The 54,755-nt window shown below is 65.3% G+C and carries 59 protein-coding genes (2 of these 59 running past the window's edge); 26 read left to right on the top strand and 33 right to left on the bottom strand.

Features of this window, described 5'->3' with window-relative positions; all coding sequences use genetic code 11:
• The 18 genes from sdhC to ACE3RQ_RS00735 form a co-directional block, all read left to right on the top strand.
• Positions 1–245, top strand: the 3' portion of a protein-coding gene (gene sdhC / locus ACE3RQ_RS00820) for a succinate dehydrogenase, cytochrome b556 subunit (RefSeq protein WP_374518946.1). 187 nt of this gene lie to the left of the window's left edge; 245 of the gene's 432 nt are visible here — the last part of the coding sequence; its start codon lies beyond the left edge, outside the window; its stop codon occupies positions 243–245.
• 27 nt (positions 246–272) lie between these two features.
• Positions 273–638 carry a succinate dehydrogenase, hydrophobic membrane anchor protein gene (gene sdhD, locus ACE3RQ_RS00815; protein WP_374518945.1) on the top strand — a complete coding sequence of 122 codons (366 nt, stop codon included), beginning with the start codon at positions 273–275 and terminating at the stop codon, positions 636–638.
• A 4-nt stretch (positions 639–642) separates the two neighbouring features.
• Positions 643–2,448 carry a succinate dehydrogenase flavoprotein subunit gene (gene sdhA, locus ACE3RQ_RS00810; protein ID WP_374518943.1) on the top strand — a complete coding sequence of 602 codons (1,806 nt, stop codon included), beginning with the start codon at positions 643–645 and terminating at the stop codon, positions 2,446–2,448.
• 26 nt (positions 2,449–2,474) lie between these two features.
• Positions 2,475–3,179, top strand: coding sequence for a succinate dehydrogenase iron-sulfur subunit (locus tag ACE3RQ_RS00805; protein WP_374518941.1), 705 nt, complete (start codon positions 2,475–2,477; stop codon positions 3,177–3,179).
• Positions 3,180–3,197: 18 nt separating this feature from the next.
• A complete protein-coding gene (locus ACE3RQ_RS00800) occupies positions 3,198–3,494 on the top strand; it encodes a succinate dehydrogenase assembly factor 2 (RefSeq protein WP_374518939.1) in 297 nt (98 codons plus the stop codon).
• A gap of 24 nt (positions 3,495–3,518) precedes the next feature.
• Positions 3,519–4,829 carry a citrate synthase gene (gene gltA, locus ACE3RQ_RS00795; RefSeq protein WP_374518938.1) on the top strand — a complete coding sequence of 437 codons (1,311 nt, stop codon included), beginning with the start codon at positions 3,519–3,521 and terminating at the stop codon, positions 4,827–4,829.
• A gap of 128 nt (positions 4,830–4,957) precedes the next feature.
• A complete protein-coding gene (gene leuC / locus ACE3RQ_RS00790) occupies positions 4,958–6,379 on the top strand; it encodes a 3-isopropylmalate dehydratase large subunit (RefSeq protein WP_374518936.1) in 1,422 nt (473 codons plus the stop codon).
• A gap of 11 nt (positions 6,380–6,390) precedes the next feature.
• The gene (locus ACE3RQ_RS00785) at positions 6,391–6,522 is read left to right on the top strand and encodes an entericidin A/B family lipoprotein (RefSeq protein WP_374518934.1); all 132 of its coding nucleotides are present in this window, start codon (positions 6,391–6,393) and stop codon (positions 6,520–6,522) included.
• Positions 6,523–7,176, top strand: a complete 654-nt coding sequence (gene leuD, locus ACE3RQ_RS00780) for a 3-isopropylmalate dehydratase small subunit (protein ID WP_374518932.1) — start codon at positions 6,523–6,525, stop codon at positions 7,174–7,176.
• Positions 7,177–7,200: 24 nt separating this feature from the next.
• Positions 7,201–8,289 carry a 3-isopropylmalate dehydrogenase gene (leuB, locus tag ACE3RQ_RS00775; protein ID WP_374518930.1) on the top strand — a complete coding sequence of 363 codons (1,089 nt, stop codon included), beginning with the start codon at positions 7,201–7,203 and terminating at the stop codon, positions 8,287–8,289.
• Positions 8,290–8,368: 79 nt separating this feature from the next.
• Entirely contained in the window at positions 8,369–9,502 is a 1,134-nt protein-coding gene (gene asd, locus ACE3RQ_RS00770) for an aspartate-semialdehyde dehydrogenase (protein ID WP_374518928.1), read from the top strand.
• Between the two features lie 182 nt (positions 9,503–9,684).
• Positions 9,685–12,387, top strand: a complete 2,703-nt coding sequence (locus ACE3RQ_RS00765; RefSeq protein WP_374518926.1) for a FimV/HubP family polar landmark protein — start codon at positions 9,685–9,687, stop codon at positions 12,385–12,387.
• 53 nt (positions 12,388–12,440) lie between these two features.
• A complete protein-coding gene (gene truA, locus ACE3RQ_RS00760) occupies positions 12,441–13,229 on the top strand; it encodes a tRNA pseudouridine(38-40) synthase TruA (protein ID WP_374518925.1) in 789 nt (262 codons plus the stop codon).
• A gap of 1 nt (position 13,230) precedes the next feature.
• Positions 13,231–13,911 (top strand): phosphoribosylanthranilate isomerase, encoded by a 681-nt coding sequence (locus ACE3RQ_RS00755; RefSeq protein WP_374518923.1) that lies wholly within the window; start codon positions 13,231–13,233, stop codon positions 13,909–13,911.
• A gap of 43 nt (positions 13,912–13,954) precedes the next feature.
• The gene (trpB, locus tag ACE3RQ_RS00750; RefSeq protein ID WP_374518921.1) at positions 13,955–15,241 is read left to right on the top strand and encodes a tryptophan synthase subunit beta; all 1,287 of its coding nucleotides are present in this window, start codon (positions 13,955–13,957) and stop codon (positions 15,239–15,241) included.
• The gene (gene trpA, locus ACE3RQ_RS00745; protein ID WP_374518919.1) at positions 15,238–16,047 is read left to right on the top strand and encodes a tryptophan synthase subunit alpha; all 810 of its coding nucleotides are present in this window, start codon (positions 15,238–15,240) and stop codon (positions 16,045–16,047) included. Before trpB ends, trpA begins: the two co-directional genes overlap by 4 nt.
• 29 nt (positions 16,048–16,076) lie before the next feature.
• Positions 16,077–16,955 (top strand): acetyl-CoA carboxylase, carboxyltransferase subunit beta, encoded by an 879-nt coding sequence (gene accD, locus ACE3RQ_RS00740; RefSeq protein ID WP_374518917.1) that lies wholly within the window; start codon positions 16,077–16,079, stop codon positions 16,953–16,955.
• Positions 16,952–17,623 (top strand): LON peptidase substrate-binding domain-containing protein, encoded by a 672-nt coding sequence (locus tag ACE3RQ_RS00735; protein ID WP_374518915.1) that lies wholly within the window; start codon positions 16,952–16,954, stop codon positions 17,621–17,623. The genes accD and ACE3RQ_RS00735 overlap by 4 nt, the downstream gene beginning before the upstream one ends.
• A gap of 6 nt (positions 17,624–17,629) precedes the next feature.
• Here ACE3RQ_RS00735 and nagZ read toward each other — a convergent pair whose 3' ends face one another.
• From nagZ to ACE3RQ_RS00625, 22 genes are all read right to left on the bottom strand, one after another.
• Complete coding sequence (nagZ, locus tag ACE3RQ_RS00730) at positions 17,630–18,712, bottom strand: beta-N-acetylhexosaminidase (protein WP_374518913.1); 1,083 nt, start codon at positions 18,710–18,712, stop codon at positions 17,630–17,632.
• Entirely contained in the window at positions 18,709–19,125 is a 417-nt protein-coding gene (acpS, locus tag ACE3RQ_RS00725; RefSeq protein ID WP_374518911.1) for a holo-ACP synthase, read from the bottom strand. The genes nagZ and acpS overlap by 4 nt, the downstream gene beginning before the upstream one ends.
• The gene (locus ACE3RQ_RS00720) at positions 19,122–19,880 is read right to left on the bottom strand and encodes a pyridoxine 5'-phosphate synthase (protein WP_374518909.1); all 759 of its coding nucleotides are present in this window, start codon (positions 19,878–19,880) and stop codon (positions 19,122–19,124) included. Before ACE3RQ_RS00720 ends, acpS begins: the two co-directional genes overlap by 4 nt.
• On the bottom strand, positions 19,877–20,671 hold the full coding sequence (recO, locus tag ACE3RQ_RS00715) for a DNA repair protein RecO (RefSeq protein ID WP_374518907.1): 795 nt from the start codon (positions 20,669–20,671) through the stop codon (positions 19,877–19,879). Before recO ends, ACE3RQ_RS00720 begins: the two co-directional genes overlap by 4 nt.
• A gap of 71 nt (positions 20,672–20,742) precedes the next feature.
• On the bottom strand, positions 20,743–21,765 hold the full coding sequence (gene era, locus ACE3RQ_RS00710; protein WP_374518905.1) for a GTPase Era: 1,023 nt from the start codon (positions 21,763–21,765) through the stop codon (positions 20,743–20,745).
• A 3-nt stretch (positions 21,766–21,768) separates the two neighbouring features.
• Positions 21,769–22,464 (bottom strand): ribonuclease III, encoded by a 696-nt coding sequence (gene rnc / locus ACE3RQ_RS00705; RefSeq protein ID WP_374518904.1) that lies wholly within the window; start codon positions 22,462–22,464, stop codon positions 21,769–21,771.
• Positions 22,465–22,468: 4 nt separating this feature from the next.
• Positions 22,469–22,789: a DUF4845 domain-containing protein gene (locus tag ACE3RQ_RS00700; protein ID WP_374518902.1), complete on the bottom strand. Its 321-nt coding sequence runs from the start codon at positions 22,787–22,789 to the stop codon at positions 22,469–22,471.
• 55 nt (positions 22,790–22,844) lie between these two features.
• Entirely contained in the window at positions 22,845–23,822 is a 978-nt protein-coding gene (gene lepB, locus ACE3RQ_RS00695; RefSeq protein WP_374518900.1) for a signal peptidase I, read from the bottom strand.
• On the bottom strand, positions 23,822–25,630 hold the full coding sequence (gene lepA, locus ACE3RQ_RS00690) for a translation elongation factor 4 (RefSeq protein ID WP_374518898.1): 1,809 nt from the start codon (positions 25,628–25,630) through the stop codon (positions 23,822–23,824). The genes lepB and lepA overlap by 1 nt, the downstream gene beginning before the upstream one ends.
• A gap of 507 nt (positions 25,631–26,137) precedes the next feature.
• Positions 26,138–27,625 carry a Do family serine endopeptidase gene (locus ACE3RQ_RS00685; protein ID WP_374518896.1) on the bottom strand — a complete coding sequence of 496 codons (1,488 nt, stop codon included), beginning with the start codon at positions 27,623–27,625 and terminating at the stop codon, positions 26,138–26,140.
• A gap of 41 nt (positions 27,626–27,666) precedes the next feature.
• The gene (locus ACE3RQ_RS00680; protein ID WP_374518894.1) at positions 27,667–28,566 is read right to left on the bottom strand and encodes a MucB/RseB C-terminal domain-containing protein; all 900 of its coding nucleotides are present in this window, start codon (positions 28,564–28,566) and stop codon (positions 27,667–27,669) included.
• A gap of 170 nt (positions 28,567–28,736) precedes the next feature.
• A complete protein-coding gene (locus tag ACE3RQ_RS00675) occupies positions 28,737–29,354 on the bottom strand; it encodes a sigma-E factor negative regulatory protein (RefSeq protein ID WP_374518893.1) in 618 nt (205 codons plus the stop codon).
• A 49-nt stretch (positions 29,355–29,403) separates the two neighbouring features.
• Positions 29,404–30,045 (bottom strand): RNA polymerase sigma factor RpoE, encoded by a 642-nt coding sequence (gene rpoE, locus ACE3RQ_RS00670; protein ID WP_374519670.1) that lies wholly within the window; start codon positions 30,043–30,045, stop codon positions 29,404–29,406.
• Between the two features lie 40 nt (positions 30,046–30,085).
• Positions 30,086–30,559, bottom strand: coding sequence for a hypothetical protein (locus tag ACE3RQ_RS00665; protein WP_374518891.1), 474 nt, complete (start codon positions 30,557–30,559; stop codon positions 30,086–30,088).
• 15 nt (positions 30,560–30,574) lie between these two features.
• On the bottom strand, positions 30,575–31,819 hold the full coding sequence (gene fabF / locus ACE3RQ_RS00660; RefSeq protein ID WP_374518889.1) for a beta-ketoacyl-ACP synthase II: 1,245 nt from the start codon (positions 31,817–31,819) through the stop codon (positions 30,575–30,577).
• Positions 31,820–31,826: 7 nt separating this feature from the next.
• Positions 31,827–32,066, bottom strand: a complete 240-nt coding sequence (gene acpP, locus ACE3RQ_RS00655) for an acyl carrier protein (protein WP_374518887.1) — start codon at positions 32,064–32,066, stop codon at positions 31,827–31,829.
• A gap of 111 nt (positions 32,067–32,177) precedes the next feature.
• Complete coding sequence (fabG, locus tag ACE3RQ_RS00650) at positions 32,178–32,939, bottom strand: 3-oxoacyl-ACP reductase FabG (RefSeq protein WP_374518885.1); 762 nt, start codon at positions 32,937–32,939, stop codon at positions 32,178–32,180.
• Positions 32,940–32,954: 15 nt separating this feature from the next.
• The gene (gene fabD, locus ACE3RQ_RS00645; RefSeq protein ID WP_374518883.1) at positions 32,955–33,905 is read right to left on the bottom strand and encodes an ACP S-malonyltransferase; all 951 of its coding nucleotides are present in this window, start codon (positions 33,903–33,905) and stop codon (positions 32,955–32,957) included.
• 37 nt (positions 33,906–33,942) lie between these two features.
• Positions 33,943–34,920: a beta-ketoacyl-ACP synthase III gene (locus tag ACE3RQ_RS00640; RefSeq protein ID WP_374518881.1), complete on the bottom strand. Its 978-nt coding sequence runs from the start codon at positions 34,918–34,920 to the stop codon at positions 33,943–33,945.
• Positions 34,921–34,942: 22 nt separating this feature from the next.
• Positions 34,943–36,004, bottom strand: coding sequence for a phosphate acyltransferase PlsX (gene plsX, locus ACE3RQ_RS00635; RefSeq protein WP_374518879.1), 1,062 nt, complete (start codon positions 36,002–36,004; stop codon positions 34,943–34,945).
• 126 nt (positions 36,005–36,130) lie between these two features.
• Positions 36,131–36,313, bottom strand: coding sequence for a 50S ribosomal protein L32 (rpmF, locus tag ACE3RQ_RS00630; RefSeq protein WP_011794326.1), 183 nt, complete (start codon positions 36,311–36,313; stop codon positions 36,131–36,133).
• Positions 36,314–36,481: 168 nt separating this feature from the next.
• Positions 36,482–37,051, bottom strand: coding sequence for a DUF177 domain-containing protein (locus tag ACE3RQ_RS00625; RefSeq protein WP_374518876.1), 570 nt, complete (start codon positions 37,049–37,051; stop codon positions 36,482–36,484).
• Positions 37,052–37,087: 36 nt separating this feature from the next.
• Between ACE3RQ_RS00625 and ACE3RQ_RS00620 the strand changes: the two genes are divergently transcribed.
• Together ACE3RQ_RS00620 and ACE3RQ_RS00615 are read left to right on the top strand one after the other, a co-directional pair.
• Positions 37,088–37,693, top strand: a complete 606-nt coding sequence (locus ACE3RQ_RS00620) for a nucleoside triphosphate pyrophosphatase (RefSeq protein WP_374518874.1) — start codon at positions 37,088–37,090, stop codon at positions 37,691–37,693.
• Positions 37,693–38,472, top strand: a complete 780-nt coding sequence (locus tag ACE3RQ_RS00615; protein WP_374518872.1) for an SAM-dependent methyltransferase — start codon at positions 37,693–37,695, stop codon at positions 38,470–38,472. The genes ACE3RQ_RS00620 and ACE3RQ_RS00615 overlap by 1 nt, the downstream gene beginning before the upstream one ends.
• Here ACE3RQ_RS00615 and galU read toward each other — a convergent pair whose 3' ends face one another.
• Positions 38,473–39,360 carry a UTP--glucose-1-phosphate uridylyltransferase GalU gene (gene galU, locus ACE3RQ_RS00610; protein WP_374518870.1) on the bottom strand — a complete coding sequence of 296 codons (888 nt, stop codon included), beginning with the start codon at positions 39,358–39,360 and terminating at the stop codon, positions 38,473–38,475.
• A 75-nt stretch (positions 39,361–39,435) separates the two neighbouring features.
• Between galU and ACE3RQ_RS00605 the strand changes: the two genes are divergently transcribed.
• Together ACE3RQ_RS00605 and galE are read left to right on the top strand one after the other, a co-directional pair.
• Positions 39,436–40,854 (top strand): mannose-1-phosphate guanylyltransferase/mannose-6-phosphate isomerase, encoded by a 1,419-nt coding sequence (locus tag ACE3RQ_RS00605; RefSeq protein ID WP_374518868.1) that lies wholly within the window; start codon positions 39,436–39,438, stop codon positions 40,852–40,854.
• Between the two features lie 8 nt (positions 40,855–40,862).
• Positions 40,863–41,894: a UDP-glucose 4-epimerase GalE gene (gene galE, locus ACE3RQ_RS00600; RefSeq protein ID WP_374519668.1), complete on the top strand. Its 1,032-nt coding sequence runs from the start codon at positions 40,863–40,865 to the stop codon at positions 41,892–41,894.
• Positions 41,895–41,937: 43 nt separating this feature from the next.
• Here galE and ACE3RQ_RS00595 read toward each other — a convergent pair whose 3' ends face one another.
• The 9 genes from ACE3RQ_RS00595 to xdhC all read right to left on the bottom strand — a co-directional run bounded on the left by ACE3RQ_RS00595 (position 41,938) and on the right by xdhC (position 50,366).
• On the bottom strand, positions 41,938–42,921 hold the full coding sequence (locus tag ACE3RQ_RS00595) for a S49 family peptidase (protein WP_374518866.1): 984 nt from the start codon (positions 42,919–42,921) through the stop codon (positions 41,938–41,940).
• A 12-nt stretch (positions 42,922–42,933) separates the two neighbouring features.
• Entirely contained in the window at positions 42,934–43,308 is a 375-nt protein-coding gene (locus tag ACE3RQ_RS00590; protein ID WP_374518864.1) for a Rieske (2Fe-2S) protein, read from the bottom strand.
• A 6-nt stretch (positions 43,309–43,314) separates the two neighbouring features.
• Positions 43,315–43,986, bottom strand: a complete 672-nt coding sequence (locus ACE3RQ_RS00585) for an HAD family hydrolase (RefSeq protein ID WP_374518863.1) — start codon at positions 43,984–43,986, stop codon at positions 43,315–43,317.
• A 92-nt stretch (positions 43,987–44,078) separates the two neighbouring features.
• On the bottom strand, positions 44,079–44,666 hold the full coding sequence (locus ACE3RQ_RS00580) for a PEP-CTERM sorting domain-containing protein (RefSeq protein WP_374518861.1): 588 nt from the start codon (positions 44,664–44,666) through the stop codon (positions 44,079–44,081).
• A 266-nt stretch (positions 44,667–44,932) separates the two neighbouring features.
• Positions 44,933–45,721, bottom strand: a complete 789-nt coding sequence (locus ACE3RQ_RS00575) for a PEP-CTERM sorting domain-containing protein (RefSeq protein ID WP_374518859.1) — start codon at positions 45,719–45,721, stop codon at positions 44,933–44,935.
• A gap of 436 nt (positions 45,722–46,157) precedes the next feature.
• Positions 46,158–47,003 (bottom strand): S-formylglutathione hydrolase, encoded by an 846-nt coding sequence (fghA, locus tag ACE3RQ_RS00570; protein WP_374518857.1) that lies wholly within the window; start codon positions 47,001–47,003, stop codon positions 46,158–46,160.
• Complete coding sequence (locus ACE3RQ_RS00565; protein ID WP_374518855.1) at positions 47,003–48,109, bottom strand: S-(hydroxymethyl)glutathione dehydrogenase/class III alcohol dehydrogenase; 1,107 nt, start codon at positions 48,107–48,109, stop codon at positions 47,003–47,005. The genes fghA and ACE3RQ_RS00565 overlap by 1 nt, the downstream gene beginning before the upstream one ends.
• Positions 48,110–48,198: 89 nt before the next feature.
• On the bottom strand, positions 48,199–49,395 hold the full coding sequence (locus ACE3RQ_RS00560) for a urate hydroxylase PuuD (protein ID WP_374518853.1): 1,197 nt from the start codon (positions 49,393–49,395) through the stop codon (positions 48,199–48,201).
• Positions 49,396–49,544: 149 nt separating this feature from the next.
• Positions 49,545–50,366, bottom strand: a complete 822-nt coding sequence (gene xdhC, locus ACE3RQ_RS00555; RefSeq protein ID WP_374518851.1) for a xanthine dehydrogenase accessory protein XdhC — start codon at positions 50,364–50,366, stop codon at positions 49,545–49,547.
• Between the two features lie 153 nt (positions 50,367–50,519).
• Here xdhC and ACE3RQ_RS00550 point away from each other — a divergent pair, with 153 nt between their 5' ends.
• On the top strand, positions 50,520–51,056 hold the full coding sequence (locus ACE3RQ_RS00550) for a hypothetical protein (RefSeq protein WP_374518850.1): 537 nt from the start codon (positions 50,520–50,522) through the stop codon (positions 51,054–51,056).
• A gap of 70 nt (positions 51,057–51,126) precedes the next feature.
• Here ACE3RQ_RS00550 and uraH read toward each other — a convergent pair whose 3' ends face one another.
• Positions 51,127–51,480: a hydroxyisourate hydrolase gene (gene uraH, locus ACE3RQ_RS00545; protein WP_374518848.1), complete on the bottom strand. Its 354-nt coding sequence runs from the start codon at positions 51,478–51,480 to the stop codon at positions 51,127–51,129.
• Between the two features lie 75 nt (positions 51,481–51,555).
• On the opposite strand from uraH, the gene ACE3RQ_RS00540 reads away from it, so the two are divergent.
• The 3 genes in view from ACE3RQ_RS00540 to uraD are tightly spaced (at most 14 nt apart) and all read left to right on the top strand, a layout consistent with a single transcriptional unit that may run on beyond the window.
• The gene (locus ACE3RQ_RS00540) at positions 51,556–52,221 is read left to right on the top strand and encodes a GntR family transcriptional regulator (protein ID WP_374518846.1); all 666 of its coding nucleotides are present in this window, start codon (positions 51,556–51,558) and stop codon (positions 52,219–52,221) included.
• Positions 52,218–53,165, top strand: coding sequence for an allantoinase PuuE (gene puuE / locus ACE3RQ_RS00535; protein WP_374518844.1), 948 nt, complete (start codon positions 52,218–52,220; stop codon positions 53,163–53,165). The genes ACE3RQ_RS00540 and puuE overlap by 4 nt, the downstream gene beginning before the upstream one ends.
• 14 nt (positions 53,166–53,179) lie before the next feature.
• Positions 53,180–54,755, top strand: partial view of a 2-oxo-4-hydroxy-4-carboxy-5-ureidoimidazoline decarboxylase gene (gene uraD, locus ACE3RQ_RS00530; protein ID WP_374518842.1) — the 5' portion only. It continues 215 nt past the right edge of the window; 1,576 of the gene's 1,791 nt are visible here — the first part of the coding sequence; the start codon lies at positions 53,180–53,182; its stop codon lies beyond the right edge, outside the window.

The raw sequence follows: 54,755 nt of genomic DNA, 5'->3' as shown, positions 1-54,755 counted from the left end.
ACGAGCGCTTCACGTCGGCCTTCCAGGTGGGCGTGGGTTTCGTGCCAGGCTGGCTGTTCAAGCTGGTCGTGCTGTCCATCATCTGGGCCTACCTGCACCACCTGATCGCTGGCGTGCGCCACCTCTACATGGACGCCACCCACTCGGTGTCCAAGCAGTTTGGCCGCTCCTCCGCCATCGTCACCCTGGTGCTGAGCATTGGCCTGACCGTGGTGCTGGGCGCCAAGCTCTTCGGTCTGTACTGATCGCCTGTCTCTTCAAGGACCTCTCTCATGTCTGTCAACTACGGATCCAAGCGCGTCGTCACCGGCGCCCACTACGGCCTGCGCGACTGGCTGGCCCAGCGCATCACCGCCGCCCTGATGGTCATCTTCACCCTGATCCTGCTGGCCAAGGTGCTGCTGGTCAGTGGCCCTCTGGGCTACGAGGGCTGGGCCGGCGTGTTCGCCCCTCAGTGGATGAAGGCCCTGACCTTCGCCGTGTTCCTGGCCCTGGCCTACCACGTGTGGGTCGGCATTCGCGACATCTGGATGGACTACGTCAAGCCCGCCGGCCTGCGCCTGGCCCTGCACGTGTTCACCATCGTCTGGCTCCTGTCCTGCCTGGGCTGGGCCGTTCAAGTTCTCTGGAGGCTCTGAAGCCATGACCGCAACCGCAAATCTCCCCAAGCGCCAGTTCGACGTCGTCATCGTCGGAGCCGGTGGCTCTGGCATGCGCGCCTCGCTGCAACTGGCGCGCGCCGGCCTGAAAGTGGCCGTGCTCTCCAAGGTGTTCCCCACCCGTTCGCACACCGTGGCCGCGCAAGGTGGCATCGGCGCTTCGCTGGGCAACATGAGCGAGGACAACTGGCACTACCACTTCTACGACACCATCAAGGGCTCTGACTGGCTGGGCGACCAGGACGCCATCGAGTTCATGTGCCGCGAGGCACCCAATGTGGTGTACGAGCTGGAACACTTCGGCATGCCGTTCGACCGCAACCCCGACGGCACCATCTACCAGCGCCCCTTCGGCGGCCACACCGCCAATTACGGCGAGAAGCCCGTGCAGCGCGCCTGCGCCGCGGCCGACCGCACCGGCCACGCCATGCTGCACACCCTGTACCAGCAGAACGTGGCAGCCCGCACCACCTTCTTCGTGGAGTGGATGGCCCTTGACCTGATCCGCGACGCCGATGGCGACGTGGTGGGCGTGACCGCCCTGGAAATGGAAACCGGCGACGTGTACGTGCTGGAAGCCAAGACCACGCTGCTGGCCACCGGCGGCGCCGGTCGCATCTTCGCGGCCTCCACCAACGCCTTCATCAACACCGGTGACGGCCTGGGCATGGCCGCTCGCGCCGGCATCCCGCTGCAAGACATGGAGTTCTGGCAGTTCCACCCCACCGGCGTGGCCGGCGCGGGCGTGCTGCTGACCGAAGGCTGCCGCGGCGAGGGCGCCATCCTGCTCAACAGCGAAGGCGAGCGCTTCATGGAGCGCTACGCGCCCACCCTGAAAGACCTGGCCCCGCGTGACTTCGTCTCGCGTTGCATGGACCAGGAAATCAAGGAAGGCCGTGGCTGCGGTCCCAACAAGGATTACGTGCTGCTCAAGCTCGACCACCTGGGCGCCGAGACCATCCACAAGCGCCTGCCCTCGGTGTACGAAATCGGCGTGAACTTCGCCAACGTCGACATCACCCGCGAGCCCATTCCCGTGGTGCCCACCATCCACTACCAGATGGGTGGCATTCCCACCAACATCAACGGCCAGGTCGTCACCCCTGACGGCAACGGCGGCCAGAAGGTGGTCAACGGTCTGTACGCGGTGGGCGAGTGCTCCTGCGTGTCGGTGCACGGCGCCAACCGCCTGGGCACCAACTCGCTGCTCGACCTGCTGGTGTTCGGCAAGGCTGCCGGCAACCACATCGTCCAGTACAACGACAAGAACAAGACCCACAAGCCCGTGCCCGCCAACGGTGCCGACCAGACCCTGGCCCGCCTGGCCCGCCTGGACAGCGCCACCAGCGGCGAGTACGCACAAGACGTGGCCAACGACATCCGCTCGGCCATGCAGCAGCACGCCGGCGTGTTCCGCACCCAGGCCAGCATGGACGAAGGTGTCCAGAAGATCAACGCCCTGCGTGCCCGCGTGAACAGCATCGGCCTGCAGGACAAGTCCAAGGTCTTCAACACCGCCCGCATCGAGGCGCTGGAAGTCGAGAACCTGATCGAAGCCGCACAGGCCACCATGACCTCGGCCGCCGCCCGCAAGGAATGCCGTGGCGCCCACACCGTGAACGACTACGAGCGTCCCGCTGACGACGCGCAGTTCCCGCTGGGCCGCAACGACGCCGAGTGGATGAAGCACACCCTGTGGCACAGCGCCGACAACAGCCTCACCTACAAGCCGGTGAACCTCAAGCCGCTGACGGTGGAATCGGTTCCGCCCAAGGTCCGTACCTTCTGAGCGCCCCACGCACTGGAGTCAAGAACATGGCAAAACGCACTTTCAAGATCTACCGCTACGACCCCGAGAAGGACGCCAAGCCTTACATGCAGAGCATCGAGGTGGAGCTCGACGGCAACGAGCGCATGCTGCTCGACGCGCTGATGAAGCTCAAGAAGGTGGACCCGTCCATCTCTTTCCGCCGCTCCTGCCGCGAAGGCGTGTGCGGTTCGGACGCGATGAACATCAACGGCAAGAACGGTCTGGCCTGCCTGACCAACATGAACACGCTCAAGGGCGACATCGTGTTGAAGCCGCTGCCCGGCCTGCCGGTGGTGCGCGACCTGATCGTGGACATGACGCTGTTCTTCAAGCAGTACCACAGCATCAAGCCCTACCTCATCAACGAAGAGATCGCCCCCGAGAAGGAGCGCCTGCAGTCGCCCGAAGAGCGCGAAGAGCTCAACGGCCTGTACGAGTGCATCCTGTGCGCCAGCTGCTCGACCAGCTGCCCCAGCTTCTGGTGGAACCCCGACAAGTTCGTCGGCCCCGCCGGTCTGCTGCAGGCCTACCGCTTCATCGCTGACAGCCGCGACCAGGCCACTGGTGAGCGCCTGGACAACCTCGAAGACCCGTACCGCCTGTTCCGCTGCCACACCATCATGAACTGCGTCGATGTCTGCCCCAAGGGTCTGAACCCCACCAAGGCCATCGGCAAGATCAAGGAAATGATGGTCTTGCGCTCGGTCTGACGCACGCCCCCACACGCCATGAGCCACACCACCCCCGACCTGGACGTCCCCCTGGACGAGCGCGCCCTGAGCAAGCTGCGCTGGCGGTGTCGCCGCGGCCTGCTCGAGAACGATCTGTTCATCGAGCGATTCTTCGACCACCACGCCAACAGCCTGACCGTGCGCCAGGCCGAGGCGTTGGGTCGGTTGATGGACCTGTCCGACAACGATCTGCTCGATTTGCTGCTCGGACGCAAAACGCCCCAAGCTGAGCTTGCCGACCCGGATGTCGTCTCGGTCTTGAGCCTCTTGCGCGCGGCCCGCCCAACCGCCTAAGTTCGCCCATCAGAAGGAAAACGCATGAAACCCGTCGACTACAAAGCCACCCTGTCGTTCTCCAACGGCAGCCCCAGCGTGGACCTGCCGGTGTATGCCGGCAACATCGGTCCTGAGGTGATCGACATCCGCAAGCTGTACGCCCAGACCGGCATGTTCACCTACGACCCGGGTTTCCTGTCGACCGCTTCCTGCCAGTCCGCCATCACCTACATCGACGGCGACAAGGGCGAGCTGCTGTACCGCGGCTACCCCATTGAGCAGCTGGCCACCCACTGCGACTTCCTCGACACCTGCTTCCTGCTGCTCAACGGTGAGCTGCCCCAGGAGCAAGAGCGCAATGACTTCCACAAGCTCGTGACCAACCACACCATGGTCAACGAGCAGATGCAGTTCTTCCTGCGCGGCTTCCGCCGCGATGCCCACCCCATGGCCGTGCTGACTGGCCTGGTGGGCGCCCTGTCGGCCTTCTACCACGACAGCACCGACATCAATAACCCCGAGCACCGCCGCATTGCCGCGATCCGCCTGATCGCCAAGATGCCCACGCTCGTGGCCATGGCCTACAAGTACGGCATTGGCCAGCCCTACATGTACCCGCAGAACGACCTGAGCTACGCCGGCAACTTCCTGCGCATGATGTTCGGCACCCCCTGCGAGGAGTACAAGGTCAATCCGGTCATCGAGCGCGCGATGGACCGCATCTTCATCCTGCACGCCGACCACGAGCAGAACGCCTCCACCTCCACCGTGCGTCTGTGCGGCTCGTCGGGCACCAACCCCTTCGCCGCCATCGCCGCTGGTGTGGCCTGCCTGTGGGGCCCGGCCCACGGTGGCGCCAACGAAGCCTGCCTGAACATGCTGGAGGAAATCCAAGCCAGCGGCGGCGTGGCCAAGGTGGGCGAGTTCATGAACCAGGTCAAGGACAAGAACTCGGGCGTTCGCCTGATGGGTTTTGGCCACCGCGTCTACAAGAACTACGACCCGCGCGCCAAGCTGATGCAGGAAACCTGCAAGGAAGTGCTGCTGGAACTGGGCCTGGAAAACGACCCCCTGTTCAAGCTGGCCATGGCCCTGGAAAAGATCGCCCTGGAAGACGACTACTTCGTGCAGCGCAAGCTCTACCCGAACGTGGACTTCTACTCCGGCATCGTGCAGCGCGCCATCGGCATCCCGGTGAACCTGTTCACCGGCATCTTCGCCCTGGCCCGCACCGTGGGCTGGATCGCCCAGCTCAACGAAATGATCAGCGACCCCGAGTACAAGATCGGCCGTCCGCGCCAGCTGTTCACCGGCTCGCCGCGTCGCGACGTGCCCGCTTCGCTGAAGAAGTAAGCGGCCTCGCTCACACCGGGCCTCGCCCGGTCGGGACGCCCGCCACACCCTCGGGTGCGGCGGGCGTCTTCACTTGAGACCCCGTAAAATCGTCGCCCGGTCACCCCGATCGACCCCACCGAATCGATATGGCACGCACGCTCTACGACAAGATCTGGGACGAACACGTCGTCCACACCGAAGAAGACGGCACCGCCGTTCTCTACATCGACCGCCACTTGGTGCACGAAGTCACCAGCCCCCAGGCGTTCGAGGGCCTACGCCAGGCCGGCCGCAAGGTGTGGCGGGTGAGCTCGGTGGTGGCCACGGCCGACCACAACACCCCCACCACCGGCTGGGAGCGCGGCTACGACGGTATTGCTGATCCGATCAGCAAAGAGCAGATCGTCACGCTCGACGCCAACATCAAGGAATTCGGCGCCGCCGCCTTCTTCCCCTTCATGTCGCAGCGACAGGGCATCGTGCACGTCATCGGCCCGGAGAACGGCGCCACCCTGCCCGGCATGACCGTGGTCTGCGGCGACTCGCACACCAGCACGCATGGCGCATTTGGCGCCCTGGCACACGGCATCGGCACCAGCGAGGTCGAGCACGTGTTGGCCACGCAAACCCTGCTGGCCAAGAAGGCCAAGAACCTCCTGATCAAGGTGGACGGCGATCTGCAAAAAGGCTGCACCGCCAAAGACATCGTGCTCGCCATCATCGGCAAGATCGGCACGGCAGGCGGCACGGGCTACACCATCGAATTCGCCGGCTCGGCCATTCGCGCCCTGAGCATGGAAGGCCGCATGACGGTGTGCAACATGGCCATTGAGGCCGGCGCCCGCGCGGGCCTGGTGGCCGTGGACGACAAGACCATCGAGTACGTCAAAGGCCGCCCGCTGGCCCCCACGGGCGTCGAATGGGACCAGGCCGTCGCCTACTGGAAGACCTTGCACTCCGATCCGGGCGCCAAATTCGACGCCGTGGTCGAACTCGACGCCTCGCAGATCGTGCCGCAAGTCACCTGGGGCACCTCACCCGAGATGGTGCTGGGCATTGATGCCACCGTGCCCGACCCCGACAAGGAAAAAGACGCGGTCAAGCGCGGTGCCATCGAGCGCGCCCTCACCTACATGGCGCTGGAGCCCGGCAAGCCGCTGAACGACATCTTCGTCGACAAGGTGTTCATCGGCTCGTGCACCAACAGCCGCATCGAAGACATGCGCGAAGCCGCCGCCGTGGTGAAAAAACTTGGCCAGAAGGTGGCCAAGAACATCAAGTTGGCGCTCGTGGTGCCTGGCTCTGGTCTGGTGAAGGCACAGGCCGAGCGCGAAGGCCTGCACGAGATCTTCAAGGCCGCCGGCTTCGAATGGCGCGAGCCCGGCTGCTCGATGTGCCTGGCCATGAACGCCGACCGCCTGGAGCCCGGCGAACGCTGCGCCTCCACCAGCAACCGCAACTTCGAAGGCCGCCAGGGCAACGGTGGGCGCACCCATCTGGTGTCACCCGCCATGGCCGCGGCCGCCGCCATTCACGGCCATTTCGTCGACATCCGCCAATTCGCCTGAAAGGAGACTCCATGAGAAAGATCGCTGCCCTCTTCGCCCTGAGCGCCGTGTTCGCGCTGGTGGGTTGCAACACCGTTCAAGGCATTGGCCAGGACATCCAGAAAGGCGGCCAAGTCCTCGAAGACGCGGCCAAGAAGAAATAAATGAGAGCCTTCACCGTACACAAGGGCCTCGTGGCCCCCATGGACCGGGAAAACGTCGACACCGACGCCATCATCCCGAAGCAGTTCCTCAAGTCGATTCGCAAGACCGGCTTTGGCCCCAACCTGTTCGACGAGTGGCGCTACCTGGACCACGGCGAGCCCGGCCAAGACCCGACCTCGCGCAAGCCCAACCCGGACTTCGTCCTGAACCAGTCGCGCTACCAGGGCGCTTCGGTGTTGCTGGCGCGCCAGAACTTCGGCTGCGGCTCTTCGCGCGAGCACGCGCCCTGGGCCATTGAGCAGTACGGCTTCCGCGCCCTGATCGCCCCGAGCTTCGCCGACATCTTCTTCAACAACTGCTTCAAGAACGGCCTGCTGCCCATCGTGCTGCCCGAAGCCACGGTGGCTCGGCTGTTTGACGAAGTGGCGGCATTCCCCGGCTACGAACTCACCATCGACCTCGAGCGCCAGGTGATCGTGAAACCGCAGGGTGAAGAGATTCCGTTTGACGTGCAGCCCTTCCGCAAGTACTGCCTGCTCAACGGCCTCGACGACATCGGTCTGACCTTGCGCCACAAAGACAAGATCGCCGCCTACGAGTCACAGCGCCTGGCCACCAAGCCTTGGCTCGCCCACACCATGGTCGGGCAGTAAGCCCTTCGATCGCAAAACACACACATGAAAATCGCAGTTCTTCCGGGTGACGGCATCGGCACCGAAATCGTGGCCGAGGCGGTCAAGGTCCTCAACGTGCTCGACCTGTCGTTCGAGATGGAAACCGCCCCGGTGGGCGGTGCCGCCTACGAGGCCCATGGCCACCCCCTGCCTGAGTCCACCCTGAAACTGGCGATGGAAGCCGACGCGGTGTTGTTCGGCGCCGTGGGCGACTGGAAATACGACAAGCTCGACCGCCCCCTGCGCCCGGAACAAGCCATCCTGGGCCTGCGCAAGCACATGGGCCTGTTCGCCAACTTCCGCCCGGCCATCTGCTACCCCGAGCTGGTGAACGCCTCCAGCCTCAAGCCCGAGCTGATCGCCGGGCTGGACATTCTCATCATCCGCGAGCTGACCGGCGACATCTACTTCGGCCAGCCCCGTGGCCGCCGCGTGGCCACCGATGGCCACTTCCCCGGTGCCGAAGAAGCCTTTGACACCATGCGCTACTCGCGCCCGGAGATCGAGCGCATCGCCCACGTGGCCTTCCAGGCCGCGCGCAAGCGCAACAAGAAGGTCACCAGCGTTGACAAGGCCAACGTGCTGGAAACCTTCCAGTTCTGGAAAGACGTGGTCACCGAGGTGCACAAGGAGTACCCCGACGTCGAGCTCGAGCACATGTACGTGGACAACGCCGCCATGCAACTGGTGCGCGCGCCCAAGAAGTTTGACGTGGTCGTCACCGGCAACATGTTTGGCGACATCCTCTCCGACGAGGCTGCCATGCTCACCGGCTCCATCGGCATGCTGCCCTCGGCCTCGCTGAACGCGAAGAACCAGGGCCTCTACGAGCCCAGCCACGGCAGCGCACCGGACATCGCGGGCAAGGGCATCGCCAACCCGCTGGCTACAATCTTGTCCGCTGCCATGATGCTCCGCTTCTCACTCAACCAGCCCACCGCCGCCGACCGGATCGAATCCGCCGTCGCCAGCGTGCTCGCGTCTGGTCTGCGCACGGCCGACATCTGGTCGGAAGGCACCACGAAGGTGGGCACCCGCGAGATGGGTGACGCCGTCGTGAAGGCGATTACCAAAACCATTACCAAGGGCTGATTCAGCTCCGGTTCGTCGCGCCCTTACCCGGCAGGACGAGCCGGGGAAAAACAGGTTGTTTTTTTGAAAGGGCATTGACATGACGACGAAACTGGTTGGGCTTGTGGGTTGGCGGGGCATGGTTGGCTCCGTCCTGATGGACCGCATGGTCGAAGAAGAAGACTTCGACCTCATCGAACCCGTGTTCTTCTCCACCTCCAACGCGGGCGGCCAAGCCCCCGCGATGGCGAAGAACGAAACCAAGCTGCAAGACGCGCACGACATCGAAGCGCTCAAGCGCTGCGAAATCATCATCACCTGCCAAGGTGGCGACTACACCACCGAGGTCTTCCCCAAGCTGCGCGCCGCTGGCTGGACCGGCCACTGGATCGACGCCGCCTCCACCCTTCGCATGAAGGACGACGCGGTCATCATCCTGGACCCGGTGAACATGCCGGTCATCAAGAGCGCACTGGCCAAGGGCGGCAACAACTGGGTGGGCGGCAACTGCACCGTGAGCTGCATGCTCATGGGCGTGGGCGCGCTCTACAAGGCCGGCCTGGTCGAGTGGATGAGCACCCAGACCTACCAGGCGGCCTCCGGCGGTGGCGCACAGCACATGCGCGAGCTACTCACGCAATACGGCACCCTCAATGCCGAGGTGCGCGCCCTGCTGGACGACCCCAAGAGCGCCATTCTCGAAATCGACCGCAAGGTAATCGCCAAGCAGCGGTCGCTCACCGAAGCCGAAACCGCCAACTTCGGCGTGCCGCTGGGTGGCTCGCTCATTCCCTGGATCGACAAAGACCTGGGCAACGGTGTGAGCCGCGAAGAGTGGAAAGGCATGGCCGAGACCAACAAGATCCTCGGTCAGGGCGAAGGTTTTGGTACCGCCGCCGTGCCGGTAGACGGCTTCTGCGTTCGGGTGGGCGCCATGCGCTGCCACTCGCAGGCCCTCACGTTCAAGCTCAAGAAGGACGTGCCACTGGCCGACATTGAAGCCATGATTGCCGCCGACAACCAATGGGTGAAGGTGGTGCCCAACACCCGCGAGGCCACGCTGAAGGACCTGACCCCGGTGGCGGTGACCGGCACCATGACCATTCCGGTGGGCCGCCTGCGCAAGATGGCCATGGGTCCCGAGTACCTGGGCGCCTTCACCATTGGCGACCAGCTGCTGTGGGGTGCTGCCGAGCCGCTGCGCCGCATGCTGCGCATCCTGTTGGGCGCCTGACCGGCCTCCCGCCTTCAGCCCCAGAGATGGGGCGAATAGGACATCACGTTGCGCCTCTGCAACGTGATGTCCCTCACGAAAATTGATGGGCGGCAGGCTTTGAAACTCAAGCGGATTGTTAGCTTGTCAGCGTAATTCCTTGATGCTATGGTCAATTTTCGGTTTTTCACGTCGAGGTCCAAGTGCCAGCCAACACCCGCCCTTCTCCTGCCGCTCAAGACGGTTTGCCCCTGACGCAAACCGGTTCCCGAGGGCTTGCCCGGCTGAACGCCGTGGCGGCTGCGGCGCTGCTGACCATTGGCCTTGGCCAACCACTCGACGCCCACGCCCTGGCCCTCGGCCGGGTGGTGGTTCAGTCGGTGTTGGGTGAGCCCCTGAAGGCGGAAATCGACATTCCCGACATCACGCCCGACGAGGCCTCTACCCTGCGTGTCACCCTGGCCTCATCCGAGGCTTACCGGGCAGCGGGCATCGAAGTGAACCCGGTGCTCAACGCCCTGTCGGTAACCTTGCAGCGCCGCCCGGATGGCCGCGCCTATCTCCGCCTCACCGGCGCGCGGCCCGTGAACGAGCCTTTTGTCGACCTGATCGTCGAGGCCAACTGGTCCTCCGGTCGCCTGGTGCGCGATTACACCCTGCTGTTCGACCCCCCTGCCCTGAAGGCGACCAAACCCGCACCGCAACCGGTGGCACCGGCAGTGTCGGCTGCGCCAGCGCCCACCCCCGCGGCGCCTCGTGCGGCTGCCCCAGCCCCATTGGCGCCAGCGGCCCCGCGCCCGACCACGCCTCCCGCCGTCGCCACACCCCCTGCAGCGATGCCGGTGGCGCCCAAGGCCCCTTCTGCGGGCACGCAAGTCAAGGTGAAAACGGGTGACACCGCAAGCGGACTTGCCATGAAACACGCACCGGCTTCTGTGTCGCTTGACCAGATGCTGGTGGCGATGTTGCGAGCCAACCCCAATGCCTTCGTGGGCGGCAATGTGAACCGGCTTCGCTCGGGCGCCGTCGTTGACATTCCCAGCGCCAGCGACGCCGCTTCCATCGACGCCAGCGAAGCACGCCAGACCATCGCTGCCCAAAGCCGTGACTTCGACGAATTCCGACGCCGCCTGGCCGCCGCAGCCCCCGCCGCGGCCGTGGGCAACGCCGACCGCAGCACATCCGGGCGGGTGCAGACGGAAGTCCGAGATCAGCGACCCACGCCACCCACCACCGACAAGCTGACCCTCTCCAAGGAAGCGGCACCTGGCAAACCCGCCGCCGAGGACAAGATCGCCCAGCAGCGCCAGGCCAAGGACACCGAACAACGCGTGGCCGAACTGGCGCGCAACATTGAGGAGCTCGGCAAACTGGGCGCCGCCTCTCCCAGCCCGGCCTCCGCAGCGCCCGCCAACCCTGCTGCAGCGCCCGCGACCACAACAGCTTCCGCCGCCCCGGCCACTGCAGCCGCAACGCCAGGCACAGCCCCCGAGGCCTCGACCGCAGCCCCCCCTGCGCCACAAGCCACCCTGCCCACCGAGCCCACCGCCGCCTCCGCCCCGGCTGCCAGCGAACCGGCGCCAGCGGCGGCTCCCGCTGCGCCCGAGCCCGCCGCAGCACCCAAGATCACCGCCGCCGTGCCCCAGCCGGTGCCGGAAGGCGAACCTTCGCTGTTGGACGACCTGCTGGCAAATCCCCTCTTGCTGCCGCTGGGTGGCGTTCTGGCCGCGTTGCTGGCGGGCCTTGGGCTCTACCGCATGCGCCAGCGCAAGACCACGAGCAGCGTGGACAGCTCCTTCCTGGAAAGTCGCCTGCAGCCCGACTCGTTCTTCGGCTCCAGCGGTGGCCAGCGCATCGACACGGCGGAAGCCACGGCCACCGGCTCGTCCATGGTGTATTCGCCCAGCCAGCTCGACGCGGCGGGCGATGTGGACCCCGTGGCCGAGGCCGACGTTTATCTCGCCTACGGCCGCGACTTGCAAGCCGAAGAAATCCTTAAGGAAGCCATGCGGACCTCGCCCACCCGGGTGGCCATCCATGGCAAGTTGCTGGAGATTTATGCCAAGCGCCGCGATGCCCGCGCCTTCGAAGTGGTGGCAGCCGAGGCCTTTGGCCTCACCAGCGGCCAAGGCCCCGAATGGGATAGGGCCTGCGAACTGGGCCGGGACCTCGACCCCAACAACCCGCTGTACCAGCCAGGTGGCAGGCCACCCGCCAAATCGGCCGCGGCAGCCGGTGGCGCGGCCCCCGAGATGGTTCACACCCGGCCGTTCGAAGGCAGCTCTCTCGCCGGTCTCAGCCCCGCGGCATCGGCCACGCCGGACATCGACCTCGATCTGTCGCTGGACGAATTGGGCAGCGAGCCCGTGCAAAGCGGTCCTGTGTCGCGACTCGACGATCTCAACTCGACCGACGCCCTGACCAGCTCGCCGCGCGGGGTACCCCCGGTGCCCGAAGCACCCGCACCGGCGTCATCGCCTGACATGAACGACCTGGGCCTTGACCTCGATTTCGACATTCCGGCCACCAGTCCCGCCAGCCCGTCTTCCCTGGGCGCGCTGCCCGCGGAACCTGACGAGGCGCCCGCCCTGGACTTGCCCAGCTTTGACCTGAATGCCGCCGGTGACGCCGCGGACGCGGCCCCCGCTCCGGTGGCAGAAGCCCTCAACTTCGACCTGAACGACCTCAGCCTGGATCTGGAATCGCCAGCCGACAGCACCGCCAGTGCCAACGAGTCCCCTGCGCTGACCGAAGAGAACCCGCTGGAGACCAAGCTGTCGCTGGCCGAGGAATTCCGCGCCATCGGTGACCTGGAAGGCGCACGCTCATTGGCCGAAGAGGTGCTGGCCGAGGCCACTGGGTCGCTCAAGACCAAGGCCACCGCCTTCCTGGCCGATCTGTCCTGACCCCGCCACCTGACTTGACCAACGACTCCGCTTCCCCCCCTACGCCCAGCCCGATGCAACGCATCGCGCTGGGCGTGAGCTTTAATGGCCGGGCTTACGATGGCTGGCAGAGTCAGCCGAGCGGCCAGACCGTTCAAGACCAGTTGGAGATGGCGCTCACGCGCTTCACCGCTGCCGAACCCGTGCGCACGCTGTGTGCCGGACGCACCGATGCAGGGGTGCACGGCCTGATGCAGGTGGTGCACTTCGACACCCCCCTGCAACGGCCAGACAACGCCTGGGTGCGCGGCACCAACACCTTCCTGCCACCGGACATTGCGGTGCAATGGGCCCGCGCCATGCCATCCAGCTTCCATGCCCGGGCCAGCGCAAAAGCCAGGCGCTACGCCTATGTGCTGCTCGAATCGCCGGTGCGCCCCAGCGTCGACTCGGGGCAGGTCGGCTGGGTGTTCCGCCCCCTGGCCATGGAGCCCATGCAGCAAGCCGCGCAAATGCTGCTGGGGGAGCATGACTTCACGTCCTTTCGGGCATCGGGCTGCCAGTCGCACACACCCGTGAAGACCCTGAACCGCATTGACATCTCGAGGCGCGGCGCCTACTGGCGCTTTGAGTTCGAGGCCAACGCGTTCCTGCACCACATGATCCGCAACATCATGGGCTGCCTCATCGCCGTGGGCACCGGCAACCGCCCGCCTGCCTGGATGGCCGAGGTGCTGGCCGCGCGCAGCCGCGACGCCGCCGCCCCCACCTTCTCTCCTGACGGCCTGCATTTTCTCGGGCCGATCTACGATTCCGCCTGGGGCTTGCCGGAGCGCACCCCGCTGTTTGACTGGCTGCCCTGACATGCCCACCCTGCACCGCACACGCATCAAGATCTGCGGGCTGACCCGCGAGCAAGACGTAGACGCCGCCGCTCAAGCCGGCGCCGACGCCATTGGCTTCGTGCTGTACGAGAAAAGCCCGCGCTTCGTGTCGCCCGAGCGCGCCGGCGAGCTGGCCGCTCGGCTGCCCGCCTTCGTGACACCCGTTCTGCTCTTCGTCAACGCCAGCCCCGAGTGGATCGCCCGGGCCACCGCGGCTGTGCCGCATGCCCTGCTGCAGTTTCACGGCGACGAAACCCCGGCCGACTGCCTCGCCAGCGGGCGCCCGTTCATCCGAGCCGCCCGGGTTCCCCCTGGCCCGGCCGGGCAGGGCTTCGATCTCCTAAAATACGCGCAGGACTATGCATCCGCTCAAGCCCTGCTTCTCGACGCCCACGTCGAGGGCTATGGCGGCAGCGGTCAATCTTTCGACTGGACGGCTTTCCCTTGGTCACACCCTCGACTAAACGCCAGCTCTCGCCTCGTTTTGTCTGGTGGACTCACGCCTGCAAACGTGACCGATGGCATCCGGCTCGTTCGGCCCTGGGCCGTTGACGTGAGTTCCGGCGTCGAGGTGTCCAAGGGCATCAAGTGCGCCGACAAGATACAGGCTTTCGTGGCGGCCGTGCGTGCGGCCGACCTCTCGCTGTCTTCCCCCTCCTGAGTGTTCGCCTCGGGGGGCGGGCCAACCCCGAATCGACACCACCATGCAGACCTCCTATCAGCAACCCGACGCCCGCGGCCATTTCGGCATCTACGGCGGCAGCTTCGTGAGCGAAACGCTCACCCATGCGATCAACGAGCTCAAGGCGGCTTACGCCCGCTACCAGCACGACCCTGAGTTCCTGGCCGAATTCCGCAAGGAACTGGCGCACTTCGTGGGCCGGCCCAGCCCGGTCTACCACGCCGAGCGCATGAGCCGCGAGATGGGTGGTGCGCAGATCTTTCTGAAGCGCGAAGACCTCAACCACACCGGCGCACACAAGATCAACAACGTGATCGGTCAGGCCATGCTGGCCAAGCGCATGGACAAGACCCGCATCATTGCCGAGACCGGCGCCGGGCAGCACGGCGTGGCCACGGCCACCATCTGCGCCCGCTATGGCCTGGAGTGCATCGTCTACATGGGCAGCGAAGACGTGAAGCGCCAGAGCCCGAACGTTTACCGCATGAAACTGCTGGGCGCCACGGTGGTGCCGGTGGAAAGCGGCAGCAAAACCCTGAAGGACGCGCTGAACGAGGCCATGCGCGACTGGGTGGCCAACGTGGACAACACCTTCTACATCATCGGCACCGTGGCGGGCCCGCACCCCTACCCGATGATGGTGCGCGACTTCCAGAGCGTGATCGGGGAAGAGTGCCTCAAGCAGATGCCCGACATGCTCAAGGAAGCCGGCTGCCAAGGCTCGCAGCCCGACGCGGTGGTGGCCTGCGTGGGCGGCGGCAGCAACGCCATGGGCATCTTCTACCCCTACATCAACCACGCCAGCACCCGGCTGATCGGCGTGGAAGCCGCCGGTGAAGGCCTGGACAGCGGCAAGCACTCGGCCTCGCTACAAATGGGCAGCCCTGGCGTGCTTCACGGCAACCGCACCTACGTGCTGCAAAACGACCACGGGCAAGTCACCGAGACGCACAGCGTAAGCGCCGGTCTGGACTACCCCGGCGTGGGCCCCGAGCACGCCTTCCTCAAAGACATCGGCCGGGCCGAGTACGTGGGCATCACCGACAGCGAGGCACTGGAGGCTTTCCATTACCTGTGCCGTGTCGAAGGGATCATCCCGGCGCTGGAGTCTAGCCATGCCGTGGCCTACGCCATGAAGCTGGCCAAGACCATGCGCCCCGACCAGTCCATCCTGGTGAACCTCTCCGGTCGGGGTGACAAAGACATCGGCACCGTGGCCGACCTGTCCAAGGCCGATTTTTATTGCCGCCCCAGTTGCCGTGGCCAGTCGGTCAAGGGCGGCGAGTCCGTGATTGAGGTCCGCAAATGAGCCGCATCGACAACACCCTCTCCGCCCTGAAGGCGCAGAACCGCAAGGCGCTGATTCCCTTCGTCACGGCGGGCTTTCCCTACCCCGCCATCACGCCCGAACTGATGCACGGCATGGCAGAGGCTGGCGCCGACGTCATCGAACTGGGCGTGCCCTTCTCCGACCCGTCGGCCGATGGCCCGGTGATCCAGAAAGCCGGTGATCGCGCGCTGGCCGCTGGCATTGGCCTGCCGCAAGTGCTCGCGATGGTGAAGAAATTCCGCGAGCGCAACAGCACCACACCCGTGGTGCTGATGGGCTACGCCAACCCCATCGAGCGCTACGACCAGAAAAACGGCGAGGGCGCCTTCGTGCGCGATGCGTCCGAGGCAGGCGTGGACGGCGTACTGGTGGTGGACTACCCGCCCGAAGAGTGCGAAGACTTCGCCCGCTCGCTGCGCGAGCACAACATGGACCTGATCTTCCTGCTGGCGCCCACGTCCACCGACGAGCGCATGGCCCAGGTGGCCCGCGTGGCCAGCGGCTATGTGTACTACGTCTCGCTCAAGGGCGTGACCGGCGCGGGCACGCTGGACGTGTCACAGGTGGAAGCCATGCTGCCGCGCATTCGCCAGCACGTGAGCATCCCGGTGGGCGTGGGCTTCGGCATCCGCGACGCCGACACCGCCCGTGCCATCGGCCGCACCGCCGACGCGGTGGTGATCGGGAGCAAGCTCATCCAGCTCATCGAAGACGAGCCCTACGAGAAAGTGGTGCCGGTGGCGGCCAATTTCCTTCGCACCATCCGAAACGCCCTCGACGCATAATCCGCCGTCCATTGCCGATAGGAGGACCCATGTCCTGGCTTGAAAAGCTTCTTCCCCCCAAGATCACCCCCACCGACCCCACCGAGCGCCGCAGTGTGCCCGAAGGCCTGTGGGTCAAGTGCCCGAGCTGCGAAGCCGTGCTCTACAAGAACGACCTGGAGAAAAACCAGAACGTCTGCCCGCACTGCAGCCACCACCACCGCATCGGCGCCCGCGCGCGCCTGAATGCCTTCCTCGATGCCGAGGGCCGCTACGAGCTGGCGCAAGAAGTGCTGCCGGTGGACGCCCTCAAGTTCAAGGACAGCCGCAAGTACCCCGAACGCCTGAAAGAAGCCCTGGAGAACACCGGCGAGACCGATGCCCTGGTGGTGATGGGTGGCGCGGTGCATGGCATAAGCCTGGTCGCGGCCTGCTTCGAGTTCGACTTCATGGGCGGCTCCATGGGCTCGGTGGTCGGCGAGCGCTTCGTGCGCGGCGTGGAAGAAGCCATCGCCCAGAAGGTGCCCTTTGTGTGCTTCACCGCCACCGGCGGCGCCCGCATGCAAGAAGGCCTGCTGTCGCTCATGCAGATGGCCAAGACCAACGCGTCGCTCACGCGCCTGGCCAAGAAGGGCCTGCCGTACATCAGCGTGCTCACCGACCCGACCATGGGTGGCGTGAGCGCTGGCTTCGCCTTCGTGGGTGATGTGGTGATTGCCGAGCCCAAGGCCCTGATCGGCTTTGCCGGCCCGCGCGTGATCGAAAACACCGTGCGGGTGAAACTGCCCGAGGGCTTCCAGCGCGCCGAGTTCCTGCAAACCAAGGGCGCGGTGGACTTCATCTGCGACCGCCGCGAGTTGCGTGGCCAGGTCGCCAGCATCCTGGCCATGCTGCAGCGCCAGAGTGCCGACGCGGTGGTCAACGATTGACCTCGCCGAGTGCTGGGCCGCTCACGCTGACCCAGCTGCCTCTTTTCCCTCTGCACACCGTCCTGTTCCCGGGCGGTGTGCTGCCGCTGAAGATCTTCGAGGTGCGTTACCTCGACATGATCGGACGCTGTCAGCAACTGGGCGCCCCGTTTGGGGTGGTGACCCTGACCGAGGGAGAAGAGGTGCGGCGACGCGCCCCAAGCGCCCAGGGCGCTGAGCCGGGTATCGTGCGCGAGGGTTTTCACCCCATTGGCGTTCTGGCCCGCATCGAAAAACTGGAGAAGCCCCAGGCAGGGCTCTACCTCGTGCAGTGCCGGGGTCTGCAACGGTTTCGGATCAACCGCCGCGAGCAATTGCCGCACGGTCTGTGGACCGCCGATGTCACGCTCGATCCACCCGAGCCCAACCTGCCCGTGCCCGATCACCTGCTGCCCGCCCGCCAGACGCTGGAGCGCGTGGTGGAGGGGCTTGCGCAACAGGGCACGCCAGACACCCACCCGGTCCCAACGCCCCATCAGTGGGATGACTGCGCCTGGCTGGCCAACCGATGGGCCGAGTTGCTGCCGCTGCCCCTCGAAATGAAGTACCGGCTGATGTCGCTCGACAGCCCGGTGCTGCGCCTGGAACTGGTGGCCGACCTGCTGGACCGCATGGGCCTGCAGGACTGAATTCGATCAGGCCGGCAACAGCGACAGCGCCTGCATGTAGCGGGCACTCACCATCAGCTCATCCCAACCCAAGGCCGCACCGGCGGGCAACAGGGCTTGCCGTCGCTCCTCGCAGGCCGGTGAGGGCACCCACTGGCCCTGCACCACCGTACGCGCCAGGTCGTCGATGGCCTGGTCGATGGGGGCGCCACCGTCCACCACCGACTGGTTGCACAGCAAGACCATGTCGGCGCCGGCGCCCAGCGCCGCCAGGGCGGCCTCACTGAAGCCCACTTGCCGCCCTTCGATCTGGCGGGCCGCTGCCATGCTGAGGTCATCGCTGAAGACCGCACCCGTAAAACCCAGCCGTTGGCGCAGCACATCCTGCAGCCAGCGGGACGAAAAGCCGGCTGGGCGGGTATCGACCCTGGGGTAGATCACGTGCGCAGGCATCACCGCTGAGAGACTGGCGGACAACCAGCAGTAAGGTGCAGCGTCTTCGGCCAGGATGGCCTTGAGCGATCGGTGGTCCACCGGGATGGCGTGGTGCGAGTCGGCCTGCACAAAACCGTGCCCAGGAAAGTGCTTGCCGCAGTTGGCCATGCCCGCCTGTCGCAGCCCGTGCATGGCGGCCTGCGCCAGCGCGGTCACCACCCGGGGATCGCGGGCAAAGGCGCGGTCGCCGATGACCGAGCTTTCGCCGTAATCGAGGTCGAGCACGGGCGCGAAGGTCAAGTCAACGCCACAGGCGCGCAGCTCGGCGCCCAGCACGTAACCAGCGGCGGTGGCGGCGTTCATGGCCTCCATCGCGGATTGCCCGTCGCCATTGCCCGCCATCCACATGGCGCCCAGCGCGGCCATGGGCGGCACGTGGGTGAAACCATCGGTTCGGAAGCGCTGCACCCGACCGCCCTCGTGGTCCACCGCGATCAGCAGGTCGCGCCGCACCGACTTGATCTGGCGGCACAGGGCAGTGAGCTGGGCACGGTCATGCCAGTTGCGGCCAAACAGAATGACGCCACCCACCAGCGGGTGGGCCAGGCGCTGGCGGTCCATCGCGCTCAGGCGCAGACCAGCGACGTCAATGATGAGCGGGGCGTGTGGGTTCATGGCGCAGAGACTGGAGACGACGCATCGCGCTCGACCACCACAAAGCTGGCGGCGTAGTCCGATTCGTCGGTGACGGTGACGTGGGCGCGCAAGCCGCGCTCCTCAAACCAGGTCTTGAGCACCCCATTGAGCACGACGATCGGCTGTCCCGAGGGCTGGTTGAGGATCTCGCAGCTGCGCCAGGTCATGGGCATTCGCATGCCCAGGCCGATGGCCTTGGAAAACGATTCCTTGGCGGAGAAGCGGGTGGCCAGGTAGCGCACGCCACGCTCAGGCCAACGCGCGCCGCGGGCCTGCCAGACGGCGTACTCGGCCTCACCCAGCACCTTGCGGGCAAAACGGTCACCCTGGCGAGACAGCGTGGCCTCAATGCGCCGGATGTCGCACACGTCGGTGCCGATGCCGTAGATCATGCAAAGGCCTGGTCGATGCAGCGGTTATAGGCCCGCACGGTGTCGGCATAGCCCAGTTCCAATGCGTCAGCGATCAAGGCGTGGCCAATGGACACCTCCAGGATGCCCGGCACCTCGCGCAGGAAGGGCGTGAGGTTATCGCGGTTCAGGTCGTGACCCGCGTTCAGCTCCAGCCCCGCCGCCAAGGCGGCCTGTGCCGCGGCACGGAACCGCGCCAGTTGGGCCGCCTGCTCTGGTCCGCCGAAGGCGGCGGCATAGGGCTCGGTGTACAGCTCGACTCGATCGGCCCCCACGGCCTTGGCCGCGGCCATCTGCTCGGCCTCGGCGTCCATGAACAAGCTCACCCGTACGCCCAGTGCGTGGCACTCATCGATGAGGGGCTTGAGGCGCTGTGCGTCTTGCGGAAAGCGCCAGCCATGGTCGCTGGTGAACTGCCCTTCGCTGTCGGGCACAAAGGTCGCCTGGTGCGGCCGCAAGGCGCGCACGTGGTCCATCAGGTTGTGAAACGGGTTGCCTTCGATGTTGAACTCGCGGTCGGGCCAGGCGGTGAGCAATTGGTGCAGGTCAACCACATCGTGCGGCCGGATGTGGCGCTGATCAGGCCGGGGGTGCACCGTGATGCCGGCCGCGCCGGCCTGCAGGCAAAGCGTGGCCGCACGGGTGACGGATGGAATGCCGAGGTGGCGCGTGTTGCGAACGAGGGCCACCTTGTTCAAGTTCACAGACAGCGCAGTGCGAGGGTGCCGATGGGTCATGATTCGCGGTCAAAGGCCGGGGTGGAAGGATGGTGCTGCCGGGTGATCGAGCGCACGTCCAGCATCAACTGGCGCGTGCGAAATTGGCGCACGCCGCCATGGTAGTGCAGCAGATTTCGAAGGGGGATTCGCAGCACGGGCGCCACGTCGGCGCACGCGCGCAGCAGCGGCACGAAAGCCGATCGCTCGTCCAACGCGTCTTGCAGCGCTTGCCAATGCTCGCCCGCAAGCGCATGGGCATCGTCCTCGTGCGCCGCGCGCAGACCGCCCTCGGGCATCAGCACGTACGAATGACCAGGCTCCAGCGGCGCAAGAGAGGCGCTGTCGTGGGCCAGGTCGGGCAACAAACCCGCGTCCCGCAAGAGCAGCAGTTCAAACACGCGCACCACCAGCGACTGCGTCTCGCTGCCCCGCTCGGCCAACAACTGCACGGCGGTGGCGTAGTGGTCAAACAGTTGGGGATGGGCGTCGTCGCGCGCGAGGAAACGAAGCAGCAACTCGTTGAGGTAGCTGCCTGCCAGCAAGGCATCACCCGTGGGCATCACATGACCGCCTTGCCACTGAGCGGCCTTCAGGGTTCTCACCTCTGCATCGCCCGTCCACGACAAGGCCAGGGGTTGCAAAGGCAGCAAGACCGGCCGGAACTGCGACGTGGGCCGTTTGACGCCCTTGGCCACCAGGGCGATTCGCCCGTGGTGGCGCGTGAACACCTCCAGCACCAGACTGGCCTCGCTCCAGTCGTAGCGATGCAGGACAAAAGCAGGCTCGTCGCTCGTGCGTTTCAGCGCCATGGGCTGCCCGGGGCGTTGGTGGTCAGTGCGGCTTCAACACCGTGGCCCGGCAAACCCGGCCGCAGGTGCCATCACTCGTAGCCAAAGGAACGAACGCGCGCATCGTCGTCGGCCCAGCCCGAGCGGACCTTCACCCACAACTCCAAAAACACCTTGCAGCCCCAGAGTTTCTCCAACTCCATGCGGGCCTCGGTGCCGATGCGCTTGAGCTTCTCGCCCTTCTCGCCGATCACCATGCCCTTGTGCCCTTCGCGCTCCACCACGATGGTGGCTGCGATGCGCTTGAGACCACCCTCTTCCTCGAACTTGTCGATGATCACGGTGGAGGTATAGGGCAACTCATCGCCCGTGAGCCGGAACAGCTTCTCGCGCACCATCTCGCTGGCCATGAAGCGCTCGCTGCGATCGGTGAGCTCGTCGGGGTCGTACATCCACGCCTGTTGCGGCAGGTACTTCTCGCAGATGGCAAACAGGCGCTGGATGTCGCGCGGCGTCTTGGCCGACATCGGCACGAACTCGGCAAACGGGTGGCGCTCTTGCATCGAGCGCAGCCAGGGCGCCAGGTCACCTCGTCGGTGCACTAGGTCAAATTTGTTGGCCAGCAGAATCACCGGCACGTTGGACGGCAGCAGCGACAGTACCTTGGCATCGGCCAGGTTGAAGTGACCAGCCTCCACCACAAACAAGATCAGGTCCACATCGGACACGGCACCCAGCACCGTCTTGTTCAAGGATCGGTTCAGCGCATTTCCGTGCCGGGTCTGGAAACCCGGCGTGTCCACGAACACGAACTGGGTCGGCCCCACGGTGCGCATGCCCGTGATGCGGTGGCGGGTGGTCTGGGCCTTGCGCGAGGTGATGCTGATCTTCTGCCCCACCAGAGCATTGAGCAGGGTGGACTTGCCCACGTTGGGCTTGCCCACGATCGCCACATAACCGCAGCGCTGCTCGGCCGGATCGACGGGCGCGGCGACCTCGGGGGTCTCTTGTGCGTCCGGCTCGGGCACCGGCTCGGTGGGGGCCTTTCGCAGGGCCCGCGCCAGCATGGCCTCAAGTTCGGGAGAGACGGGCGGCTGTTCAGGGGGTTTGGTCATGGATCAAGGGACCTTCGGTGAGGTACGGGCCGTGAGGTGCTGCAGCATGGCCGCAGCGGCAGCTTGTTCGGCAGCTCGACGAGAGGCGCCAATGCCGCGCTCGGCATGGCCGGTCTCGAGCACGGCGCACTCCACATCAAAGGTCTGCTTGTGCGCTTCGCCGGTGGTGGCCACCACGCGGTACGCAGGCAGTTTCATCTTGCGCGCTTGCAGCCATTCCTGCAACTCGGTCTTGGGGTCCTTGCTCATGGCGCTCATGCCCACGCTCAAGTCCACATCGGCGAACAGGCGATGCACCAAGGCGGCCGCCACGTCAAAGCCAGCGTCCAGGTAGACGGCGCCAATCACGGCCTCCAGCGCATCGGCCAGGATGGATGGGCGCTTGTTCCCGCCAGACCGCTTCTCGCCGTCGCCCAGACGAAGGCCGGAAGACAGGCCCAGGCGGTTGGCCAGTGCCGCCAGCGTGTCCTGCTTGACCAGATTGGCCCGCACACGCGACAAGTCGCCTTCGGGCAACTGGTTGAGCTTCTCGAACAGCAGCCCCGAGACGGCCAGGTTCAAAACAGAATCGCCCAGGAATTCCAGGCGCTCGTTGTGATCGGCACTGAAGCTGCGATGGGTCAGGGCCCGCTCAAGAAGGCGCGGACTGGTAAATTGGTGTTGCAGGCGCTTTTGCAGCGCCAGTAGTTCAGGGTTCAAAGCGTCACTGGGAACTGCCCGCGTACTTCATCACGAGGTAAGCGGGCCCGGCGAGATGGATCTCGCGCTGATAAGAAAACGACACGACGACGTTGTTGCCTTGCTTGCCCACCTCCAGGTCTTTGCCAGAAATGGAGCGGATATCGTCGATTTGGGCGGCTTTGTCGAAGATGCTGCGAACGTCGGCCACCGTGGTGCCAGCGGCGGCCTTCTTGGCCGCCTTTTGCACAGCAAGGTACTCGATGTAAGTGGGAAAAACCTGTGCAGCGATCAAGCCGGCAATCGCCAACAGACCACCAACCACCAGCAAGCCGATGAAGGTCATGCCACGTTGTTGCCGCTTGAATGCCATGGTCGAATTTCTCCCGTTTGAATTGATGTCAATCGAATGAGCCAATGCGCCCCAGGTCACCAAAGTTCATCCACACGAAGAATGCCTTGCCGACGATGTTCTCTTCGGGCACAAATCCCCAGAACCGTGAGTCCAGCGAATTGTCGCGATTGTCACCCAACATGAAATAGTGCCCGGCCGGCACTTTGCACGTCACGCCCTCCACCGTGTAGCGGCAATTGTCGTGAAAGGGAAAGGCAGCGGCACCAGGGATGAACGCGGGGCGGGCGTCGTCATTGAGCGTGTTGTACGACTTGCTGCCCAAGGTCTCGCGGAACTGCTTGCTGTACGACATGCTGTCCCGATCGAAGAAGTCGGGTTGGGCGGCACGCGGCACCGGCTGACCATTCACGGTCAGCTGTTTGTTCAGGTACGAAATCTCATCACCCGGCACCCCCACCACACGCTTGATGTAGTCAAGGCTGGGCTGCGGCGGATAACGGAACACCAGCACATCGCCACGCTGCGGGCTGTGGTTGTCGATGACCTTGGTGTTGAGCACCGGCAGGCGCACGCCATAGTAGAACTTGTTCACCAGGATCAAGTCGCCCACGCGCAAGGTCGGGATCATGGAGCCCGACGGAATCTTGAAGGGCTCGAACAGGAACGAGCGCAGCACGAAGACCGCCAGGATCACCGGAAAGAGACCTGCGGTCCAGTCCAGCCACCAGGGCTGCGCCAGCAGCTTCTGGCGGGCTGGCTCGATATCGCCCTCCACCTGGGTGAAGCCCTGGGCTTCCAACGCCTTGCGGCGGCGGGTGTGCTCATCCAGCAGTTGGTCTGCAGCCGCTCGGCGCTGAGGCAAGAAGACCAGGCGGTCGGCCACCCAGTACACGCCCGTGACCACAGTGGCCAAGAACAGCAGCAAAGCGAAGTTGCCCTCCACCCATCCGGCATACCAAGCTGCCCCGTAGGCCCCAAAAGCGGCCAGCACCACGCCCGTGATCGACGCCATGAGCGCTTGCATCAGTCTTGCACCTGGAGAATGGCCAGGAATGCCTCCTGCGGGACTTCCACCGAACCGATTTGTTTCATGCGCTTCTTGCCTGCTTTCTGTTTTTCGAGGAGCTTGCGTTTGCGGGTGATGTCACCCCCGTAGCATTTTGCCAGCACGTTTTTGCGCAATGCCTTGATCGTCTCGCGCGCAATGATGTTGCCCCCAATCGCCGCCTGGATCGCCACGTCGAACTGCTGGCGGCTGATGATTTCGCGCATCTTGGCGGCCACCGCCCGGCCGCGGTATTGGGCCTGCGAGCGGTGAACGATGATCGACAGCGCATCCACCTTGTCGCCATTGAGCAGGATGTCCACCTTCACCACGTCGGACTTGCGGTATTCCTTGAACTCGTAGTCCATCGACGCATAGCCGCGGCTCACGCTCTTGAGCTTGTCGAAGAAGTCCAGCACGATCTCGCCCAGCGGCAGTTCGTAGGTGAGCATCACCTGCTTGCCGTGGTAAGCCATGTTGATCTGCACGCCGCGCTTCTGGTTGGCCAGGGTCATCACCGGGCCCACGTACTCTTGCGGCATGTAGAGGTGCACGGTAACGATGGGCTCGCGGATCTCCTCGATCTGGCCCGCCTCGGGCATCTTGGAGGGGTTCTCCACCATGATGACTTCGCCATTGCCCTTGACCACCTCGTAGACCACGCTCGGCGCGGTGGTGATCAGGTCTTGATCGAACTCGCGCTCCAGGCGCTCCTGCACGATCTCCATGTGCAGCAGCCCAAGGAAGCCGCAACGGAAACCAAAACCCAGGGCCTGCGACACCTCGGGCTCGAAATGCAGCGAGGCGTCGTTGAGTTTGAGCTTTTCCAGGGCGTCGCGCAGGGCGTCGTACTGGTTGGCCTCGGTGGGATACAGGCCCGCGAACACCTGCGGCTGCACCTCCTTGAAGCCGGGCAAAGGCTCAGCGGCCGGGCCCAGGTTGTTGGGGAGCTTCTTCTCCAGCGTGATGGTGTCGCCCACCTTGGCGGCCGTGAGTTCCTTGATGCCCGCGATGATGTAGCCCACCTCGCCCGCCTCAAGCGACTCGCGCGGCTGGTTGGCCGGCGTGAAGACGCCCAGGTTACCCGCCTCGTAAACGGCATTGGCGGCCATCAGCTTGATGCGCTCACCCTTGAGCAGGCGACCGTCCACCACCCGGACCAACATCACCACGCCCACATAGCTGTCGAACCAGCTGTCAATGATCATGGCGCGCAAGGGCGCGTCTGCCTTGCCCTTGGGATGGGGCACCTTGGCGACGACCATCTCCAGGATGTCTTCCACGCCCATGCCCGTCTTCGCCGAGCAAGGAATGGCCTGCGAAGCGTCAATGCCGATGACGTCCTCGATCTCATGCTTGGCGTTCTCGGGATCGGCGTTGGGCAAGTCCATCTTGTTCAAGACAGGCAGCACTTCCACGCCCAAGTCCAGCGCGGTGTAGCAGTTGGCCACCGTCTGGGCCTCCACACCCTGGCTTGCGTCCACCACCAGCAGCGCGCCCTCACACGCCGAGAGAGAACGGCTCACCTCGTACGAGAAGTCCACGTGACCGGGGGTGTCGATGAGGTTCAGGTTGTACACCTGCCCATCTCGGGCCTTGTACTGCAAGGCCGCCGTCTGGGCCTTGATGGTGATGCCCCGCTCCTTCTCGATGTCCATGGAGTCGAGCACCTGTTCACTCATCTCTCGATCGGACAACCCTCCGCAGCGGGAGATGATGCGATCGGCCAAAGTGGACTTGCCGTGGTCGATGTGCGCGATGATGGAAAAATTGCGAATGTGCTTCATCGGGAAGGGCTAGGACACCAGGCTCGGCACCCTCAAGGAGGGCCAGGCGAGCCATAAAAAAGGGCGCGTCAACTGCTGACGCGCCCGGAACCAACAATCAATGGCAACTGCGATAGTTGGGGTTTCATTGTAGGCAAAAAGCCCGGAATGCAAACCGCCAAGCTGGCCGCGTCGCCTTGTCGCAGGGCTGCAACAGGCAAAATATTCACAGGAAATCCACAGAAAATCCACAAGCTCTGTGAATCAACTGTGGATGGTTTCAGCCAAGCTTGCTGGCATTCCACATCATGGGGGAGACCCCATCGGAAAACCGCGCAATCGGGCGCTTTCTCCCCGGATTTTATCGAATCCAGTCATTAAGACTGAGTGAAATGCAAGCGAACACTCACATCGGACCCAAAAGCCCAGGCCAATGAGGCGACCACCGGCATGTGGCGAATCCACCAACAGGGGCAATACCCCCGCGGATCACCGGGGCATGGGTGCACCGGCGATCACCATCCGAGGTCAACGCGCGGGCCGAATCACGGCGTACTGAGCCCACTCACCTCGGCGAATCAACACACTGATGGGCTTGCTTTTGTCCTGACGGGCCACCACGGCCTCAAACTGCCGCACGTTCGCCACCTCGGCGTTGGCCACGCCCACGATCACATCGCCTTCACGAAGACCTGCACGGGCCGCTGCACCTTCGGCGCTCGCCACGCGCACCCCACCCTTGATCTGAAGGTTCTCGCGCTCGGACGCGGTCAGCTCCGCCACCGTCAGGCCCAGCGACTGCGCCGCGACGCCGGCCTGCGGCTTGGTGCCCTCGGGCGCACTGGCACGTTGCTCGGGTTTGTCGGGCTCCAGCTCGGCCACGGTGATGCTCAGGTCTCGCGCAGCACCCCGGCGCCAGATCGACAAGGTGCTGCGGGTCCCAGGCTTGGTATTGCCCACCAGACGCGGAAGGTCCAGCGACTTCTCAATGGCCTTGCCATCGAACTTCAAAATGATGTCGCCCGGCTCTACGCCAGCACGTGATGCCGGCGAGTTGGCCTCAACGCCTCGCACCAGGGCGCCTCGAGGTTGCCCCAGGCCCAGCGATTCGGCGACGTCTTTGCTGACCTGATCGATCTGCACACCAATGCGGCCTCGCGTCACGCGCCCGTTGGCCTTGAGCTGATCGGCCACACGAACGGCTTCGTCGATCGGGATGGCAAACGAAATGCCTTGGAAGCCACCTGAGCGCGAGTAGATCTGGCTGTTGATGCCCACCACTTCCCCGCGCATGTTGATGAGCGGTCCGCCCGAGTTGCCCGGGTTGATCGCCACATCGGTTTGAATGAAGGGCAGGAAATCGCCCGTGTCGCGCTGCTTCGCGCTCACGATGCCGGCGGTCACGGTGTTCTCGAGGCCAAATGGAGAGCCAATGGCCATCACCCACTCACCCACGCGAAGCCTGTTGACATCGCCCACCTTGACGGGCGCCAGACCGGTGGCCTCAATCTTCACCACCGCCACGTCGGTGCGCTGATCGGCCCCGACGATCTTGCCCTTGAACTCGCGCTTGTCAGGCAAGGTCACGATCAGTTCGTCGGCGCCATCCACCACGTGGGCGTTGGTCATGATCAAGCCGTCGGCGCTGAGAATGAAACCTGAGCCCACGCCGCGCGGCCGCTCTTCGCCCTGGCCACGCTCCTGACGAGGGCCCCGCGGCCCCACGCCAGGGGGCACGGGAATGCCGAATCGCCGGAAAAACTCCAGCATCTGCTCGTCGGCGGCACCTGCGCCCGAGGCAGAAGCGCGCTCAAGGGTGCGGATGTTCACCACCGATGGCCCGACGAGGTCTACCAGCTCGGTGAAATCTGGCAAGCCTCGCACCACTGGCGCAGCGGCCGGCGCTTGTGCGGACGACGGCGCGTGCGCCATGAACATGCTGGCGCCCACTGCAGTGACGATCACCGTGGCCAGTGCCGCTGGCCAAGACTTGCGCGAAAAGATGCGGGGACTCATGTGACTCCTTGCGGGATATCGCCATCGGCGTCCGCCTGCTTTCACGGCTGCGTGCGTTCGATGGCTTGAATGAAGCGTTTCAGCGTAGCGACGGGCACCTCGCCCATGGCCGTGACCCAGTGGTCGCCTACACGGCGGCCCACGGAATGCGTGGCGCCGACAGCGGCTGGTTTCTCTTGACGATGGCGCTGCTCGTCGAATGGTTCCACAAACAGCGACACCGAGGCCAGGCCGTCAGAAAAGACCCATTGCATGGGCGCCTGCCCCGGTGCGAGCCCCTGCCCCGTCTCGCGGGTGTGACAGCTCATGGACTGAAAGCCCGGGATGGCTTCTTTCAGCCGCCAACCCTGGGCTTCGGCCGTGGTCTTCTTCAGCGCGGGCTTGATGACCTCGTAGCCGCGCGTGTCCTTCATGGCTTGCTTGAGCTTGTCCATGCTCACGGGCGCGTCCAACTGCAACTCGGTGAAGGCCACCTGCTCCAGCACGGCACCCTGTTCGCCCAGGGTCTGGATCTTGACCACCAGCCCTGACTGCTGCTCTGACCAGATGCGGTATCCGAATCGCCACTCGTCACGGGGCAGAATCTCCACCGTGTCGGCCAAGTGACCGGCCACCCGCTGCACCCCCACCTCACGCGCCGAGTAAAACTGAGGTATCTGGTTGCTCGGCGTGCGCCCCATGTCCGGGAACAAGCCGAGCGACTCACGCTTTTCCACCGTGGCGGTCTTGCTCTCCGGCGCGAAGGTGATGACCTCGTTGTTGCGCCGAATCGTGGTGCGCGGAGCGCCGGTGAGCGAATCGATGCGCTCTACCTGCTGCTGCCCATCGCACACATGCCAGATTTTCGAGGCCGACATGGCGGCTCCAGCCGACACCACCAAGGTGCCCGTGTAGGAGCGCTGACGAGAGGCCTCGTGCATGCGGCTCAGCCACTCGCTCACGCTTCGCGAACTGGTCGGCGCAGGCGCGGGCTGGGCTAGCACACTGACACATGCACCGGCGGTGAGGGCTGCCACCATCGCCACGCGCCATGCGCGAGGCGCTGATCGGACCGGGTGGCGCACGGCGCTCAATGACCCACGTCGCCAAGCTCGGAAAGGCGTCAAGGACATCAACGGTTGTCCCCCGCGTCAAAAGTGGCGTTGCGCAAGAAGCCGGTGGAGGCCTGCAGGGCGGTCATGCCACCGTGTTGGCGGTGCTCTGCCAACAACTGCTCCAGCCGCGGATCGCGAACCACGGCGCCCTGTGGCGTGGCCACCAACACAGCCTCTGGAGAACTGGCGGGCGCCTGCACCAATTGCGGGGCGGCAACAGGCCCGGTGACACCACTGCCCAGCCAAGTGCTCCAGCCGACCGCGGCCACCGCCGCCAACGAGGCAAAACCGGCGACCATCTTCCACCGGAAGACCGAATCGTTCGCTGCGTCCCGCGTGGGCACAGTCACTGCCGCCTGCGACTCCACCGCCACTTGAACCGGCGGCTGACTGGCGAGCTGAGCGCGAACGCCCGCCAGAAATTCGGCAGAGGATTGCAGGCGGTGCTCACCCGGCGCGCGCAACACATCGCCGATCAGCGCATACGTCGTCCATTGGGCATGGGCTTCAGGGTCGGCACTGGCGGACAAGAACTGGTCGACAGAGGCCGGATCGCCCTCACCATCGAACAAGGCCGACACCGCCTCGAACGAGAACTCTTCGCGGTCAGACGTGGGTTGCAGCTCGTGTTTCATGGTGAAAATCTCGGGTTCGGACATCGAATAGGCAGGCGCTTGCGGCACGTCACCAGCGCTTGCCACCTTGCCGCTCCAGCAAGGGCTTGATGCGCTGGGAAATGGCCTCGCGGGCCCGGAAAATACGGGATCTGACCGTACCAATCGGACACTCCAGTGCCTGGGCGATTTCCTCGTAGCTCATGCCCTCGATCTCTCGCAAAGTGATCGCCATGCGCAATTCTTCGGGCAAGGCGTCCATCGCAGCGTTGACCGCTTGGGCGATTTCTTTGCTGGCCAACACCGCGTCGGGCGTTTCGGCATCGGCCACTCCGGCGTTTAGTTCGCGTTCCGGCGCGGAAGTTTCATCGTCATCACCCGACTTGAGCTGTGACTGGAACACCAGCGGGTCTCGCTTGAGCTCCATCAGCTGTTTCTTGGCGGTATTGACGGCGATCCGGTAAAGCCAGGTGTAGAACTGGGCGTCGCCACGAAACTGCGCCAGCGCCCGATAGGCCCGGATGAAGGTTTCCTGTGCGATGTCCTGCACCAGGTCCACGTCGCGCACCATGCGGCCGATGAGGCGCTCCACCCGGCGCTGGTATTTGATGACGAGCAGTTCATAGGCGCGCTGCTCACCCGCCAAGGTGCGCTGCACCAACATGGCATCGCTGTCGGGCGGTGGTGGTGCGTTGTGGTCTTGGGGGGTCATGCGCGCGGGAATATACCCCAAGGCTTGGGTGGCATTCGGGTCAGCCGGTATTGGCCTGGGCTTCAACGGCACGCCGCAGCTCTCCCCAGCGGCTCTCGGCAAGGGAAGCGCTCAACCAGAACCAGCGCGTTCCCCCCTCGGTGCGCCCGCGCACCAACATGCCCCGCCCCCAGTCGAGGCGACGCTCAAGATGGCACACCGGCATCGGCTGCGCACGCCCCTCTTCCTGCCACCACCAGCGGCCCGCACCCGGCGCCCACCCCTCTCCCATCGCCTGGGCATCCCACCGCAAGGTGCCAGCGGGGCAAAGGATTGCCTGGCGCCCAGCGCCCCATAGCCACAGGCCCCAGCCCACGCCGAGCAACAGAACAAGGGAGAGTCCTCCATCGGCCGGCCAGACAAAAGCCAGGCCAATCACATTGACGCCCCCAAGCAAGGCCAAGCCAACGAGAGCGAAACGCGATGGCCATGAAAAACGCCCCACCGGGTAAGCCACGGATGGGGCGTTTTGCATGGACAGCGCCGGGGGTCAGACGCGGCGGAAAACCAGCGACCCGTTGGTACCACCGAAGCCGAAGTTGTTCTTCAGGGCGACGTCCATCTTCACATCACGCGCCGTGTTGGCGCAGTAATCGAGATCGCACTCGGGGTCTTGCTCAAAAATGTTGATGGTGGGCGGCACCTGCTGGTGGTGAAGCGCCAGCACAGTGAACACGCTCTCGATGCCCCCGGCACCACCGAGCAAGTGCCCAGTCATGGATTTGGTCGAACTCACCACCATCGACTTAGCGTGTTCGCCCAACGCCGCCTTGATGGCGTTGGTTTCGTTCACGTCACCCAAGGGGGTAGAGGTGCCATGGGCATTCAAATAGCCCACCTGGTCGGCATTCACGCCCGCGTTTCGCATGGCACTGACCATGGCCCGGCGGGGACCGTCCATGTTGGGCGCCGTCATGTGACCGGCGTCGGCACTCATGCCGTAGCCTGCGACTTCACCATAAATCTTGGCGCCTCGGGCCTTGGCGTGCTCGTATTCCTCGAGAACCATCACACCCGCGCCCTCACCCAGCACGAAGCCGTCGCGATCCTTGTCCCAGGGGCGGGACGCGGTGGCGGGATCGTCGTTGCGGGTGGAGAGCGCGCGCATCGCGGCAAACCCACCGATGCCCAGGGGCGAGACGGTGGACTCAGCACCACCCGCCACGATCACGTCGGCATCGCCGTACTCGATCTTGCGGGCCGCTTCGCCAATGCAATGCAAGCCAGTGGTGCAAGCGGTCACCACGGCCAGGTTGGGGCCTTTGAAGCCGAAGCGCATGGACACGTGCCCGGAGATCATATTGATGATCGAAGCCGGCACGAAAAATGGGGAAATGCGGCGGGGACCGCGGTTGAGGTACTCGGAATGAGTCTCCTCGATCATCGGCAGACCGCCGATCCCCGAACCGATGATGCAGCCGATCCGCGTGGCCAATTCTTCGTCCAGCTGGTCACCCGTAGGCAGACCGGCGTCGACCACCGCCTGATGGGCTGCGGCAATGCCATAGTGGATGAAGGTGTCCATGGTCCGCGCCTCTTTGGCGCTGATGTAGGACTCCAGATCGAAATTCTTGACCTCTCCTGCAATCTTGCAGGCCATGTTGGAGGCATCGAACTTGGTGACAAGTCCGATGCCCGAACGGCCAGCGAGGAGATTCGCCCAGGCCTCAGACACCGTGTTGCCCACGGGACTGATGCAGCCCAGGCCGGTCACGACGACGCGACGGCGGCTCATGGGTTTATCAGGCCTTGGCGTTGTTCTTGGCGTAATCGATGGCGTTTTGCACCGTGGTGATCTTCTCGGCTTCCTCATCGGGAATCTCGATACCGAACTCGTCTTCCAGCGCCATCACGAGTTCCACCGTGTCCAGCGAGTCAGCACCGAGGTCGGCAACGAAGGCCTTTTCATTGGTGACCTCCGCTTCGGCCACGCCGAGTTGCTCGGCAATGATTTTCTTGACGCGTGCTTCGATATCGCTCATGTGTCCCTCTGGGGATTGGTTGAAATACAGCCCGCCATTTTAGCCCGGCATGAGACAGAGTCCCGAACGCGAGCCGCCAAGCGGGCAGGGAGTGAAAATTGACCAGCGGCCTCAGGCCATGAACATGCCACCGTTGACGTGCAATTCCTGCCCCGTCACGTAGGCGGCCTGGGGGCTCGCGAGATAGGCCACGGCATGGGCGATATCCGCCGGCTTGCCAAGATGCCCCAAGGGAATTTGCCCCAGCAAAGCCTTCTGCTGATCTTCGGGCAAAGAGGCCGTCATGTCGGTCTCGATAAAGCCTGGCGCCACGCAGTTGACCGTGATGTTGCGGCTGCCCAGTTCGCGCGCCAGCGCGCGGGTCATGCCGGCCACGCCGGCCTTTGCTGCCGCGTAATTGGCCTGCCCCGGGTTACCGGACGCTCCCACCACACTGGTAATGCTGATGATGCGGCCATAACGCTGCTTCATCATCGGCCGCATCACTGCGCGGCTGGCACGGAACACGGCCTTCAGGTTGGTGTCCAGCACCGCATCCCAGTCGTCGTCTTTCAGGCGCATGGCCAGCATGTCGCGCGTGATGCCGGCGTTGTTCACCAGCACGTGCAGACGGCCATGGGTCTTGACGATGTCATCGACCAGGGCATCAACAGCGGCGCCATCGTTCACGTTGAGTACCGCCCCTCGGGTGCCCACAGCCACGCCAGGCACGGCCCCAAGGGTGGCCGAAATCTTGGCGGCGCCATCTTCGGACGTGGCGGTACCGATCACGATCAGGCCACGGGAAGCCAGCTCGTGGGCGATGGCCGCGCCAATGCCACGCGATGCGCCAGTGACCAAGGCCACTTGGCCCGCAAATGCAACTTCAGACATCAAGCTCTCCGTCAATCAAGCCAGCAACGCCTTCACTTCGGCCAGCGAAGCGGGGTCGTACAGGGCGGCGCCCATCAGTTCAGTGTCAATGCGCTTCGTCATGCCTGCCAGCACCTTGCCAGGGCCGCATTCGATGATGGTGCTCACGCCTCGGGCACGAATGGCGTGCACGCACTCCACCCAGCGAACCGGGCCAAAGGCCTGGCGGTACAGGGCGTCGCGGATGCGATCGGCGTCGGCCTCGACCGCCACATCAATGTTGTTGACCAAGGGAATCTGGGGGGCAGCAAAACTCAGACCTGCCAGCTTCTCTCGCAGCTTGCCGGCCGCCGGCTTCATCAGGCTGGAATGGAAGGGTGCCGACACTGGCAGGGGCAGAGCGCGCTTGGCACCATTGGCCTTCAGCACTTCACAGGCCTTTTCAACAGCGGCCTTGCTGCCAGCGATCACGGTCTGGGCGGGGTCGTTGAAGTTGACTGCCTCCACCACTTCGGCACTGGTTTCGCCAAACGTGGCTTGAGCCTCGGCGCAACCGGCCTTCACCTTTTCGGCGTCCATGCCCAGGATCGCGGCCATGGCCCCAACCCCCACCGGCACAGCCTCTTGCATGGCGGCAGCGCGGAAACGCACCAAAGGAGCGGCTTGCGCCAACGTGAGCACGCCAGACGCCACCAGTGCGCTGTACTCGCCCAGCGAGTGGCCTGCCACCGCGGCAGGCTGGGCACCGCCGTCAGCACACCACACGCGCCAGGCGGCCACTGCGGCGACCAGCATCACGGGCTGGGTGTTGGTGGTGAGCGCCAAGGCCTCTTTGGGGCCTTCGTGAATCAGGCGGCCGATGTCTTCGCCCAAGGCGTCCGAAGCCTCCGCGAGGGTCTGGGCGACCACCGGGTGGTCGCCCCAGGCGTCGAGCATGCCGACCGACTGCGAACCCTGACCCGGGAATACAAAAGCAAATGGTTTCATGAGTGGAGATACAGCAAAGAGCTGGCGTCAGTTGCCATCAGAAATCGAGCAGCACCGCACCCCAGGTGAAGCCACCACCCACCCCCTCGAGGAGCAGCGTGTCGCCCTTTTTCACCTGTCCCGCACGAACGGCGTGGTCCAGCGCCAGCGGAATAGAGGCGGCAGAGGTGTTGCCGTGTTCGTTCACGGTGACCACCACTTTGTCCATGGGCAACTTGAGCTTGCGGGCGGTGCTTTGCATGATGCGAATGTTGGCCTGGTGCGGAATGAGCCAATCCACATCGCTCTCTTGCTTGCCCGCCTTGGTCAGCACCGCGCGGGCAGCGTCTTCGAGCACACCAACCGCCAGCTTGAACACCGCCTGGCCGTCCATCTTGAGCAAGGGATCGCCCAACACGGTGCCACCGGACACATGCCCCGGCACGCAAAGGATGCCGACGTGCTTGCCGTCGGCGTGCAAATCGGTGGCCAGGATACCGGGCGTATCGGACGCCTCAAGCACCACCGCGCCAGCGCCGTCGCCAAAGAGCACGCAGGTGGTGCGATCATTGAAATCGAGCAAACGGGAGAACACCTCGGCACCGATGACAAGGGCCTTGTTGGCGCTGCCGGTGCGGATCATGGCGTCGGCCACCGTCAGGGCGTAGACAAAGCCACTGCACACCGCTTGCACGTCAAACACCGGGCAGCCAGCGATGCCCAGCTTGTGCTGCACGATGGCCGCCGTGGAGGGGAACACCATGTCCGGCGTGGACGTGGCCACGATGATCAGGTCAATGTCGGCCGGTGCCACACCAGCCGCCTGCATGGCCTGGCGCGCCGCCTCGGCGCCCAGGTCACTGGCGAACACGCCATCGGCCACAAAGTGGCGGGCGTGAATACCAGTGCGCTCCACAATCCACTCGTCACTGGTTTCGATGCCGCGCTCGGCCAGGCGGGCGGCCATGTCGGCGTTGGTCAGGCGCAAAGGCGGCAAGCAGCTGCCGGTACCAGAAATGCGGGCGAAGCGGTTCATGCGCGGTCAGGGGTATCGGTGATCAGGCGTTCGAAGCGTCGGGCGTCCCGACTGCCGGTGTGCCGTCGATCGGGTGCGGTTGGGCATGCGCGATGCGCTCTTTGACGTTTTGCAGCATGCCGCGGTGGGCCGCATCATAAGCGCGGGCCAGCGCGTGCTCGAACGCAAAAGCGTCAGCCGACCCGTGGCTCTTGAACACCAGGCCCTGAAGGCCCAGCAAGGCAGCCCCGTTGTAACGGCGGTGATCGACCCGACGCTTGAATGACGTTAACACCGGATAAGCGACGATGGCCGCCATTTTTCGCCAGAAGCTGCGCGAGAACTCGTCTTTGATGAACCCGCCAATCATGGACGCCAAGCCTTCGCTGGCCTTGAGGGCCACATTGCCCACAAAGCCGTCGCAAACGACGATGTCGGCCGTGCCCTTGAAGATGTCGTCGCCTTCCACATTGCCAATGAAATTCAGGCTTCCCTGATCACCCGCCGCGCGCAACAGCACGCCGGCCTTCTTGATCACCTCGCTGCCCTTGATGACCTCTTCCCCTACGTTGAGCAGGCCCACGCTGGGGGAAGGCCGCCCCGCAGTGGCCGCCACGAGGGCAGAACCCATGAGCGCGAACTGAAAAAGATGCTCGGCCGTGCAATCGACATTGGCCCCCAGGTCGAGCACCGTGGTGGCGCCACCACGGGCATTGGGCATCTGGGTGGCAATGGCGGGGCGGTCTATGCCATCCAGCGTCTTCAGGACATAACGGGCGATGGCCATCAAGGCCCCCGTGTTGCCCGCCGACACCGCAGCCTGCGCGCGACCCTCCTTCACCTGCTGGATGGCGACCCGCATGGACGAGTCCTTCTTGCGGCGTAAGGCCACCTCGACCGGATCGTCCATCGTGACCACCTCGCTGGCGGGCACGATCTCGCAACGGGGATGGGACGCGAGCGCCGACACCGCTCCGATGGCGTCGGGCCGGCCAACCAACAGCAAGCGCGCGTCAGGGTATGAAGCCAGGAAGGCCTGGCAGGCCGGCAGGGTGGTGGAGGGACCGTGGTCTCCTCCCATGCAATCCACAGCGACGGTGATCATCTCAGCATCCCAAGTGGACGCTTACCGCGCCCGTACCAAGAAAAAAGCCCGCATGCAGCATGCGGGCCAGTGTCATGTGCAGCGCCAAACCGCGCCCGGGCGCGACTCGGCACAGCAGCCCGTGGCTTAGGCTTCAGACTTGTTCTTCAGCACTTGGCGACCACGGTAGAAGCCGTTGGGGCTGATGTGGTGGCGCAGGTGGGTTTCGCCGGTGGTCGGCTCAACGGCGATGCCGGGCACGGTCAGGGCGTTGTGCGAACGGTGCATGCCGCGCTTGGAGGGGGACTTTTTGTTTTGCTGGACAGCCATGGTGGGCTCCTGAAATCGGTGAGGTCAAACGGTAGGGTGGCAGAAACGGCGTGCAACCACACCGCTCGACCGGTCGGCGCCTCACCCGAGCATGGTTCCATGCAAACAGGTGCCAGCGCAAAGCCAAGCATTATAGCCCGACAGCGAACAAGACGCGAAACATGCCGTCTACTTGGCTTTTTTCAGGGCAGCCAAGGCAGCAAATGGATGGGGCTTTTCTTCCGCCTCAGTCGCAGGCAACGAGCGATCTTCTGCGGGATTCACCAAGCCCTGCGGGCATTCCTCGTGCATGGGCACCAAGGGCAGGCCCATGATGAGTTCGTCTTCGAGCACCTCAACCAGATTGGGCAATGGCTCGAGCGCCAGCAGGTCTTCTTCGCAATCGTCGTCTTGCGCCTCGGCGGCCGCTTCGTCTGCCACCATGCGGAACCAGTGGTCGATCTCCAGCGGGGTCTGCACGGCACCCAGACACCGCTGACAGGTCAGGGGGACGCTGGCGGTGGCCTGCAGGTGGAGCCAGGCATCCGGGTCTGCGCCGCCGGCACCGGGACGCAACTCACCCGATAGCACCCACTCAACCGGTGGCGCCGCGCCCACCAGGGCGCGGTCGTGCAAGTCTTCGGTCAAGCGAGACAGGGCGGACAGGGCCAACTGACCCGACACACGCCCCTCTGCCCGCGCAAAAGCCATCGCATCCAGGCGTGCAGGGTTCCAGGTTGACTTGCCTTCGTTTCTCATGGCGGCAGTGTAAGAGATGCCCCGACAATACCGGCCATGTCTTTGCACCCTCTTCCCTCCCAGCCGCGCCGCTTGGTGCTGGGCTCCACCTCCCGTTATCGGCGCGAGCTTCTGCAGCGCCTGGGCCTGCCGTTTGACGTCGCTTCGCCAGAAGTGGACGAAACCCCGCTGGCTGGCGAAACACCGGCCACCCTCGCCACTCGCCTGGCCCTGGCGAAAGCCCGTGCCGTTGCGCAGCGGCACCCTGAAGCCGTCGTCATCGGCAGCGACCAGGTGGCCGACCTGAACGGCGAACCACTGGGCAAGCCGGGCACGCACGAAAGGGCTGTGGCCCAACTGCGCCGCATGAGCGGCCAGACCGTGGTGTTCCAGACCGCCCTGGCGGTGCGCTGCGAAGCCACTGGTTTTGAGTCGGTGGACCTGGCCGCCGTGCGCGTGGTGTTCCGCACCCTGGGTGACGCCGAGATCGAGCGCTACCTGCGGGCCGAAGAACCCTATGACTGCGCGGGCAGCGCCAAGAGCGAGGGCCTGGGCATTGCATTGCTGGAGCGCATCGACAGCGACGACCCCACCGCCCTGGTCGGCTTGCCGCTGATCCGCACCTGCCGCCTGCTGCGCAAAGCCGGTCTGATGGTGCCTTGATGCCTGGCCGCCTGTACCTCTTGCCCACGCCGCTGGATTTCGGCACACAGCAGACGACGGCGCTGCCGGTGGACCTGTGGCTGCCCCGCGAGACCCTCGAGGTGGCAGCCCGCCTGGGCCACTGGATCACCGAAAACGCCAAGTCCACGCGCGCCTTCCTGAAGCGAGTGGACCAGATCCGGCCACTGAGCAGCCCGATCCAGGGGATGCACATCGTTGAATTGCCTCGCGAGTCGCACAAAAAGGGCGATCACGCACCCGGCGCAGCCGACCAGGCCGCCGCTGCCCTGCTGGCGCCTGCGCTGCAGGGGCACGACGTGGGCCTGGTGAGCGAAGCGGGCATGCCGGCCATTGCCGACCCCGGCAGCGCCGTGGTGCGTGCCGCGCACCAGGCGGGGCTGGCGGTGGTGCCGCTTACCGGTCCGGTGTCGCTGATGTTGGCGCTGGCCGCCAGCGGCCTCAACGGGCAAGGATTTGCCTTCGTGGGCTATGTGCCTCAGAGTGCCAATGAGCGGGCCCAGCGACTGCGCGAGCTGGATGCCCACGCGCAGCGAACGGGCCAGACACAAATCCTGATTGAAACGCCTTACCGCAACGAGGCTCTGCTGGATGCGCTACTGGCCACCCTGAACCCCAACACACGCCTAGCCGTGGCCTGTGGCCTGGGACTGCCAGAGCAGACCATCCAGAGCGCGCTGGTGCGCGACTGGAAAAGCCAACCGGCCCGGCGACAGGCCCTGGCACTGGGCCTGCCCGCCGTGTTCCTGTTCGGCCGCTGATCAGCCCGCCACGCGCTGAATGTGAGCGCGCACCGAGTCGCGCAGTTCGGGGTTCGCCAACGCCAGGTCAATGGTGGCCTGCAGAAAGCCTTCTTTGCTGCCGCAGTCGTAGCGCTGGCCGTCGTAGCGGAAGGCCTGCACTTTTTCGCGGCCAATCAGGGCGGCAATGCCATCGGTGAGCTGGATTTCGCCACCAGCACCGCGGGGCTGGTTTCGAATGCTGTCAAAAACAGCCGGCGTGAGGATGTAGCGCCCAGCCACTGCCAACGTTGAAGGCGCTTTCTCCGGGGCGGGCTTTTCGACCATGCCGAACACCTCGGCCAGGCGCTGGTTCACCCCGTGCACGTCCACCACGCCATAGCGGCGGGTGTCTGCGCGCGGCACGTCTTGCACGGCCAGCACGGTGCCGGGGCTGGAGGCGAAGGCGTCCACCATCTGCTGCAGCACGGTGGGGCCGCCCGCCATCTGGTTGGCGCCGATCATCAGGTCGTCGGCCAGCAGCACAGCAAAGGGCTCGTCACCCACCAGGCGCTCGGCGCAGAGCACCGCGTGGCCCAGACCCAGGGCGCGGGGCTGACGCACATAGAAACAATCCATGTCGTCGGGCTTGATGGAGTGCACCAGGTCCAGCAACTGTTGCTTGCCGGCCGCTTCGAGTTCGGCCTCCAGCTCGTAGGCGGTGTCGAAGTGGTCTTCGATGGCCCGCTTGTTGCGCCCTGTCACAAAAATCATCTGGCGAATGCCGGCTGCATAGGCCTCTTCCACGGCGTACTGCATGAGCGGCTTGTCCACCACCGGCAACATCTCTTTGGGGATGGCTTTCGTGGCGGGAAGGAAACGGGTGCCGAGGCCCCCAACGGGAAACACGGCTTTGCGGATGCTTGTCATGAGAAATGGCGATGACGCAATCGATACTGGGAGGCACACATAATACCGACGCACTCAATGCACTACCGTGACCGAATGAACATCACCCCCGTGATCCTGTGTGGCGGCTCTGGCACCCGCCTGTGGCCTTTGAGCCGACAAAGTTTTCCCAAGCAGTTTGTTCCACTGCTGGGCAACAAAAGCCTGCTGCAATTGACGCTGGAACGCCTGGCCTGGTGCCAGTCGCCACCGATGTGTGTGGCCTCCGAGGATCACCGATTCCTGGTGGCGGATGCCATTGAGTCAACGGCCAAGCAAGGCAGCGTGGTGCTGGAGCCCGCGGCACGCAACACCGCGGCGGCCATGGCCCTGGCGGCCTTACAGGCAGCAGACCCTGCCCAGGCCATGCTGTTCTGCCCCGCCGACCACCACATCCCCGATGCCGCCGCCTTTGCGACCACCGTGCAGCGCGGCTTGCCTGCGGCCAATGAGGGGGCCATCGTCACCTTCGGTGTGGTGCCGTCGTTTCCGAGCACGGCCTATGGCTACATCGAGCAAGGCACGGATCTCGGCAATGGCTCGCTGCAGGTCAAGCGTTTCATTGAAAAGCCCGACGCCACCAAGGCCCAGGCCCTGCTGCTGCAAGGCAATACGCTGTGGAACGCCGGCATCTTCCTGACCCGCGCCGACACCCTGCTGGCCGCCCTGCGACAGCACGCGCCAGACATCTTGCAAGCCTGCGAGCAGGCGATGGCCGCGCCGCAGCACGAACAGATCGGCAACATCGGCTTCGTGCGCCCAGAGAAGACTGCCTTCCTGGCGTGCCGCTCACAGAGCATCGACTACGCGGTGCTGGAGCAACACGACAAGGTGGTGGTGGTGCCCTTCCAGGGGCAATGGAGCGATGTGGGCAGCTGGAACGCCGTGGCAGACCTCACCCCGGCCGACGCCGAGGGCAACCGTGTCGTGGGCCAGGGCCATGCGCTGGTGGCCCACAACACCTACATTCACGCGCCGCATCGCCCGGTGGTGGCGCTGGGCACCCAAGACCTGCTCATTGTCGATACGCCCGACGCTTTGCTGGTGGCCCACCGCGACCACGCCGAGCGCGTGAAAGACGTGGTGGCCCACCTCACGCGGAGCGAAGTGCCGCAGGCCGGCACGCACCGCCGCGTAGCACGCCCCTGGGGCTGGTACGACAGTATCGACACCGGCGAGCGCTTCCAGGTCAAGCGCATCGGCGTGAAGCCCGGGGCCTCGCTGAGCCTGCAGAAGCACCACCACCGCGCCGAGCACTGGATCGTGGTGAAGGGCACCGCCGAGGTCACGCGTGGGCAAGAGGTGTTTCTGGTCTCAGAGAATCAGTCCACCTACATCCCGATTGGCGAACTGCACCGCCTGCACAACCCGGGCAAGCTGGAACTTGAAATGATTGAGGTGCAGTCGGGCTCTTACCTGGGCGAAGACGACATCGTGCGCCTGGAAGACCGCTACGGCCGACAACCGCAACGCTGATGGCCACGATGAACATTCTGCTCACCGGTGGTGCCGGCTACATCGGCAGCCACACCGCCGTCGCTCTGGTCGAGGCTGGCTTTCAGCCCATCGTGCTCGACAACTTCTCCAACAGCCACCCGGCGGTGATGGAGCGCCTGGCGCGCATCACCGGCACCACCATTACCCTGGAACGCGGCGACGTGCTGGACACCCCCTGGGTCGAGTCGGTGCTGCGCCAGCACCGCCCGGTGGGGGTGGTGCATTTCGCGGCCGACAAGGCCGTGGGCGAAAGCGTGGCCCAGCCGCTGAAGTACTTTCACCACAACATCGGCGGGGCCGTGAGCTTGCTGCGCGCCATGGAAGCCACCGCCAGCGAGGCCGACATGCCAGCGCCCACGCTGGTGTTCTCCAGCAGCGCCACGGTGTACGGCGACCCAGCCTCGGTGCCGATCACCGAGGACTTTCCTCGCAGCCACACCAACCCCTACGGTCACACCAAGCTGGTGGTGGAGGACATGCTCACGGCGTTGAATGCCGCGCAGCCAAATTGGCGCATCGCGACGCTGCGCTACTTCAACCCTGTGGGCGCCCACCCCAGCGGCTTGATTGGCGAAGACCCGGCCGACATTCCCAACAACCTCATGCCCTATGTGGCGCAGGTGGCGATTGGGCGCCGTGAAGCCCTCAGCGTGTTTGGCGATGACTACCCCACGCCAGATGGCACTGGCGTGCGCGACTACATCCACGTGCAAGACCTGGCTGCAGGCCACGTGGCGGCCTTGCAGACCCTGCTGAACAAAGGCAAAAGCTTCACCGTGAACCTCGGCACAGGCCGGGGCCACAGCGTGCTGGAGGTGGTGAAGGCGTTTGAGCGGGCCAGTGGGCGACCAGTGCCTTACCGCATCGCTCCACGCCGGCCTGGCGACGTGGCCCAGTGCTGGGCCGACCCGACCCGCGCCGAGGCTTTGCTGGGCTGGAAGGCCCAGCGCACGCTGGACGAAATGTGCGCCGACGCCTGGCGCTGGCAGCAAGGCAACCCCAACGGCTACCGGCCTTGAGGCGTGTTGGCCGTGGCATCAAGCCCGGCCGCACGGCACGGCCTCAGCGCAGTTGCACCCCAGCGGCGCGCGCGGCGTGGAACATGCCTTCACCGATGCTGGCGCCAAAGCGCTTGGCCAGGCGAAGCCCCACGTTTTCGCGGTGGGTGTAGTCCACGATGTCTTCGGCTTTCACCACTTCGCGGGCCACGAAATCGAGGTTGCCCAGGCCATCGGCCAAGCCCAGTTGCACCGCCTGCTGGCCGTTCCAGACCAGACCGCTGAAGGTGTCAGGCGTTTCCTTCAGGCGCTCGCCACGGCCCTTCTTCACCACCGCAATGAACTGCGCGTGGATTTCGCTGAGCATGGTCTGGATGTAGGCGCGCTGCGTTTCGTCCTGCGGGCTGAAGGGGTCGAGCATGCCCTTGTTGGCGCCAGCGGTGAGCAAGCGGCGCTCGATGCCGAGCTTCTCCATCAGACCCGTGAAGCCGAAGCCATCCATGAGCACGCCAATGCTGCCCACCATGCTGGCCTTGTCCACGTAAATTTCGTCGGCCGCCGAGGCGATGTAGTAGGCGGCGGACGCACAGGTTTCCTCCACCACGGCGTACACCTTCTTGTCGTGCAGGGCCTTGAGGCGGTGGATCTCGTCGTTGATGATGCCGGCCTGCACCGGGCTGCCGCCCGGCGAGTTGATCAACAGCACCACGGCCTGAGCACCGCTGTCTTCAAACGCTGTCTTGAGCGAGCCCACCACGTACTCGGCACTGGCCTCGGCACCGTCAGCGATCTCGCCCTTGATGTCGATCACCGCCGTGTGGGGTGAGCTGGTCGTGGTGGTGGTCGCCTCGCCCACATAGATCAACCAAACCACTGCGGCGAACAAGGCAATCCACAGCAAGCGGCTGAACAGGCGCCAACGGCGCGCCGCCTGTTGCTCGCGCAGCGTGGCGAACAGCAGCTTCTCAATCGTCTCGCGCTCCCACTGGGGCGTGGCCGAGGGCGTCTGCGCAAGGGGCGCGCTGGGGCCGGAGGGTTCGTCGGTCATGGCTGAAAGGGCTCAGAAATCAAGGGGTTTGAGGTGGTATTGTGACCGCCAGTGCACCACGCCATCGTGCTCGACCAGTTCAATCTTGAACAACCCGCCGCGACAAGGCCCGCCACGGCAGGCGCCAGTGTCGGGCTCGTAGGCGGCGCCGTGGGTGGCGCACAGCAGCCAACGGCCTGAGTCGTCAAAGAACCGGTCGGGCTGCCAGTCGAGTTCCATGGCCACGTGGGTGCATCGGTTCAGGTAGGCGTGTGCCTGCCCCTCGTAGCGGATGGCGAAGGCCCGGCAGGTCTGGCCGGCGTAGTTCACGTCAAACGACACCGCGCGGCCACCGTCTTGCAAGTCGCCCGACTGGCACAAGGGAATCAGGTCGTCGGCTGGCGACATGGTCGGTCAGGCGTGGGCGAGAAGCCAGTCGTGCAACTCGCCTACGGAGTGCGCCACGAAGCGGGGCGACAGCACGGCGAAAGCGTCGGGCTCGTGCGCACCGTAGCTCACGCCCACGCTGTGGCAGCCTGCATTCACCGCCATCTGCAGGTCGTGCGTGGTGTCGCCGATCATGAGCGTGCGCTCGGGGTCCACGCCGAATTCGCGCATGAGCTCGTGCAACATCAAAGGGCTGGGTTTGCCAGCGGTTTCGTCCGCGGTGCGAGAGCCGTCGAACACGCCACGCAATTCGACCGCGTGCAAGGCTTCGTCCAGCCCGCGGCGGCTCTTGCCAGTGGCCACCGCCAACCAGTGGTGGCGGGCCTTGAGGTCGGCCAGCAGGGGTAACACGCCGGCAAACAGGCTCAAGTCGTGCTGCTGGGCCAGGTAGTGGTGGCGGTAGCGCTCGCCCAGGCGGGGGTAGAGCTCGGGCGGCACGTCGGGCGCGGCGTGTGCCAGGGCCTGCATCAGGCCCATGCCGATCACATAGGTGGCGGCGGTGTCGCTGGGCGGCGTGCCGCCCACGTCGGCCACGGCGCGCTGAATGCTGCGGGCGATGATGGCGGTGGAGTCGAACAGGGTGCCATCCCAGTCGAAGGCAATGAGGTCGTATTGGCGGGCGCGAGGGGAGTGAGTCATCGTGCGTGGATTATGGGCAAGCCCCAAAAGTTGTCTTCAAGCCCCATGAAAAAGGCCCGCCGAAGCGGGCCTTAAGTAGCCGATGCGCGGGATCAGGCGCGGCGGCGGCGGGCCACGCCGGCAGCGATCAGGCCGGCGGCCAGCAGGGTGAGCACGCCGGGCTCGGGCACTTGACCGCCGTTGCCCTTGCCGATCAGGTAAATGTTGGACAGGCCATTGAGCTTGGCGTCCACGCCGGTGAGTTCCCAGCGACCGGCGGCATCCGGATCGGCCAGTTCCACAATGAAGGAGTCGGGGTTGCTGTTGCTTTCATCACCACCGCCACCGAAGTGGAAACCCAGGAAAAGACGATCCCAGGTTTCCCAGAGGCTCTGAGAGAAGGACCAAGTGCCGTATTCCTTGCCATCGCGCGTGAACTTGAGCTCGCCAGTGGTGCCGGACGTACCGCCCTCCGAATACACGTCTTTCTCGATCAGCGACAAACCGAGGGCGGCGATGTCCGCGTTTTGCAGGTTGCCGTTCTGGGCGTAGCAGTAGCCGTCGACCAGGGCAGGATCGATGTCCACGACGCGAATGCCAAGGGTTGAGTTGCCGCACGACACCTCGGCGGCTTGGGCGGACAGACCCAGGGAAAACACCGCAGCGATCAGGCCGGTTTTGACGATGCGCATTAATTTCATGGTGGCTCCTCGTGGCAGATAAGGAAATGTTTCGAACGGTGTCACGCAACAAGCACGAGTCATGCCACACATTTTTCCCTATACAAATCAATGGTCTAGCTAACTCAGATCCATCTCCTGTCAGGTTTTTCGACAGTCCTTTGTCACCATCCGGCACACCTCATGAAAAAGGCCGCCAGGCTTTAGGCCGGGCGACCTTCTGTTGCCAGGCGAAGCCGAGGAACGACGACAGCCTCAGCGTCGCCCCTGACCACGCACTCAACATGTCAGGCCAACGGCCTGCGGCGCGTGAAAGCGAGCAACCCGATCAAGCCCGCGCCCAGCAACGCCAGGCTGGCAGGTTCCGGCACCTGGCTGGCGCCACAGCCACCGCTGTAAGAGGACTGGGGTTGCGTCGTTGAGCCATCAAAAGTGGCCACAACGCAGTCAAGTCTCACCTGCGCGGTGGAGGGCGCAGAGAACTGGATCCAAGAGACATCGCTGAACAAATCGCCGAAGGTGGCGATGTAACCAATGTTCTTCAGCAGGTCCCCGGCCAGGTCCCCCGCGTTGACCCCCTCGTAAAAGGTGACGTCTGGCATTGCCGCCCCATCGTAGTTGTCGCCCAGCGCAAAGGTAAAGGTCTTGCCGTTGCTGCCCGTTACCGTGATCGCGTTCTCTGACCCCTCTCCCCTACCCGTGAGGAGGAAATAGAAGGCGTCCAAAGTGAACGACAGCAGTTGCCCGGAAGCGTCTGGGTCCGAACTGGCCGAGCCCTGAAGGGTGGTGCCGAACTGGGGACGGGTCATGAGCGGCAGCACGCCTTGGGTGCCTTCGATCACGCAACTGCCGTTGCCGCCACTCGTCGAGTCGGCACACAGCGTCGAGGATTGAAGGTTGGTGGGGTCAAACAGGAAATTCCTGTCCACGTCGCTGTACCACTTCCAACCGTTGGTGGCGTCGTCGAAGTGAATCAACTGCGTCACGAGTTCGGCTTGCGCTGGGGCACTGAAGGCCATCGCCGTGGCCAACAGCAAGCCCCCTCCTAAGTGCTTGATGCGTTGTCCTGTGTTCATCACTATCTCCTGATCGAAATGAATAGGTTTGTGAAAGCTGGAACAAGCCGCCGTTACAAACCCTTCATTTCAGACACAAGTTGATCAAGCGACGGCCTGCGTGCCAAACAGTGCATACGCCGTGCCAGCGTGAAAAAAGTCATGAATTTCAAGCGGTTCCACCATCCGCTCGGTGCGCCGGCAATGCAGGTCGCCGCCACCTTGTCAAAAAAGGTGACACCTCCCGCCTGAGGCACACCCAGGCAAGGGGCCAAGGGGTTTCGGGGGAAGGGCTTGTCGTCCCCCTGGAGGGGGACTTGCGTGCCATGGCATCGCACCGACAAAGGCTGTCAAAAATTCCGACAAGGGCCGTGCCAGCTGCCCTCGTGCCGGGCCGCCAGCCACTGCGTGGCGCAGAGCCCACCGGCCACGGCAGCGGCCAGCGGGGCTTTGCGTCTCAGCCCAGTTGCGCGGCGTGGTGCCGCAAGTGGTCTTCCACGAAGCTGGCGATGAAGTAATAGCCGTGGTCGTAGCCGGCATGGCGCCGCAGGGTAAGCGGCTGGCCGCCCGCTTCGCAGGCCTGCTCCAGCAGGTGGGGGTGCAGCTGGCCGGCCAGGAACTGGTCGGCCACGCCCTGGTCGATGAGCAGGGGTGGCACGCGATGACCGCTCTTGATGAGTTCGGTGGCGTCGTGCCCCGCCCAGACCAGGCGGTCGTCGCCCAGGTAGCCGCCAAACGCCTTTTCGCCCCAGGGGCACTGCGTGGGCGCGGCGATGGGCGCGAAGGCCGACACGCTGCGGTACAGATCGGGGTGACGCAGGGCCAGCGTCAGGGCGCCATGGCCGCCCATGGAATGGCCAAAGATGCCCACGCGCGCCGGGTCGATCGGGAAATGCGACAGCACCAGCTCGCGCAGTTCGCGGGTCACCCAACTCTCCATGCGGAAGTGCCGGCTCCAGGGGGCCTGGGTGGCGTCCAGGTAGAAGCCGGCGCCGTGGCCAAAGTCCCAGGCGGCGCTGGCGCCGTCGATGCCGGTGTCGCGCGGGCTGGTGTCGGGCGTGACGATGGCCAGGCCCAGCTCGGCGGCCACGCGCTGCGCCCCCGCCTTGATGGCGAAGGTTTCTTCGGTGCAGGTCAGGCCGGCCAGGTAGAAGAGCACCGGCACCGGGCCATTCTCGGCCTGGGGCGGCAGGAACACGCCAAACCGCATCGGCAGGCCGATCTCGTTGGAGGCATGGCGGTAAAAGCCCTGCACCCCCCCGAAACAGCGGTGCTCAGACAGGGTCTCGAACGGCTGGGACATCAGTACTCCACCACCGTGCGGATGGACTCGCCGCGCTTCATCAGGTCAAAGCCTTCGTTGATGCGCGACAGCGGCAGCTTGTGGGTGATGAGGTCGTCGATGTTGATTTTGCCGTCCATGTACCAGTCAACGATCTTGGGCACGTCGGTGCGGCCACGGGCACCACCGAAGGCCGAGCCTTCCCACTTGCGGCCAGTGACGAGCTGGAACGGGCGGGTGCTGATCTCGGCACCGGCCTCGGCCACGCCAATGATGATGCTGCGGCCCCAGCCCTTGTGGGTGCACTCCAGTGCCTGGCGCATGACCTGGGTGTTGCCGATGCACTCGAAGGAGTAGTCGGCCCCGCCGTCGGTGAGCTGCACGATGGCGTCGACCACGTTGTCCACGTCCTTGGGGTTGATGAAGTGGGTCATGCCGAACTTGCGGGCCATGGCCTCGCGCTCGGGGTTGAGGTCAATGCCGATGATCTTGTCGGCCCCCACCATCTTGGCGCCCTGAATCACGTTCAGGCCAATGCCGCCCAGGCCGAACACCACCACATTGGCCCCCGCCTCCACCTTGGCGGTGAAGATCACCGCGCCGATGCCGGTGGTGACGCCGCAGCCGATGTAGCAGACCTTGTCGAAGGGCGCGTCTTCGCGGATCTTGGCCAAGGCGATCTCGGGCACCACGGTGTGGTTGGCGAAAGTGCTGGTGCCCATGTAGTGGAAGATGGGCTGGCCGTCGATGCTGAAGCGGCTGGTGGCGTCGGGCATGAGGCCCTTGCCCTGCGTGCCACGAATGAGCTGGCACAGGTTGGTCTTGCGGCTCAGGCAGAACTTGCACTGGCGGCATTCGGGTGTGTACAAGGGAATGACGTGATCGCCTTTTTTCAGCGTGGTCACGCCCGGGCCCACGTCCACCACGACGCCGGCACCTTCGTGGCCCAGGATGGCCGGGAAGATGCCTTCGGGGTCGGCGCCCGAGAGGGTGTAGTAGTCGGTGTGGCAGATGCCGGTGGCCTTGATCTCCACCAGCACCTCACCGAACTTCGGCCCTTGCAGGTCAACGGTTTCGATGGTCAGGGGTTGGCCGGCCTTCCAGGCCACGGCGGCTTGCGTCTTCATGCGAGTCTTCCTTGGGTTGGCAACAGCCGCCGAGGGTAACCGCGATCGGGTGCCCTTTCATCGCACCCTAGAACATCGCACGCAAGGTGTCAGTCGATGCGCGCGCCCCCTTTGAACCAGGCACCCAACAGGGCACGCTCTTCCTCGGTGATGCCGGTGGCGTTGTTCATGGGCATGAGGCGGGTGACCACCACCTGCTGGTACACCGCCTGGGCGTGGCGCTGCACCTCGGCTGGCGAATCCAGGCGCACGCCCTTGCTCTGCAAAGCCTCGCCGTGGCACATCACGCAGCGCTGGGCCAGCACCGGCTGCACCTGGGCAAAGCCCACGGTCTCGGGCACCGCCACCACCGGGGCCGGGGCCGGCTTGAGCCAGGCGATGAGCGCCAGCAACAGGGCCACGCCCACGGCGGCATAAGGCCAGGGGTGGCGGTTGCGCCCGAGCTTGAAGCCGTGGCGCAGCACGAAGAACTGGCGAATGGCCGCGCCCGCGGCCATCATGCCGATCAGCACCAGGCCGTTGTGCTCGTGTCCGTAGGTGAAGCTGTAGTGGTTGCTGAGCATGGCGAACAGCACCGGCAGCGTGAAGTAGGTGTTGTGCACGCTGCGCTGCTTGCCGCGCTGGCCATGCACCGGGTCCACTGGCTGGCCTTGGCGCAGTGCCGCCACCACCTTGCGCTGGCCCGGGATGATCCACACGAACACGTTGGCGCTCATGGCGGTGGCCAGCATGGCGCCCACCAGCAGAAAGGCGGCGCGGCCGGCGAACAACTCAGTGGCCAGCCAGGCGGCCAGGGCCACCAGCACCGCCACCAGGGCGCCCACCTTGGCGTCGCCGTTGCGGGTCTGGCCCAAGGTGCGGCAGATCAGGTCGTACAAAAGCCAGAACACCACCAGAAAGCCCAGCGCGGTGGCAATGGCCGCCGGCGGGCTCCAGGCCATCACCTTGGGGTCGATCAGGTAGACCGAGGGGCTCCAGAGGTAAGACACCAGAAACAGCGCAAAGCCCGAGAGCCAGGTGGTGTAGCTCTCCCAGTAGAACCAGTGCAGGTGATCGGGCAGCTTGGGCGGCGCCACCGCGTACTTCACCGGGTGGTAGAAGCCCCCGCCGTGCACGGCCCACAGCTCGCCGCTGACGCCTTCACGCCGCAATTGCTCGTCTTGCGGCGGCGTGAGGCTGCTGTCGAGAAAGACGAAATAGAAGGAGGAGCCAATCCAGGCGATGGCAACGATGACGTGCAGCCAGCGCAGCAACAGATTGGCCCAATCGAGCAGGTAGGTTTCCATGGCACCTCATGTGGCGGACCAGCCGCCAGGGTTGACGATTCACCACCGCGGGCGCTCTGAACCGTCCGAGGGCCGCGAACTGAATGCCTGAAAAGGCACCGGCTCCGCTGCGACCAAGGCCTCAAAGTGTATACACGTTTTGCCCACCATCAAGGGGGCGAAGTGGCCGAGTCGCGAAGCAACAACTGCGCCACCACCGACGCCGCGATCACCGCGGGCGCCTTGCCGGTGATGCCGGGCAGGCCGATGGGGCAGGTCACGCGCTGACACTCTGCCTCGGAAAAGCCGCGCTCGCGCAGGCGGCGGCCGAAGGTGGCCCATTTGGTGCGGCTGCCAATCAGCCCAATGAAGCCCAGGTCGTCTTGCTGGCGCACTCGGGCCAGGCAGGCGGCCACGATGTCCAGGTCTTCCGCGTGCGAAAAACTCATGATGAGCACGTGCGAGCCAGCCGCGAGTTCCCGCACCGCGGCCTGCACCGGGTCGGAGTGTTCGGTGTGCACGGTGGGCGCGAGCGCGTCGGGAAACACCTCGTCTCGGCTGTCGACCCAGCGCACCGCATAGGGCAAAGGCGACAAGGCCTGCACCAAGGCGCGGCCCACGTGCCCGCCACCGAACAAGGCCAGGGGCTGCAAGGGCTGTCGCAGGCGCTCGGCCAGGGCCGGGGCGTCGGCCGCGGACACGCACTCAAAACGCAGGCGCACGGTACCGCCGCAGCACTGCCCCAGGCTGGGACCCAGGGCCACGGCTTCCTCCCAGGCACCGGCCGGTGGCCGCGCCAGGGCCTCGCGGGCGCGCCGCTCGGCGTCCCACTCCAGGTGGCCGCCGCCGATGGTGCCCACCAGCCCGCTGGCGAACACCCCCATCCACGCCCCCACCTCGCGAGGCACCGAGCCCCGGCTGGCCGCCACCGAGACCAGCACGGCGGGCTCATGGGCCAGGCGGTCAAGAAAGGCGTGCTCAGGCAGGGGCATGTGGCGTCTTCGCAGCAGAAGTTGTGTGCATCGGTAAAAGGGCTGTCCGCCTGGCGAGTATGGGGTCGCCACCGACGCCTGGGCGCCGGAAACCGCCATACACTCCATGCTGGTGCCCGTATACGGGCCATGCCCAACCTTGAGGCCAGCACCATGACCCAACACATCGCAACGTCTCGCCCCGACTCAACCGTGAGCCGCGCGCTGGGCTGGATGGGCGCCGCCACCGCCGCTTTCCTGGCGGCCTGCGCCACCCCACCCGCCCCGCAGCCGCCGGCCCCCGTGGTGGTGGCACCGCCGCCAGCGCCAGCCCCGGCAGCGCAAGAGCCGCAGCCCTCTCTGGTGTCGCAAGCCGCCTCGCCGCTGGAATACCGAAAAGACGGTGCGCGCCACATCTACGAACGCAACGCCAACCGCATCTACAAAGGCCAGCTACCGCCGCTGATGCACGCCGTGGGCGTGCTGCAAGTGGAAGTGGACCGGATGGGCAATGTGAGCCAGCTGAACTGGATGCGCGCCCCCAGCCACGTGCCTGAGGTGATGCGAGAGATTGAACGCACCGTGCGCGCCGCCGCGCCCTTCCCTGCCCCGGTGCGCATGGGCCGCGTCACCTACACCGATGTGTGGCTGTGGGACAAGAGCGGCAACTTCCAGCTCGACACCCTCACCGAAGGCCAGCGCCGCAAGTAAGCGCTGCAGGCCGCCAAGAGATACCCGCCGATGGCGGGTATTTTTTTGCCTGTTGCCGCCAGCGCGGCGCTCAGCTGCCCCGGTAGGTCGAGTGGCTCCAGGGGCTCACGAGCAAGGGCACGTGGTAGTGCTGGTCGGTGTGGGCGATGCCGAAGTCCAGCGTGACCTGATCGAGAAAGCGCGGCTCGGGCAGCGCCACGCCGCGCGCGTCAAAGTAACCCTTAACGTCGAACACCAGGCGGTAGGTGCCCACCTGCACGGTGGCGTTGTCCAGCAACGGACCATCGGGGTTGCGCCCGTCGGCGTTGAGCGTGAAGCGCTTGAGAAGGGTGGCCTCGCCACCGGTGGTGCGGTACAGCGCCACTTGCATGCCGGCGGCGGGGCAGCCGTGCATGGTGTCCAGGACGTGTGTGCTCAAGCCCATGAGGTGCTCCTTGGTCTGGTGTTTCGTCGACCGAAAGTGTATACAGTTTATGGCGATTGCCGATATCATCCGGCCATGGAATCGTCCAGCACCCACCACATCGTCGAGGCCCTGACGCGCGCCATCGTCGAGCACCGCCTGCGGCCCGGCACGAAGTTGGCCGAGCAGAAACTGGCCGATCACTTCGGCGTGTCGCGCACCCTGGTGCGCCAGGCGCTGTTCCAGTTGTCGCGGCACCGGCTCATCCGCATGGAGCCCCAGCGTGGTGCGTTTGTGGCCTCGCCTTCGGTGGAAGAAGCCCGCCAGGTGTTTGCGGTGCGCCGCATGCTGGAGGCCGAGATGACCCGCGCCTTCATTCGCCAGGTCACGCCCGCCCAGCTCAAGGCCCTGCGTGAACACCTGGCCCGCGAAAAGAAGGCGGTGAGCCAGCTAGACGTGCCGGGGCGCACCGAGTTGCTGGCCGACTTTCACGTGCTGATGGCCGAACTCATGGGCAACCACGTGCTGGCCGAGATGCTGCGCGACCTGATCTCGCGCTGCGCGCTCATCACCCTGATGTACCAGAGCAACCAGGCCGCCGAACACTCCAGCGAGGAACACGTGGCCATCGTCAAGGCCCTGGCCGCGCGCGATGAGGCGCTGGCGGTGTCGCTCATGGAACAACACTTGCAACACGTGGAGGACGGCCTCGCCTTTGACCGCGTGCGCCCCCTCAACGACCTCTCCATGGCCTTGTCATGACCTACGACAGCACCGCCCCTTACCCGCGTGACCTCATCGGCTACGGCCGCGACGTGCCCCATGCCCGCTGGCCGGGCGGTGCGCGCATCGCGGTGCAGTTCGTGCTGAACTACGAAGAAGGCGGCGAGAACTCGGTGCTGCACGGCGACGCCGCCAGCGAGCAGTTTCTGTCGGAGATGTTCAACCCGGCGGCCTACCCCGAGCGCCACATGAGCATGGAAGGCATTTACGAGTACGGCTCGCGCGCCGGCGTGTGGCGCCTGCTGCGCGAGTTCGAGTGCCGTGGCCTGCCGCTCACCGTGTTTGGCGTGGCCACCGCCCTGCAGCGCCACCCCGAAGTGACCGCGGCGTTTCGCGAGCTGGGCCACGACATCGCCTGCCACGGCTGGAAATGGATTCACTACCAGCACATTGACGAGGCCACCGAGCGCGCGCACATGGCGCAGGCCATGCAGCTCATCACCGACCTCACTGGCGAGCGCCCGCTGGGCTGGTACACCGGGCGCGACAGCCCCAACACCCGCCGCCTGGTGGCCGACTTTGGCGGCTTCGAGTACGACAGCGATTACTACGGCGACGACCTGCCCTTCTGGATGAAGGTGCGCAAGAGCGACGGCAGCGACACGCACCAGCTCATCGTGCCCTACACCCTTGACTGCAACGACATGCGCTTCGCGCTGCCGCAGGGCTACTCGCACGCCGACCCATTCTTCCAGTACATGAAGGACACCTTCGATGCGCTCTACGCCGAGGGCGACCCGGCCGGGCTGAACCGGCCCAAGATGATGAGCATCGGCATGCACTGCCGCCTGCTCGGCCGCCCCGGGCGCATCACCGCGCTGCAGCGCTTTCTGGACCACATCCAGTCGCACGACCAGGTGTGGGTGGCACGGCGCCTGGACATCGCGCGCCACTGGCGCCAGACCCACCCCCTGGTGGCCTGACAAGGGGCATTGGCATGACGCTCACCCTCGACCAACTCAACTCCGCCCCCACCGACGTGGCACTGGCCTGGCTGGACGGCCTGTACGAGCACTCGCCCTGGATCGCCGAGGCCGCGCTGGCGCAGCGCCCTTTTGCCAGCCTGGCCGCGCTGAAGTGGGCACTGGTGCAGGTGCTGGAGGCCGCCACGCTGGAGCAGCAGCTCGCGCTCATCCGCGCCCACCCCGAGCTGGCGGGCAAGGCCATGGTGGCCAAGTCGCTCACAGCCGAGTCCACCAACGAGCAGACCCGTGCCGGGCTCACGCACTGCACACCTGAGGAGTTCGAGCGCCTCCAGCAGCTCAACCGCGACTACAACGCCCGCTTCGGTTTTCCCTTCATCCTGGCGGTGCGCGGGCCACGAGGCACGGGCCTGAACAAGCAGGAGATCATCGCCACCCTTGAGCGCCGCCTACACCACCCGGTGGACGTGGAGCGCGCCGAGGCGCTGCGAAACATCCACCGCATCGCCGAAATCCGCCTGGCCGACAAGTTCGGCGAGCCGCCCGAGTGGGGCGACCGCGTGTGGGACTGGCACGAAGACCTGGCCCGCCACAGCGAGCCTGGCTACCTGGAGCGCGGCCAACTCACCGTGACCTACCTCACCGACGCGCACCGCGCCTGTGCGGCCGAGCTGGTGCAGCGCATGAAAGCCAGCGGCTTTGACGAGGTGGGCATCGACGCGGTGGGCAATGTGGTGGGGCGTTACCACCCGGCGCAAGCATCCAGCAAGCATCGCTACCTCCTCACCGGCTCGCACTACGACACCGTGCGCAACGGCGGCAAATACGATGGCCGCCTGGGCATCTTCGTGCCCATCGCCTGCGTGCAGCAGCTTCACGAAGCCGGCCGGCGCCTGCCTTTCGGCATCGAGGTGGTGGCCTTCGCCGAAGAAGAAGGCCAGCGCTACAAGGCCACCTTCCTGGGCTCCAGCGCCCTCACCGGCCACTTTGACCCGGCCTGGCTGGACCAGCGGGACGCGCAAGGCGTGAGCATGCGCGAGGCCATGCGCGCGGCCGACCTGCCGGGCGAGCTGTCGGCCATTCAGGCCTTGCGGCGCGACCCGGCGCAGTACCTCGGCTTCGTGGAGGTGCACATCGAACAAGGGCCGGTGCTCAACGCGCTGAACCTGCCGCTGGGCGTGGTCACCTCCATCAACGCCAGCGTGCGCTACCTGGGCGAGGTGGTGGGCATGGCCAGCCACGCCGGCACCACGCCCATGAACCAGCGCCGCGACGCCGCCGCCGCCCTGGCCGAGTTCATGCTGGCGCTGGAGCGCCGCGCCCGGCTGGACGGCGACTCGGTGGCCACCGTGGGCCAACTGGAGGTGCCCAACGGCTCGATCAACGTGGTGCCCGGGCGCTGCCGCTTCTCGCTCGATCTGCGCGCCCCCAGCGACGCCCAGCGCGACGCCTTGGCCCGCGACGCGCTGGCCGAGCTGCAAGCCATCTGCGAGCGCCGCGGTGTGCGCCACACGCTGGAAGAAACCATGCGCGCCAGTGCCGCCCCCAGCCACCCCGCCTGGCAGGCGCGCTGGGAGCGCGCGGTGCAGG

The sequence above is a fragment of the Hydrogenophaga sp. genome, from assembly GCF_041913525.1.
Taxonomy (GTDB): Bacteria; Pseudomonadota; Gammaproteobacteria; order Burkholderiales; family Burkholderiaceae_C; genus Hydrogenophaga.
This window is presented reverse-complemented; position numbering and strand designations above follow the sequence as displayed.

Excerpts from the sequence above, each read along its gene's own strand:
- sdhD (WP_374518945.1), top strand. The coding sequence starts at position 273 with ATGTCTGTCAACTACGGATCCAAGCGCGTCGTCACCGGCGCCCACTAC.
- sdhA (WP_374518943.1), top strand. The coding sequence starts at position 643 with ATGACCGCAACCGCAAATCTCCCCAAGCGCCAGTTCGACGTCGTCATC.
- ACE3RQ_RS00805 (WP_374518941.1), top strand. The coding sequence starts at position 2,475 with ATGGCAAAACGCACTTTCAAGATCTACCGCTACGACCCCGAGAAGGAC.
- ACE3RQ_RS00800 (WP_374518939.1), top strand. The coding sequence starts at position 3,198 with ATGAGCCACACCACCCCCGACCTGGACGTCCCCCTGGACGAGCGCGCC.
- gltA (WP_374518938.1), top strand. The coding sequence starts at position 3,519 with ATGAAACCCGTCGACTACAAAGCCACCCTGTCGTTCTCCAACGGCAGC.
- leuC (WP_374518936.1), top strand. The coding sequence starts at position 4,958 with ATGGCACGCACGCTCTACGACAAGATCTGGGACGAACACGTCGTCCAC.
- ACE3RQ_RS00785 (WP_374518934.1), top strand. The coding sequence starts at position 6,391 with ATGAGAAAGATCGCTGCCCTCTTCGCCCTGAGCGCCGTGTTCGCGCTG.
- leuD (WP_374518932.1), top strand. The coding sequence starts at position 6,523 with ATGAGAGCCTTCACCGTACACAAGGGCCTCGTGGCCCCCATGGACCGG.
- leuB (WP_374518930.1), top strand. The coding sequence starts at position 7,201 with ATGAAAATCGCAGTTCTTCCGGGTGACGGCATCGGCACCGAAATCGTG.
- asd (WP_374518928.1), top strand. The coding sequence starts at position 8,369 with ATGACGACGAAACTGGTTGGGCTTGTGGGTTGGCGGGGCATGGTTGGC.
- truA (WP_374518925.1), top strand. The coding sequence starts at position 12,441 with ATGCAACGCATCGCGCTGGGCGTGAGCTTTAATGGCCGGGCTTACGAT.
- ACE3RQ_RS00755 (WP_374518923.1), top strand. The coding sequence starts at position 13,231 with ATGCCCACCCTGCACCGCACACGCATCAAGATCTGCGGGCTGACCCGC.
- trpB (WP_374518921.1), top strand. The coding sequence starts at position 13,955 with ATGCAGACCTCCTATCAGCAACCCGACGCCCGCGGCCATTTCGGCATC.
- trpA (WP_374518919.1), top strand. The coding sequence starts at position 15,238 with ATGAGCCGCATCGACAACACCCTCTCCGCCCTGAAGGCGCAGAACCGC.
- accD (WP_374518917.1), top strand. The coding sequence starts at position 16,077 with ATGTCCTGGCTTGAAAAGCTTCTTCCCCCCAAGATCACCCCCACCGAC.
- nagZ (WP_374518913.1), bottom strand. The coding sequence starts at position 18,712 with ATGAACCCACACGCCCCGCTCATCATTGACGTCGCTGGTCTGCGCCTG.
- acpS (WP_374518911.1), bottom strand. The coding sequence starts at position 19,125 with ATGATCTACGGCATCGGCACCGACGTGTGCGACATCCGGCGCATTGAG.
- ACE3RQ_RS00720 (WP_374518909.1), bottom strand. The coding sequence starts at position 19,880 with ATGACCCATCGGCACCCTCGCACTGCGCTGTCTGTGAACTTGAACAAG.
- recO (WP_374518907.1), bottom strand. The coding sequence starts at position 20,671 with ATGGCGCTGAAACGCACGAGCGACGAGCCTGCTTTTGTCCTGCATCGC.
- era (WP_374518905.1), bottom strand. The coding sequence starts at position 21,765 with ATGACCAAACCCCCTGAACAGCCGCCCGTCTCTCCCGAACTTGAGGCC.
- ACE3RQ_RS00700 (WP_374518902.1), bottom strand. The coding sequence starts at position 22,789 with ATGACCTTCATCGGCTTGCTGGTGGTTGGTGGTCTGTTGGCGATTGCC.
- lepB (WP_374518900.1), bottom strand. The coding sequence starts at position 23,822 with ATGCAAGCGCTCATGGCGTCGATCACGGGCGTGGTGCTGGCCGCTTTT.
- lepA (WP_374518898.1), bottom strand. The coding sequence starts at position 25,630 with ATGAAGCACATTCGCAATTTTTCCATCATCGCGCACATCGACCACGGC.
- ACE3RQ_RS00685 (WP_374518896.1), bottom strand. The coding sequence starts at position 27,625 with ATGAGTCCCCGCATCTTTTCGCGCAAGTCTTGGCCAGCGGCACTGGCC.
- ACE3RQ_RS00675 (WP_374518893.1), bottom strand. The coding sequence starts at position 29,354 with ATGAAACACGAGCTGCAACCCACGTCTGACCGCGAAGAGTTCTCGTTC.
- rpoE (WP_374519670.1), bottom strand. The coding sequence starts at position 30,045 with ATGACCCCCCAAGACCACAACGCACCACCACCGCCCGACAGCGATGCC.
- ACE3RQ_RS00665 (WP_374518891.1), bottom strand. The coding sequence starts at position 30,559 with ATGCAAAACGCCCCATCCGTGGCTTACCCGGTGGGGCGTTTTTCATGG.
- fabF (WP_374518889.1), bottom strand. The coding sequence starts at position 31,819 with ATGAGCCGCCGTCGCGTCGTCGTGACCGGCCTGGGCTGCATCAGTCCC.
- acpP (WP_374518887.1), bottom strand. The coding sequence starts at position 32,066 with ATGAGCGATATCGAAGCACGCGTCAAGAAAATCATTGCCGAGCAACTC.
- fabG (WP_374518885.1), bottom strand. The coding sequence starts at position 32,939 with ATGTCTGAAGTTGCATTTGCGGGCCAAGTGGCCTTGGTCACTGGCGCA.
- fabD (WP_374518883.1), bottom strand. The coding sequence starts at position 33,905 with ATGAAACCATTTGCTTTTGTATTCCCGGGTCAGGGTTCGCAGTCGGTC.
- ACE3RQ_RS00640 (WP_374518881.1), bottom strand. The coding sequence starts at position 34,920 with ATGAACCGCTTCGCCCGCATTTCTGGTACCGGCAGCTGCTTGCCGCCT.
- plsX (WP_374518879.1), bottom strand. The coding sequence starts at position 36,004 with ATGATCACCGTCGCTGTGGATTGCATGGGAGGAGACCACGGTCCCTCC.
- rpmF (WP_011794326.1), bottom strand. The coding sequence starts at position 36,313 with ATGGCTGTCCAGCAAAACAAAAAGTCCCCCTCCAAGCGCGGCATGCAC.
- ACE3RQ_RS00625 (WP_374518876.1), bottom strand. The coding sequence starts at position 37,051 with ATGAGAAACGAAGGCAAGTCAACCTGGAACCCTGCACGCCTGGATGCG.
- ACE3RQ_RS00620 (WP_374518874.1), top strand. The coding sequence starts at position 37,088 with ATGTCTTTGCACCCTCTTCCCTCCCAGCCGCGCCGCTTGGTGCTGGGC.
- ACE3RQ_RS00615 (WP_374518872.1), top strand. The coding sequence starts at position 37,693 with ATGCCTGGCCGCCTGTACCTCTTGCCCACGCCGCTGGATTTCGGCACA.
- galU (WP_374518870.1), bottom strand. The coding sequence starts at position 39,360 with ATGACAAGCATCCGCAAAGCCGTGTTTCCCGTTGGGGGCCTCGGCACC.
- ACE3RQ_RS00605 (WP_374518868.1), top strand. The coding sequence starts at position 39,436 with ATGAACATCACCCCCGTGATCCTGTGTGGCGGCTCTGGCACCCGCCTG.
- galE (WP_374519668.1), top strand. The coding sequence starts at position 40,863 with ATGAACATTCTGCTCACCGGTGGTGCCGGCTACATCGGCAGCCACACC.
- ACE3RQ_RS00595 (WP_374518866.1), bottom strand. The coding sequence starts at position 42,921 with ATGACCGACGAACCCTCCGGCCCCAGCGCGCCCCTTGCGCAGACGCCC.
- ACE3RQ_RS00590 (WP_374518864.1), bottom strand. The coding sequence starts at position 43,308 with ATGTCGCCAGCCGACGACCTGATTCCCTTGTGCCAGTCGGGCGACTTG.
- ACE3RQ_RS00585 (WP_374518863.1), bottom strand. The coding sequence starts at position 43,986 with ATGACTCACTCCCCTCGCGCCCGCCAATACGACCTCATTGCCTTCGAC.
- ACE3RQ_RS00580 (WP_374518861.1), bottom strand. The coding sequence starts at position 44,666 with ATGAAATTAATGCGCATCGTCAAAACCGGCCTGATCGCTGCGGTGTTT.
- ACE3RQ_RS00575 (WP_374518859.1), bottom strand. The coding sequence starts at position 45,721 with ATGAACACAGGACAACGCATCAAGCACTTAGGAGGGGGCTTGCTGTTG.
- fghA (WP_374518857.1), bottom strand. The coding sequence starts at position 47,003 with ATGTCCCAGCCGTTCGAGACCCTGTCTGAGCACCGCTGTTTCGGGGGG.
- ACE3RQ_RS00565 (WP_374518855.1), bottom strand. The coding sequence starts at position 48,109 with ATGAAGACGCAAGCCGCCGTGGCCTGGAAGGCCGGCCAACCCCTGACC.
- ACE3RQ_RS00560 (WP_374518853.1), bottom strand. The coding sequence starts at position 49,395 with ATGGAAACCTACCTGCTCGATTGGGCCAATCTGTTGCTGCGCTGGCTG.
- xdhC (WP_374518851.1), bottom strand. The coding sequence starts at position 50,366 with ATGCCCCTGCCTGAGCACGCCTTTCTTGACCGCCTGGCCCATGAGCCC.
- ACE3RQ_RS00550 (WP_374518850.1), top strand. The coding sequence starts at position 50,520 with ATGACCCAACACATCGCAACGTCTCGCCCCGACTCAACCGTGAGCCGC.
- uraH (WP_374518848.1), bottom strand. The coding sequence starts at position 51,480 with ATGGGCTTGAGCACACACGTCCTGGACACCATGCACGGCTGCCCCGCC.
- ACE3RQ_RS00540 (WP_374518846.1), top strand. The coding sequence starts at position 51,556 with ATGGAATCGTCCAGCACCCACCACATCGTCGAGGCCCTGACGCGCGCC.
- puuE (WP_374518844.1), top strand. The coding sequence starts at position 52,218 with ATGACCTACGACAGCACCGCCCCTTACCCGCGTGACCTCATCGGCTAC.